The 43,710-nt window shown below is 63.5% G+C and carries 37 protein-coding genes; 18 read left to right on the top strand and 19 right to left on the bottom strand.

Features of this window, described 5'->3' with window-relative positions; genetic code table 11:
- Positions 1–123: 123 nt before the first annotated feature.
- Positions 124–1,491, bottom strand: a complete 1,368-nt coding sequence (locus tag EN824_RS31930) for a cytochrome P450 (protein ID WP_127872945.1) — start codon at positions 1,489–1,491, stop codon at positions 124–126.
- A gap of 210 nt (positions 1,492–1,701) precedes the next feature.
- Here EN824_RS31930 and EN824_RS31935 point away from each other — a divergent pair, with 210 nt between their 5' ends.
- From EN824_RS31935 to EN824_RS31950, 4 genes are all read left to right on the top strand, one after another.
- A complete protein-coding gene (locus EN824_RS31935) occupies positions 1,702–2,271 on the top strand; it encodes an NADPH-dependent FMN reductase (RefSeq protein ID WP_135883727.1) in 570 nt (189 codons plus the stop codon).
- Positions 2,272–2,353: 82 nt separating this feature from the next.
- On the top strand, positions 2,354–4,984 hold the full coding sequence (locus EN824_RS31940) for a caspase family protein (RefSeq protein ID WP_189522258.1): 2,631 nt from the start codon (positions 2,354–2,356) through the stop codon (positions 4,982–4,984).
- Between the two features lie 145 nt (positions 4,985–5,129).
- Positions 5,130–7,601: a DNA topoisomerase (ATP-hydrolyzing) subunit B gene (gyrB, locus tag EN824_RS31945; RefSeq protein WP_127872943.1), complete on the top strand. Its 2,472-nt coding sequence runs from the start codon at positions 5,130–5,132 to the stop codon at positions 7,599–7,601.
- Between the two features lie 349 nt (positions 7,602–7,950).
- Entirely contained in the window at positions 7,951–8,868 is a 918-nt protein-coding gene (locus EN824_RS31950) for a hypothetical protein (RefSeq protein WP_135862419.1), read from the top strand.
- A 79-nt stretch (positions 8,869–8,947) separates the two neighbouring features.
- Here the strand turns inward: EN824_RS31950 and EN824_RS31955 are convergent, their stop codons facing one another.
- From EN824_RS31955 to EN824_RS32000, 10 genes are all read right to left on the bottom strand, one after another.
- Positions 8,948–10,345, bottom strand: coding sequence for an NAD(P)(+) transhydrogenase (Re/Si-specific) subunit beta (locus tag EN824_RS31955; RefSeq protein ID WP_135862421.1), 1,398 nt, complete (start codon positions 10,343–10,345; stop codon positions 8,948–8,950).
- A 6-nt stretch (positions 10,346–10,351) separates the two neighbouring features.
- A complete protein-coding gene (locus EN824_RS31960) occupies positions 10,352–10,780 on the bottom strand; it encodes an NAD(P) transhydrogenase subunit alpha (protein WP_189343545.1) in 429 nt (142 codons plus the stop codon).
- Positions 10,777–12,054, bottom strand: a complete 1,278-nt coding sequence (locus EN824_RS31965; protein WP_127872940.1) for a Re/Si-specific NAD(P)(+) transhydrogenase subunit alpha — start codon at positions 12,052–12,054, stop codon at positions 10,777–10,779. Before EN824_RS31965 ends, EN824_RS31960 begins: the two co-directional genes overlap by 4 nt.
- 87 nt (positions 12,055–12,141) lie before the next feature.
- Positions 12,142–12,366: an aa3-type cytochrome c oxidase subunit IV gene (locus tag EN824_RS31970; RefSeq protein ID WP_127277793.1), complete on the bottom strand. Its 225-nt coding sequence runs from the start codon at positions 12,364–12,366 to the stop codon at positions 12,142–12,144.
- Positions 12,367–12,530: 164 nt separating this feature from the next.
- On the bottom strand, positions 12,531–12,680 hold the full coding sequence (locus tag EN824_RS31975) for a DUF3096 domain-containing protein (protein WP_015314280.1): 150 nt from the start codon (positions 12,678–12,680) through the stop codon (positions 12,531–12,533).
- 142 nt (positions 12,681–12,822) lie between these two features.
- Positions 12,823–13,584 (bottom strand): acyl-homoserine-lactone synthase, encoded by a 762-nt coding sequence (locus EN824_RS31980; RefSeq protein WP_127277800.1) that lies wholly within the window; start codon positions 13,582–13,584, stop codon positions 12,823–12,825.
- Between the two features lie 300 nt (positions 13,585–13,884).
- The gene (locus EN824_RS31985) at positions 13,885–16,200 is read right to left on the bottom strand and encodes an EAL domain-containing protein (RefSeq protein WP_135933080.1); all 2,316 of its coding nucleotides are present in this window, start codon (positions 16,198–16,200) and stop codon (positions 13,885–13,887) included.
- A 144-nt stretch (positions 16,201–16,344) separates the two neighbouring features.
- Positions 16,345–19,833 carry an indolepyruvate ferredoxin oxidoreductase family protein gene (locus EN824_RS31990; protein ID WP_135933081.1) on the bottom strand — a complete coding sequence of 1,163 codons (3,489 nt, stop codon included), beginning with the start codon at positions 19,831–19,833 and terminating at the stop codon, positions 16,345–16,347.
- Positions 19,834–20,050: 217 nt separating this feature from the next.
- On the bottom strand, positions 20,051–20,584 hold the full coding sequence (locus EN824_RS31995) for a hypothetical protein (RefSeq protein WP_127278188.1): 534 nt from the start codon (positions 20,582–20,584) through the stop codon (positions 20,051–20,053).
- Positions 20,577–21,185, bottom strand: coding sequence for a CGNR zinc finger domain-containing protein (locus EN824_RS32000; RefSeq protein ID WP_135933082.1), 609 nt, complete (start codon positions 21,183–21,185; stop codon positions 20,577–20,579). Before EN824_RS32000 ends, EN824_RS31995 begins: the two co-directional genes overlap by 8 nt.
- A 139-nt stretch (positions 21,186–21,324) precedes the next feature.
- Between EN824_RS32000 and EN824_RS32005 the strand changes: the two genes are divergently transcribed.
- The 4 genes from EN824_RS32005 (at position 21,325) to EN824_RS32020 (ending at position 25,894) form a co-directional block, all read left to right on the top strand.
- Entirely contained in the window at positions 21,325–22,230 is a 906-nt protein-coding gene (locus tag EN824_RS32005; protein WP_135933092.1) for a branched-chain amino acid ABC transporter permease, read from the top strand.
- A 181-nt stretch (positions 22,231–22,411) separates the two neighbouring features.
- Positions 22,412–22,996, top strand: coding sequence for a TRAP transporter small permease subunit (locus tag EN824_RS32010; RefSeq protein ID WP_135883735.1), 585 nt, complete (start codon positions 22,412–22,414; stop codon positions 22,994–22,996).
- Positions 22,993–24,846, top strand: a complete 1,854-nt coding sequence (locus tag EN824_RS32015; protein WP_135933083.1) for a TRAP transporter large permease subunit — start codon at positions 22,993–22,995, stop codon at positions 24,844–24,846. The genes EN824_RS32010 and EN824_RS32015 overlap by 4 nt, the downstream gene beginning before the upstream one ends.
- Positions 24,847–24,865: 19 nt before the next feature.
- Positions 24,866–25,894 (top strand): zinc-dependent alcohol dehydrogenase family protein, encoded by a 1,029-nt coding sequence (locus tag EN824_RS32020; RefSeq protein ID WP_127278184.1) that lies wholly within the window; start codon positions 24,866–24,868, stop codon positions 25,892–25,894.
- A gap of 246 nt (positions 25,895–26,140) precedes the next feature.
- On the opposite strand, the gene EN824_RS32025 is transcribed toward EN824_RS32020, so the two are convergent.
- On the bottom strand, positions 26,141–27,250 hold the full coding sequence (locus EN824_RS32025; RefSeq protein WP_127278183.1) for a TRAP transporter substrate-binding protein: 1,110 nt from the start codon (positions 27,248–27,250) through the stop codon (positions 26,141–26,143).
- Between the two features lie 262 nt (positions 27,251–27,512).
- Here EN824_RS32025 and EN824_RS32030 point away from each other — a divergent pair, with 262 nt between their 5' ends.
- Entirely contained in the window at positions 27,513–28,286 is a 774-nt protein-coding gene (locus EN824_RS32030) for a gamma-glutamyl-gamma-aminobutyrate hydrolase family protein (protein ID WP_135933084.1), read from the top strand.
- Here the strand turns inward: EN824_RS32030 and EN824_RS32035 are convergent, their stop codons facing one another.
- The 5 genes from EN824_RS32035 to EN824_RS32055 form a co-directional block, all read right to left on the bottom strand.
- Positions 28,287–28,691 (bottom strand): hypothetical protein, encoded by a 405-nt coding sequence (locus EN824_RS32035; protein WP_135933085.1) that lies wholly within the window; start codon positions 28,689–28,691, stop codon positions 28,287–28,289. It abuts the gene before it with no gap.
- 86 nt (positions 28,692–28,777) lie between these two features.
- Entirely contained in the window at positions 28,778–29,761 is a 984-nt protein-coding gene (locus EN824_RS32040; RefSeq protein WP_135933086.1) for a 2-hydroxyacid dehydrogenase, read from the bottom strand.
- Positions 29,758–30,780: a LacI family DNA-binding transcriptional regulator gene (locus EN824_RS32045; protein ID WP_127278020.1), complete on the bottom strand. Its 1,023-nt coding sequence runs from the start codon at positions 30,778–30,780 to the stop codon at positions 29,758–29,760. The genes EN824_RS32040 and EN824_RS32045 overlap by 4 nt, the downstream gene beginning before the upstream one ends.
- 65 nt (positions 30,781–30,845) lie before the next feature.
- On the bottom strand, positions 30,846–31,730 hold the full coding sequence (locus EN824_RS32050; RefSeq protein WP_189343547.1) for a DMT family transporter: 885 nt from the start codon (positions 31,728–31,730) through the stop codon (positions 30,846–30,848).
- 193 nt (positions 31,731–31,923) lie between these two features.
- On the bottom strand, positions 31,924–32,331 hold the full coding sequence (locus EN824_RS32055) for a DUF2000 family protein (RefSeq protein ID WP_127278018.1): 408 nt from the start codon (positions 32,329–32,331) through the stop codon (positions 31,924–31,926).
- Between the two features lie 53 nt (positions 32,332–32,384).
- On the opposite strand from EN824_RS32055, the gene EN824_RS32060 reads away from it, so the two are divergent.
- A complete protein-coding gene (locus EN824_RS32060) occupies positions 32,385–33,254 on the top strand; it encodes an AraC family transcriptional regulator (protein WP_127278017.1) in 870 nt (289 codons plus the stop codon).
- Positions 33,255–33,266: 12 nt separating this feature from the next.
- On the opposite strand, the gene EN824_RS32065 is transcribed toward EN824_RS32060, so the two are convergent.
- Positions 33,267–33,737 carry a MarR family winged helix-turn-helix transcriptional regulator gene (locus tag EN824_RS32065; protein ID WP_127278016.1) on the bottom strand — a complete coding sequence of 157 codons (471 nt, stop codon included), beginning with the start codon at positions 33,735–33,737 and terminating at the stop codon, positions 33,267–33,269.
- A gap of 409 nt (positions 33,738–34,146) precedes the next feature.
- Between EN824_RS32065 and EN824_RS32070 the strand changes: the two genes are divergently transcribed.
- The 4 genes from EN824_RS32070 (at position 34,147) to EN824_RS32085 (ending at position 37,172) form a co-directional block, all read left to right on the top strand.
- Positions 34,147–35,217 (top strand): GTP-binding protein, encoded by a 1,071-nt coding sequence (locus tag EN824_RS32070; RefSeq protein ID WP_127278015.1) that lies wholly within the window; start codon positions 34,147–34,149, stop codon positions 35,215–35,217.
- Between the two features lie 80 nt (positions 35,218–35,297).
- Positions 35,298–35,576 (top strand): DUF1778 domain-containing protein, encoded by a 279-nt coding sequence (locus EN824_RS32075; protein WP_027142795.1) that lies wholly within the window; start codon positions 35,298–35,300, stop codon positions 35,574–35,576.
- Positions 35,573–36,100: a GNAT family N-acetyltransferase gene (locus EN824_RS32080; RefSeq protein ID WP_127278014.1), complete on the top strand. Its 528-nt coding sequence runs from the start codon at positions 35,573–35,575 to the stop codon at positions 36,098–36,100. The genes EN824_RS32075 and EN824_RS32080 overlap by 4 nt, the downstream gene beginning before the upstream one ends.
- A gap of 97 nt (positions 36,101–36,197) precedes the next feature.
- Complete coding sequence (locus tag EN824_RS32085) at positions 36,198–37,172, top strand: WD40 repeat domain-containing protein (RefSeq protein WP_127278013.1); 975 nt, start codon at positions 36,198–36,200, stop codon at positions 37,170–37,172.
- A gap of 15 nt (positions 37,173–37,187) precedes the next feature.
- Here EN824_RS32085 and EN824_RS32090 read toward each other — a convergent pair whose 3' ends face one another.
- Positions 37,188–37,640 (bottom strand): hypothetical protein, encoded by a 453-nt coding sequence (locus tag EN824_RS32090; protein WP_127278012.1) that lies wholly within the window; start codon positions 37,638–37,640, stop codon positions 37,188–37,190.
- A 151-nt stretch (positions 37,641–37,791) separates the two neighbouring features.
- Here EN824_RS32090 and EN824_RS32095 point away from each other — a divergent pair, with 151 nt between their 5' ends.
- The 4 genes from EN824_RS32095 to EN824_RS32110 all read left to right on the top strand — a co-directional run bounded on the left by EN824_RS32095 (position 37,792) and on the right by EN824_RS32110 (position 43,384).
- On the top strand, positions 37,792–39,171 hold the full coding sequence (locus EN824_RS32095; protein ID WP_135933087.1) for an aspartate aminotransferase family protein: 1,380 nt from the start codon (positions 37,792–37,794) through the stop codon (positions 39,169–39,171).
- A 32-nt stretch (positions 39,172–39,203) separates the two neighbouring features.
- Complete coding sequence (locus EN824_RS32100) at positions 39,204–40,589, top strand: glutamine synthetase family protein (protein ID WP_135933088.1); 1,386 nt, start codon at positions 39,204–39,206, stop codon at positions 40,587–40,589.
- Between the two features lie 87 nt (positions 40,590–40,676).
- Complete coding sequence (locus tag EN824_RS32105; RefSeq protein ID WP_135933089.1) at positions 40,677–41,912, top strand: putative DNA modification/repair radical SAM protein; 1,236 nt, start codon at positions 40,677–40,679, stop codon at positions 41,910–41,912.
- A gap of 2 nt (positions 41,913–41,914) precedes the next feature.
- Positions 41,915–43,384, top strand: a complete 1,470-nt coding sequence (locus EN824_RS32110; RefSeq protein ID WP_135933090.1) for a UdgX family uracil-DNA binding protein — start codon at positions 41,915–41,917, stop codon at positions 43,382–43,384.
- Positions 43,385–43,710: the final 326 nt, after the last annotated feature.

Raw genomic sequence — 43,710 nt, forward strand, 5'->3', positions numbered from 1 at the left:
CGCTCACGAAGATCGTTTGAAAGCGCTCGCGTCATCAGATGCTGGCCTCCAATCCAGCCAGCATCTTGAATCACAAACCAGCTGCTTTGGGAATCCTACGATTCTCTCAAAACAGGAACCGCTCTAGCGAGGCGTGACCTGCATCGGCAGACCGCCTTGCGGCTGCGTGGTCAATTTCTGCACCGGCCAGGGTTTTGTGTCGGCCGTCGTGTCGAAGCGGAACCGGGACAAAAGTACGGCGAGCGCGATGATCGCCTCCTGCATGGCGAAGCTGGCGCCGATGCAGACGCGCGGACCCGCGCCGAAGGGCAGATACTGGAAACGGTCGATCTTTTCACGGTTCCCCGGGTGGAAGCGTTCGGGCAGGAAGGCGTCAGGCCTGTCCCACAGCTTCCTGTGGCGGTGGACGACCCACGGCATCACCAGCACGGCGGCGTACTTGGGGATGTAGAGATCCTTCCACATTTCGGGCTCGATTGGCTCGCGATTGATCGACGGCGCCGGCGGATAGAGCCGCAGCGCCTCGTCGAAGGCGGCGCGGGTCAGCGGCATGGCGTCGAGCCACTTCGTCGGATCGGGCTCGCGCGCCAGCACCTGGTCGATCTCCCGTTCGATCCGGTCACGCTCCCAGGGCGATTCGGCCAGGCAATACAGCGTCCAGCCGAGCGCGCGCGCCGTCGTCTCGTGGCCGGCGCCGATGAAGGTGATGATGTTGTCCTCGACTTCCGAGCGCGTCAGTCCGTCGGGGCCTTCGGCCTTGAGCAGCAGCGTCAGGAAATCCTGGGGCACGGCATCGGGATCGCGCCTGAACTTTTCTTCGCGCATCCTGACCGTGTCGGTCACGATCTTGCGGAAATAGGCCATCGTCTTGCGGCCGCGGATGCGGGTCAGCCGCGGCAGCCAGTCGGGGGCGCGCAACAGGTCGAGCGGATCGACGCGGCCCATGGTTTCGAACAGGCGATCGATCTCGTTTTCGAAACTGCCCGGCTCGCCCGCGATCTCACCGGAAAACAGCGTCTCGGCCAGGATGTCGTAGGTGAGCAGCGTCATGTCTTGGGCGATATCGGACGTGCCGCCCGCCTCGTAACGGGTGACAAACTCCAGCGTGCGTTTCAGCATCGGCTGTGCGAAGCCGAAAATGTGGCGCGGCGTGAACACCGGCGCCATTGCCTTGCGCGACCGCTTCCACACCTCGCCCTCGGCGGTCAGCAAGCCGTCGCGCAGGATTGGCCTCAGGATCTTCTGGCGCACCGTCGCCATCTTGTAGTTCTTGGCGTTGTCCACCAGCACATGGCGGATCAGTCCGGGATCATTGGCGATGACCAGCGGCCCACCGGCGCCCTTGGCCGAAATCCAGGGTTCGTTGTAGGTCGGCTCGCCCCAGAGTTCGAGCGGATTGCGATAGACGATGCGGATCATCTCCAGCGTCGAAGGCGGCGATGTGCGCGGCTTCGGGGCGGGAGGAACGAAGGGGGCGGGCTGAGTATCCATGAAGTGCTCCGCTGCTCCCATTAATGTAGTGGCTGGCACACCAGGCGTCCATGTGACCGAACGGCAGACCGGACCGTGGCAGAAGGAACACCAGGGCGGACGGTCTGTTCATCCGATCGTGACCGTTCCGCCAGGGTTCCATCTTGTCCGCTGGAACGCTCTGCCGTAGTGACGGTCACCAACGGATACCGCCCGACAAAGGAGCCTGCCTTGAAGCACCAGTTGAACATCATCATCGGCAGCACGCGGCCCGGCCGCGCCGGTCCGGTTTTTGCCGAGTGGCTGGAGACGTTCGCGCGCGAGCACGGAAAATTCGAGCCAGTGCTGACCGACATCGCCGCCTTCAACCTGCCGGTGCTGGACGAACCGCATCATCCAAGGCTCGGCAACTATCAGAACGACCACACCAAGGCCTGGTCGAAGGCGATCGACGCCGCCGACGCCTTTGTCTTCGTGGCGCCGGAATACAACTATTTCGCGGCACCCGCGATCGTCAACGCGATCGACTATCTCGCCCGCGAATGGAAATACAAGCCCGCCGCCATCTTCAGCTATGGCGGTGTCTCCGGCGGCCTGCGCGCGGCGCAGGCGCTGAAGCCGCTGCTGACCGCTGTCGGGATCATGCCGATCCCGGAAGGCGTCGCGCTGCCGCTGTACCAGAAACTGCTCGACGAGAACGGCGCCTTCGATGCCAGCGAGCAGGTGCGGGGCGGGAGCAAGACCATGCTGGACGAACTGTCGCGCTGGAGCGAGGCGTTGAAACCAATGCGCGCAGCCTGAAAGAGCCGCTCTCAACCCGGCTTGCTCGTGCCATAAAGAGATGGAATGGTCGCCAAATGACTGAGCCGGGGGGCGGTTCGACTTGCGGTTGCTGTTTGCCTTGCTGCTGGTGCTTGCGACCACCGCTATCGCGGTGGCGGAGCGGCGCGTGGCATTGGTCATGGCCGATGACGACTACCGGCTGGTCCGGCCGCTGGCCAACCCCATCCATGACGGCGAAGCGATGGAAGCGGCGCTGAAGAAACTTGGTTTCGACGTGGTGCTCAAAACCAACCGCGATCTCAGGCGCATGCGCCGCGCGCTCGACGATTTCCGCCAAGACGCCAAGGGCGCAGACGTTGCGCTGGTGTATTTCTCAGGCCATGGCGTCGAAATATCGGGCGACAACCGGCTGCTGCCGGTCGATGCCGATCCGTCCTCGCTCGATGCGCTGGACAAGACCAGCCTGCCGCTGGAAGAGGTGCGCGACGCGGTCGCGGCCACCGCGAAAGTCGGGCTGATCGTGCTCGACGCCTGCCGCAGCGATCCGTTCTCGGGGAGCGGCGGCGACGGGCGCGGCGCGACCTCGCTGGCCAAGGATGTCGCCGACAAGGTCACGCCGGGTCTTGGCCGCGTCGGGCGGGCGGAAAACATCCTGTTCGCTTTTTCGGCCGCACCCGGCGAGACGGCCGCCGATGGCACCGGCCAGAACTCACCCTTCACCACGGCGCTGGCCAAATATCTCGGCACGGACGGGCTCGAAATCCGATCGGTGCTGACGCTGGTGCAACAGGAGGTCTACGACCTGTCGCGCGGCAGGCAACTGCCCTATGTCGAGAGCGGCCTGCCGAAACTGTTCTTCGCCGCCGCGGCCAAGGAGCAGTTGCCGGAGCGCGAACGGCTGCTGCTGGCCATGGCCGACGTGACGCCGGACATGCGCGGCGAGGTCGAGCGGATCGCCAGCGACGCCGACATACCGCTGGCGCCGCTCTATGGGGCGTTGATCAGCGCCGACACCAGCCATTTGTCGGCCGAGAGCCTGAATGCAAGGCTGCGCGAGGCGGCCGACGCCTTCGTCAAGGTACGCGCCGAGATGAAGACGCTGGCCGCCGACGATCCGCGTGTGACGGAACTGCGCCGCCAGGCCGAGGAGCAGTTGGCCCTGGGCGCCTTCGGCGCGGCACAGGCGAAGCTGGCCGAGGCGGTCGATATCGACGAGGTGTCGCGCAAGGCGCTGAAGGCGAATTTCGCCGACCGGACGCTGTCGCAGGCGGCGACGCTGTTCCTGTCGGCGGGCGCGGCGCGCGCCGACCTCAACTATGCGGCGGCCATCAAGGGCTATGAAACCGTGCTGTCGCTGTATGGCGAGGCCGGGCAGACCTCGCTCAGCCTGGAACAGGCCGACCGTCAGAGCCGCACGCTGGAGGAACTCGGTATTCTTTACACGACGGTGGGCAATGTCGACGCGGCCGGCCGGGCCTTCGCCGCGCTGTTGGCCAATCTCGAGCAGCGGTCGCGTCAGGAAACCGATCCCAGCGTCAAGCGCGATCTCGCCATCAGCCATATCAAGCTCGCCAACACTGAGGTGGCGCAAGGCAACCTGCCGAGCTCGCTCGAAAACTATGAGGCGGCCAGGGGCATGCTGCAGGAGTTGACCGCAAGCGTGCCGGACAAGAAAGACTGGCTCGGTGATCTTGCCATGGCCAATGACAAGATCGGCAACGTCCTGGCGACACAAGGCGATGTGGCCGCGGCCGCCCAGGCCTATCAACAAAGCCTGTCGATCAAGCAGAAATTGGCCGACGCCGAGCCGAACAGCGCCTATCTGCTGCGCGACCTGACCATAACCTATGACGAAATCGGCGATCTTGCCCGTACCGCCGGCCAGTTGGGCGGCGCCCAGACGGCCTTCGAGGAGAGCCTGAGAATCCGGCTGGCGCTGGCCGAGAACAAACCCGACGACCTTGAGCGCCAGCGCGCGGTCTCCGTAAGCCACGAGAGGATCGGTGACGTGCTGCGCGAGCGTGGCGCCGCCGCCGATGCGCTCGTGGCCTACAACAAGAGCCAGGCGATCGCCGAAGACCTGGTGCGCCGCGACCCTAACGATACCGACTTGAAGCGCGACCTGTCGATCAGCTACGCCAAGATCGGCAACGCGCTCAACGACCAGGAGAGCTGGCCGGCAGCGCTGGCTTCCTATCAACAAGCGCTGGCCGTAGCGCGTGAACTTGCCGCGAGCGACCCTGGCAATACCGACTGGCAGCGCGACCTTTCGGTCTGTCTGGAAAAGGTTGCCGGTGTGCTTGATGCCCAGGGCAATGTCAGCGACGCACTGCGAAACTACCAGGACAGTCTTGCCATTGCCGACCGGCTGGCCAAGCTCGACCCGGGCAATTCCGACTGGCAACGCGACCTGTCGATCACATTCTCGGAAATCGGCATGCTGGAGACCAAGCAGCGGCATTTCGAGGGTTCCAGGAAGGCCTTCGAAGCCAGCCTCGGCATCCGCCAGAAACTGGCTCAATCCGATCCGACCAATGCGCTTTGGCAATTTGATCTGGTTCAGGCCTACATCAACTATGCGTATGTGGCCAAGGATCCGAAGGCGGTGCTGACCAAGGCGCTGAACCTGACGCTGGAGCTAGACCGCACGGGCCGGCTGGCGCCAAGGGACAAATCCACGATCAAATATTTGCACGGCCTTCTCGCTAAATTCAACGCTCGAAAAAAATAGCCGGCTGGCGGCTCGGCATTTGAGCCGGAAATGCCTGCAAACCTTGGAAAAACCGCCTTTAGCGCCTATATCTAGTCGATATCAGAAGCGCGATTCGGGGCCGATTTTTCGCGCTGTACAAGCGGCATCTAGACAACAGGTTTTCATGAGCGACCAGACCGAGAACACCAACGGCGCTGAAGCCGAATACGGCGCCGATTCCATCAAGGTTTTGAAGGGGTTGGATGCTGTCCGCAAGCGGCCGGGCATGTATATCGGCGACACCGATGACGGCTCGGGCCTGCATCACATGGTCTACGAGGTGGTCGACAACGCCATCGACGAGGCGCTGGCCGGCCATGCCGACCTGGTTTCGGTGACGCTTAATCCCGATGGCTCGGTGACGGTTATCGACAATGGCCGTGGCATTCCGACCGACATTCACCCCAGCGAGGGCATTTCGGCGGCCGAAGTGATCATGACGCAGCTGCATGCCGGCGGAAAGTTCGACCAGAACTCCTACAAGGTTTCTGGCGGCCTGCATGGCGTCGGCGTCTCGGTCGTCAACGCGCTGTCGGCCTGGCTGAAGCTCAAGATCCGCCGCAACGGCCAGATCTTCGAAATGAGTTTCACCCATGGCGATGCCGACGCGCCGCTGAAGGCGACCGGCAGCTACGAGCAGGACAAGCGCCCGGGCACCAATGAGGGCCGCAGCGGCAGCGAGATCACCTTCTTTCCGTCCGCCGAGACCTTCACCATGGTCGAGTTCGACTTCGGCACGCTGGAGCACCGGCTGCGCGAACTCGCCTTCCTGAACTCCGGTGTGCGCATCGTGCTGACAGACGCCCGTCATGCGGACGTCGTGAAGCATGAACTGCACTATGACGGGGGCCTCGAAGAGTTCGTCAAATATCTCGACCGCGTCAAGAAACCGCTGATCGAGAAGCCGATCGCCATCAGGGCCGAGCGCGACGGCATCACCGTCGAAGTGGCGATGTGGTGGAACGACAGCTACCACGAGAATGTGCTGGCCTTCACCAACAACATTCCGCAGCGCGACGGCGGCACGCATCTGGCCGGTTTTCGCGGTGCGCTGACCCGCCAGATCACCGGCTATGGCGAATCCTCGGGCCTGACCAAGAAGGAAAAGGTGTCGCTGATCGGCGACGATTGCCGCGAAGGCCTGACGGCGGTGCTGTCGGTCAAGGTTCCCGATCCGAAATTCTCGTCGCAGACCAAGGACAAGCTGGTCTCGTCGGAAGTCCGTCCCGTGGTCGAAGGGCTGGTCAACGAAGCACTCGGCACGTGGCTCGAAGAGCATCCGACCGAGGGCAAGGTGGTCGTCGACAAGGTGATCCAGGCCGCGGCGGCGCGCGAAGCCGCGCGCAAGGCGCGCGACATCACCCGCAAGACCTCGCTTGGGGTCACCTCGCTGCCCGGCAAGCTGGCCGATTGCCAGGAACGCGACCCGGCGAAGTCCGAAATCTTCATCGTCGAGGGTGACTCGGCAGGCGGCTCCGCCAAGGGCGGCCGTTCGCGGCAGAACCAGGCGATCCTTCCCTTGCGCGGCAAGATCCTCAATGTCGAGCGGGCCCGCTTCGACCGCATGCTCTCGTCCGACATGATCGGCACACTGATCACCGCGCTCGGCACCTCGATCGGCAAGGACGAATTCAACGCCGACAAGCTGCGTTACCACAAGATCATCCTGATGACCGACGCCGACGTCGACGGCGCCCATATCAGGACCCTGCTGCTCACCTTCTTCTTCCGGCAGATGCCGGAGCTGATCGAGCGCGGCCATCTCTACATCGCCCAGCCGCCGCTCTACAAAGTGACGCGCGGCAAGAGCTCGCAATACATCAAGAATGAGAGCGCCTTCGAGGAATTCCTGATCGATTCAGGGTTGGAGGAGGCTTCGCTTACACTTGGCTCGGGGGAAGTGCGGACCGGACAGGATCTGCACGGCGCCGTTGCCGACGCGCTGGCCGTGCGCCAGCTCATCAACGGCTTGCACACGCGCTACAACCGCAACGTCGTCGAGCAGGCGGCGATCGCCGGCGGGCTCAATCCCGATGTCTTCGCCGATCTTGGCCGTGCCAACGCGATGGCGGAGCGGATCGCGCAACGCCTCGACATCATTGCCGAGGACACCGAGCGCGGCTGGACCGGCCGCATGTCGACGTCGAACGAGGGTATCGGCGGCTATGTCTTCGAACGCACCGTGCGCAGCGTGAAGGAATACGCCCATCTCGACATGGCGCTGATCAATTCCGCCGATGCACGCCAGCTCGACCGCTACGCGCAGCGCCTCAGCGAGATCTACGAGATGCCGCCGGTGCTGCGCCGCAAGGATGTGTCCGAAACTGTCTCGGGGCCGCTGGCGCTGCTCAACGCGGTCTTCGCGACCGGCCGCAAAGGACTGACCATGCAACGCTACAAGGGGCTCGGCGAGATGAATGCCGAGCAGTTGTGGGAGACCACGCTCGACCCGAATGTGCGCTCGCTGCTGCAGGTCAAGGTCAACGACGCGACCGACGCCGACAGCCTGTTCTCGCGGCTGATGGGCGACGAGGTGGAACCACGGCGCGAATTCATCCAGGACAACGCCCTGTCGGTCGCCAACCTGGATATTTGACCGACCGCCCATCGGCGCGCCAGGCAATTCCAGAAAGTGCGGAACGGTTTTCCGGGGAAAAGCGATAGCGCTTTCCCCTGGGGGACTTCGTCAAGACAACGAATAGAGCGGTTCCGCGTTTTCGTGAGACAATGAACCGTTCTACGCCGCGCCAGTTTGTTCCATCGCCGGCAAACAAAATCATTTCATAGCCCATCGGAACGGAAGCTCCCGAGAGACATTGTGACAGTATCGATCACAATTTCTCACAAGGAGACATCCATGGGACGCGGCATCTTGCTCTGGTTGCTCGGCATTCCGATTCCGATCATCATCCTCATCATGCTGTTCGTACGGTAGGGGGCCTGAAATGCAGTCCGCCCTATCGGCTGTCAACGTATCCGCTTCGACGGAATCGTCCTCCACCGCGGTCAGCTGGGGACCGATCATTGCCGGCGCCTTCGCGGCCTCGACGCTGACATTCATCCTCATGCTGCTCGGCTCGGGCCTCGGGCTCACTATGGTTTCGCCATGGTCGGGCTCCAGCGCATCGATCACCACCTTCGCGGTGTCCACCGCCGTCTGGCTGGTCATCGTGCAATGGCTTTCCTCCGCTGTCGGGGGCTATTTGGCAGGACGGTTGCGTACCAAATGGGTCGGCATCCACACCGACGAGGTCTATTTCCGGGACACCGCCCACGGCTTTCTCGCCTGGGCGTTGGCCACGCTTCTCGTTGTAGGCGTACTTGGCTCGGCGCTTTCCGCCGCGATTGGATCAGGTGTACAGGCCGCGTCCACCGTGGCCTCGGGAGCCGCCATGGGTGCGTCGGCCGGCGCCTCGGCCAATGCCAGCGGCGCATCGGCCGACAATGCGACCTCCTATCTGGTGGATTCGCTGTTCCGGCCGGCCGATCCGGCCAAGCTCGCGGCCGCCAATCCAGGCGATGAAGCCGCGGCAGCCGGGCAGGCCTCACGTATCCTGATCGCCGGCGCCGTCGCGGGCGAGGTCTCCGCGGAAGACAAGACCTATCTTGCGCAATTGGTCGCCGCGCGCACCGGCCTTTCCGAGGCTGACGCCAAGACACGTGTCGACGCGGTGCTGGCGAAGGCGCAGGACGCGAAGGTCAAGGCGAAGCAGGCGGCCGACACGGCAAGAAAGGCAAGCGCCACCTTTGCGCTTCTCGGTGCCCTGTCGCTGGTCATCGGCGCCTTCATCGCCAGTGCGGCCGCGGCTCTCGGCGGCAGGCAGCGCGACGAAGAGGAAGCCGTTTTCCTGACCAACGGATGAAGGCAAAGCATCAGGACAGCACCAAAGAGCCCGGCATCGACCGGGCTCTTTCTTTATTCGACAGTCAAGATCGGCCGGATCAGTGATCCATCGCCTTGACGATCTCTTCGGTCATCTTCTTGGCGTCGCCGAGCAGCATCATGGTGCCGTCCTTGTAGAACAGCGTGTTGTCGATGCCGGCATAGCCAGAACCGAGCGAGCGCTTGACGAACAGGCAGGTGCGGGCCTTGTCGACGTCGAGGATCGGCATGCCGTAGATCGGGCTGCTCTTGTCATCACGCGCGGACGGGTTGGTGACGTCGTTGGCGCCGATGACATAGGCGACGTCGGCCTGCGCGAATTCGGAGTTGATGTCCTCGAGCTCGAACACTTCGTCGTAAGGCACGTTGGCCTCCGCCAGCAGCACGTTCATGTGGCCAGGCATGCGGCCTGCGACCGGGTGAATGGCGTATTTGACATCGACGCCGTTGGCCTTGAGCTTGTCGGCCATTTCGCGCAGCGCGTGCTGCGCCTGCGCAACCGCCATGCCGTAACCCGGCACGATGATGACCTTCTGCGCGTTCATCATCAGGTAGGCGGCGTCGTCGGCCGAACCCTGCTTGACGGTGCGCTCGATGCCGTCGTCAGCCGCGGCGGCCGCCTCGCCGCCGAAGCCGCCGAGAATGACCGAGATGAAGCTTCGGTTCATGCCCTTGCACATGATGTAGGACAGGATCGCGCCCGATGAGCCGACCAGCGCACCGGTGATGATCAGCGCCAGATTGCCGAGCGTAAAGCCGAGAGCCGCCGCTGCCCAGCCCGAATACGAATTCAGCATCGAGACAACGACCGGCATGTCGGCGCCGCCGATCGGGATGATCAGGAGGATGCCGAGCACCAGCGAGGCGGCGACGATCAGCCAGAACACCAGCTTCGATTCCGTACCGACCAGGAGCACGATCAGGACGACCAGGGCGATGGCAAGTGCGGCGTTGATCAAGTGACGGCCGCCGATCATAATCGGCTTGCCGGACATGCGGCCATCGAGCTTGAGGAAGGCAATGACCGAGCCGGTGAAGGTGATGGCGCCGATGGCGACGCCGAGGCTCATCTCGATCAGGGCCTGGGCATGGATGTCGCCAGCGGTGCCGATGCCGAAGCTCTCCGGTGCGTAGATGGCTGCTGCCGCCACCATGACGGCGGCAAGGCCGACCAGCGAGTGAAAGGCTGCGACCAGCTGCGGCATCGAGGTCATGGCGATGCGGCGCGCGGTGACGGCGCCCACGCCGCCGCCAATGGCGAGGCCAAGCACGATCAGGCCGAAGCGGCCAGCGGACGGGGTTGCCAGCGCCAGCGTGGTGGCAATGGCGATGCCCATGCCGATCATGCCGTAGAGATTGCCCTGGCGGCTGGTTGTCGGATGCGACAGGCCGCGCAGCGCCATGATGAACAGGACGCCGGAAACCAGGTAGAGGAAGGACGCGAAGTTGGCGTTCATGGCGCTCTACTTGTCCTTCTTCTTGTACATGGCCAGCATGCGCTGGGTGACGAGGAAGCCGCCGAAGATGTTGACCGAGACCAGCATCAGCGCGACGAAGCCGAAGCCTGCGGCAACGCCCGAAGCCGCGATACCGACGGCGAGCAACGCACCGACGACGATGACGGACGAGATGGCGTTGGTGACGGCCATCAGCGGCGTGTGCAAGGCGGGCGTCACCGACCAAACGACATAGTAGCCGACGAAGATCGCCAGCACGAAAATGGCGAAGCGGAAGACGAAGGGATCGATGGCGCCGCCCGACAGCGCGTGCGCGGCATTACCGGCGGCCTCGGTGCCGCCCGGGGCATTGGCCAGGTTCTGCACCGCGAGCCTGACGGCAGCACTTGCCTGGTCGAGTTGATCCAGGGCTTTCTGCAAGGTCTGATCCATCACGCGGTCCCTTTCGGCTTAGACGCGGGCGATTTGGGTGCGGCAGGTTTCTTCGCTGCCGCCTTTTTCGGCGCAGGCGTGGACGCATCGGCGACCAAGGTCGTGGCCGGGATCACCGCCGGCTCGACATAGGGCTGCTGGTCCGCCTTGGCGAAGGCCGGGTGAACGACCTTGCCGCCATCGGTCAGCATCGTCGCCTTGACCAGGTCGTCGTCGCGGTTGATGGCAAGCGTCTTGGTCGTCTTGTCGACCAGCGTCTCGAGGAAGGCGAACAGGTTCTTCGCGTAGAGCAGCGAGGCGGATGCGGCGACACGGCCGGGCACATTGAGGTGGCCGACGATCTTCACATTGTTGGCGGTGGTGACGATCTTGCCTGGCTCGGCACCCTCGACATTGCCGCCGCGCTCGACAGCGAGATCGACGAGCACCGAGCCCGGCTTCATCGAGGCGACCATGGCGGCGGAGACGAGCTTCGGCGCCGGCCGTCCCGGGATCAGCGCCGTGGTGATGACGATGTCCTGCTTGGCGATGTGCTCGGCGGTGAGTGCCGCCTGCTTGGCCTGGTATTCCCTGGACATTTCCTTGGCGTAGCCGCCGGCGGTCTCGGCGGCCTTGAACTCCTCGTCCTCGACCGCCAGGAATTTTGCGCCGAGCGAGGCGACCTGTTCCTTGGCGGCGGGGCGCACATCGGTGGCGGTGACGACGGCACCGAGACGGCGCGCGGTGGCGATCGCCTGCAGCCCGGCGACGCCGACGCCCATGATGAACACTTTCGCTGCAGGCACGGTGCCCGCCGCCGTCATCATCATCGGCAGCGCCCGGTCATATTCCGACGCACCGTCGATCACCGCCTGGTAGCCGGCAAGATTGGCCTGGCTGGACAGGACGTCCATCGATTGGGCGCGGGTGATGCGTGGCATGAATTCCATCGAGAAGGCGGTGACGCCGGCCCTGGCCAAGGCCGCGACGGCCGCATCGTTGCCGTAGGGATCCATGATGGCGATCACCGCGGCGCCAGCTTTGTAACTCTTCAGCTCGGCATCCGTTGGCCGGCGAACCTTCAGCACGACATCGGCCTTGGCGACATCCGAGGCCTTGCCTATGACGGCACCTGTCTTGGCGAATTCTTCGTCGGGGATACGCGATCTCGTGCCGGCGCCGGCTTCGACGATGACGTCGAAACCCAGGCCCGCCAGCCGCTTCACCGTATCGGGCGATGCCGCGACGCGCGGCTCGTTCGCATCGAGCTCACGAGGGATGAAAACCGTCTGTCCCACCGCATGATCCTTTCGGCTGGAACCTGTCTGCGCGACGTGTCGACCGGGATATCCGGCTACGTCAACCGCAAGAGGGTTTTGGAAGGTCTATCGCAGAATGAAGGCGCCGACGGCCATGATCAGCACGAACAGGATGGTCGCCGAAAAAAAGCCGCCCGCAAAGAAGCCGAAAGCCATCGCCAGAAGCAGAGCGCCGCAGAAGAGCGAGCCATATTTGGCCAGCGCCAGAAAGCCCGCATAGGTACGGTCATGCTCGGCATAGTCCATCTTCGCGCCCAGTTCTACAGGACCGGTCGGCGTGTGCTCAGCCATAGGAATACCCCTTCGAAGACATCTTTCAGGCACATACCGAAAAGCTGGGCGCAGAGCAATGGCGCTATTGCCGCATCGCAGCCGACAACTGCCTCAAGGGAAAATTGAAACTGGCCGCCGATGCCGGGCAATCGGCGGCTTTGCGGCACGCTTGACCCGCTGTCTCAGCCGGCCAGATGCGGAAACAGGCCCAGCAGTCCAACGACAATCAGATAGAGCGCGACGATGTAGTTCAGCAGCCGTGGCATGATGAGGATCAGCACGCCGGCAATCAGCGAGATGAGCGGCGTGAGGGCCAGCGAGTGGATGGTCATGACCGTATTCCTTCCCACGAACAATGCGACACGCCCGGGGCGAACGCCCGTTGGGCAGAATTGCGGCGATACTCGATGGCGATGCCGCTACTCATAACGGCAGATCCGCGGGAAAGGTTCATGATGCCAGGAAGGCGCCCGTTCAGGCAGCGTCGCGATAGTATTTCGCCGTCGGTACGATGGACAGCGGCGTCAGCCGGTTGATGGCCGGATTAGCGAACATCATCCGCTGCTCCACCGCCGTCGACTTAAAGAACGGGAACCGTTCGAGTGTCTGGCGCAAGTTTTCGCCGCAGGGGATTTCGAACAGAGCGATCGGCGCAAGAACACCCGGGAACACCTTGCCCTCTGTCCTCTGAATGGCATGGAAGATGCGAGCATAGTAAGCGGAATGCTCGATCTTGATCGGCGTAAGCACTGCCGTAAGGTTGAAGTAACTGGCGGCCACCATGCCAAGCCTGAGCGTCAGAAAAGGCAGGACTCCGGGCGCGGGCGCACTGTCGGCATCGGTTGCGAAGCGAGTCCCGTCGATGAATGTCTCTCCGCGGGCAAGCCGCTCGGTTAATATTTCCGGATAGGCGTCGACGGACGGCGAATGAGGGTGCTCTCGGGAAATGTAGTGGAGCCGTAATGTGCTGACCAGGTGTCCATCGAAGTAGACGCCGAACCGATAGGAATTCGGCAGATTGTCCCAGCGATCCTCGAACATCCCGCTGGCGATCGGGCCGCACATGCCCGATTGCAGGTAGGAATGATAGCGAAGGCGGTAGATCGCCTCCAGATCCTCGCCTCCAGTGATGAGACGATAGTCGACATGCTCCAGCAATTGCATGATCGAATGGTTCAGCGCCGACCCAGCATTTGCGCCGGCGCCAGCCCGCGCATCGTTTCTTGCAGCATCCATTCTCAAGTCCTCGTATCCGCCTCTGAACAGGCTATTCGAGTTGAAATGAGACACAAGCCGAAAATTCGACCCTACCAATTTACCACTTGTTAACCTTAACGACCGGAGATTCTGGCGGCAGAGTGGTGTTGGCTAAAGGAGCAGTTTTGGCGTCCAGATCCAAGTTCGCGTGAAAACTACTGAGCGCTTTGCTTGGAATTGTTCCAAGTCACTGCCAAATATGCTGGTTCGTACGAGCCCGCCACACGATCCAAGCAACGCACATTATTGACTTCGATGGGCGGGAATTTGCGGCGAAAGCTAGCCGGCTGTGCGCTTGGCGGCGAGACGCAGATCCGCGGCAAATGGCCAGGTGACGTTCGACATCGTCTCGATACCCGACGCGCTGAGCGCTGCGCCGAACAGGAAGCCCTGGACAAGATCCGGCTTCACCGAATGCAACAAGACCTTAAGCTGCTCGAATGTCTCCACGCCTTCGATGGTGACGGTAAGCCCCAGGATACGGGTCAGATCGACGACGCCCTTCAACAGCTCGAGTGAGCGCGGATTGTGGGTGATGTCCATCACGAACGACCGGTCGATCTTGATCTTGTCGAGTGGAAGCTTATGGAGATAGCTCAGGCTTGAATAGCCGGTGCCGAAATCGTCGAGGGCGATGCGGACGCCGAGCTGCTTCAGTTCCTCGATATATTGGCGGGTCAAGGACTTGTCGTCGAGCAGCGCGGTTTCCGTGACTTCGATTTCTAGGCGGCCGGCGGCGAGGCCGGAGTTCGCCAACGCATCGCGCACCTTCTGGATGACGTCGCGGCTGCGGAAATCCCTGGCCGAGAGATTGACCGAGACGCTGGTCTGGTCAGGCCATTTGGCGCATTCGGTGCAAGCCGCATGCAGCACGAAGGTGCTGATTTCGGAAATGATGCCCATCTCCTCGGCCAGCGGAATGAAGATGCCGGGCGAAATCGGTCCGAGATCGGGATGGTCCCAGCGGCAGAGCGCCTCGCAACTGGCGATGCGCATGGTGTTCATCGCCACGATCGGCTGGTAGACGACCCGCAGGTCCGTGCTTTCCACGGCACTGCGCAGATCCGCCTTCATCAGCTGGCGGTTGCGGAACGCGGCGTCCATCGCCGCCTCGAACAGCCGCCAACCGTTCTTGCCGAGCTCCTTGGCCTTGTAGAGCGCCAGGTCCGCCTTGACGATCATGGCGTCGACATCGGTCCCGCCGACCTTGGACAGCACCGCGCCGGCGCTGGCCTGGATCCGCAACCCGTGGCCCGCGACGTCGACCTCTCCCTGCAGCTCGGCGAAAATCCGGTCGAGCAGGCTCTCCAGGTGGCTCTCATCATCGATGCGGTCGAAGAACAGCATGAACTCATCGCCACCGAAGCGGCTGACGGTAAGGCCTTGCCCGGCGATGGCCGCCAGGCGATCGGCGACGGCGTAAATCAGCCCGTCGCCGACAGGATGTCCGAGCGTGTCGTTGACGCTCTTGAAATCGTCGAGGTCGATCACGGCGAGGCCGCACAGGCGGTCGCGGTCGCCGGAGGCCATCAGTTCGCCGACCAGTTCGTGGAAATAGGCACGGTTGGGAAGGCCGGTGAGATTGTCGTAGCGCGCCATGAACCGGATCTTTTCCTCCGCTTCGACGCGCGCCGTAACATCCTCGAAGGTGATCACGCCGAGTTCCTGGCTGCCTTCGCGCGCGGAGAATTCGTAATGCTGGCCGTTGGCGAGCGAAACAAGCACCTTGCGGTCCCTGCCCTCGCGCAAGGCGCGAGTCAGCTGCGCCTCGACGTAGCGGCAGTCCTTCGGCGCCAGCATACCGCCGGCGACGCCGCGCATCAGAAGGCCGTGGATGGAGCGCCCGAGCAGCGCGTCGGCCGATTTCAGCGACATCAGATGAGCGGCCTCGGCATTGGCGACCGCGACACGCCCGTCAGGGCCGAGCATGACTAGGCCGTGCGACATGGTGTTGAGCGCGCGGTCGAACCTGCGCGTTATGCTTTTCGCCTGCTGGTGGCCGATGACCGCGGAAAAAAGCACATTGCGAACATGGTCGGCGCTGTTGATGGTAATGAACGTCATCGGGAAGATCATCAGACCGAGGACGACAGACGGGGCATCCTGACGCAGCAGGAGCGCAACTGCCATCGGACCGATGAAGGTTACGGAAAAAATCCGCACCATGCGCGGAGAACCGTAGTTGCGGGCGACAACCGTGACCAGGGTTGCCAACGTCAGCGACATCGCCGCCAGTTCGGCGAATGGGTCGGGATACACATAGATCGACACGAAGCACAGCGCACCCAAACCGAGGCCCTGCAAGCAGCCTTTGAAGATGTAGCTGCGCTCCAATCGGTGTGCGTGTTCGACATCGGCAATCATGCCGCCGGTCTTCAGGAAGCTGCGAATACCGAAATAACGGAGAAGGCTGATCGGCAGTAGAATAAAAGAAAAGGCCAGAAACAACAGATTTTGCGTGCGCTGATAAATCATGAATCCGAGGATCCAGTAGCACGCGCCACCGATCACCAACATGTGCGCGTTGTCGAACAACGACCGCACAAATTGGATATAAACATCCGCGGGGATGCTTTCGGTCTTTGTTTTGCCCATATGGTCGGCCCAACGCTAGGCCTTGTCATGCCACAACCGCCTTAAGAAAGGCTTAGAACAGGGGGTTAAGCAACGGCTTCGGTCCGCCTGCCAAGGCGAGAGGGGCTTACAGCCCGAAAAAGGCTTTGAACATTGGTGGAGGAATCACTCAGCGGCACTGAGAACCGGTATCGGCATCGTTTGGGTCAGCCGCTGGAGCAACCTGCGGCGCTCGCCCGCCGCCTTTTCGGCGCTTGCCCGCCGGACATGGCCGTAGCCGCGGATCAGCGCCGGGACCGAGACCAGGGCTGTCGCGGCCTCGATCTTGCCCGGCGCCAGCGAGTTGGCCACGAGCTGCAGATCGGCTTCGTACTGTGCCAGCAACTGCCGCTCCATGCGCCGTTCGGCGGTGTAGCCGAACAGATCGAAAGCAGTGCCGCGCAGACCCTTCATCGCCGCGAGCACGCGTAAACCCTTCATCATCCAGGGGCCGAAGCTCGATTTCCTCGGTTTGCCGTCATTGCCGCGACGCCCCATGATCGGCGGCGCGAGATGAAATTCGAGCTTCTCGTAGCTCTGGAACTGCTTGCCAAGCTCGGCGGCGAAGGAGCCGTCGGTGTAAAGCCGCGCCACCTCGTATTCGTCCTTGATCGCCATCAGCTTGAACAGGCTTTTGGCCGCGGCCTCGGTCACATCGGTCGAACCCGGCATGGCCTTCGTTTCCGCCGCTCGCAGCGTCGAAATCCTGTCGGCGTAGCGCTTGCCGTAAGCAGCATTCTGATAGGCGGCGAGGAAGGCGACACGGCGGGCGATGATCTCGTCGAGCGTCTCAGCGACCGAAGCGGCCTGTCCGGCCTTGTCGGCGAAGCCCGGCTGGGCGACGAGGCCGCGCACGAAATCCGGCTGATGCGCCGCGCGGCGACCCCAGCGGAAGGCGGCGATATTCATCGCCACCGCTTCGCCGTTCAATTCGATAGCCTTTTCAACAGCTTCGGCCGAGAGGGGCAGACCGCCGTGCTGGAAGGCAAAGCCGAGCATGAACATATTGGCGCCGAGCGAATTGCCGAACAGTGCGGTGGCGGTGCGGGTGGCGTCGAAGAAATGCGCCTTGTCGTCACCGGCGGCGGACCGGATCGCCTTCTTCAGGCGCTCGACCGGCAGCGAGAAATCGGCCGATCGGGCAAATTCGCCCGGCATGATCTCGGCGGTGTTGGCCAGGAAGATCGTATGCCCCTCGCGCACCGCGGTCAGCACCTTCTTGGCGCCCGACACGACGAGATCGCAGCCAAGTACGAGGTCGGCCTTCCCAGCCGAAACGCGGATGGCATTGATGTCTTCCGGCGTGCGGGCGATGCGGACATGAGTGAACACCGAACCGCCCTTCTGGGCGAGGCCGGCCATGTCGATCATGCCGCAGCCCTTGTCCTCCAGATGCGCCGCCATGCCAAGCACGGCGCCGATGGTGACGACGCCGGTGCCGCCGACGCCATCGATGATCGCCGCCCAGCCCTCGACGCCGAGCGGGAATTCGGCTGGTGTCGGCACGCCTTCAAGCGGGTCGGTCCCGCCGGCCAGGCCTTCGGCCTTGCGGATCTTGGCACCGTGCACGGTGACGAAGGACGGGCAGAAGCCGTTGACGCAGGAGAAGTCCTTGTTGCAGCTCGACTGGTCGATCTTGCGCTTGCGGCCGAATTCGGTCTCCACCGGCTGGATCGAGACGCAGTTCGACTGCACGCCGCAATCGCCGCAGCCTTCGCAGACCAGTTCGTTGATGAAAACGCGCTTGTCGGGGTCGGGAAAGGTGCCGCGCTTGCGGCGGCGGCGCTTTTCGGCGGCGCAGGTCTGGTCGTAGAGCAGGATCGACACACCCTTGACGTCGCGCAACTCGCGCTGGACGAGGTCGAGGTCGTCGCGATTATGAATGGTGGCGCCGGCCGGAAACTCGGCCTTGCCCGCATATTTGTCGGGTTCGTCGGTGACGACAGCGATGCGGTCGACGCCCTCTGCCCGCACCTGCCTGGCGATCATGTCCACGGTCAGCCCGCCCTCATGCGGCTGGCCGCCGGTCATGGCGACGGCGTCGTTGTAGAGAATCTTGTAGGTGATGTTGGCTTCGCTCGACAGGGCGAAGCGGATCGCCAGCGTGCCGGAATGGTTGTAGGTGCCGTCGCCGAGATTCTGGAAGATGTGGTCGCGCCTGGAGAACGGCGCCTGGCCGACCCATTGCGCGCCCTCGCCGCCCATGGCGGTGAAGCCGAGCGTGTTGCGGTCCATCCACAGCGCCATGAAGTGGCAGCCGATACCGGCGGCGGCGATCGAGCCATCAGGTACCTTGGTCGAGGAATTGTGCGGACAACCCGAACAGAAGAAGGGCGTGCGCGAGCCGATGTCGGTGGCGTCCGCCAGCATCGCCTGGAACTGGCGCAGCTTGGCGACCCTTGCCGAAATCTCCTCGGACGGGCCGATGGTCTTCACGATCCTCTCGCCGAGCGCAATGGCGATCTCGTTGGGGTCCAGCGCGCCCTTGGCCGGGAACAGCCAGTCGCCGCGCTCGTCCTTCTTGCCGACAATGACCGGCCGCGAGGCCGTGTCATAAAGGCTCTCGCGCAGCTGCACCTCGATCAGCGAGCGCTTCTCCTCGACGACGACGATGGTGTCGAGACCGCGGGCGAACTCGGCAATGTGCTGCAGGTCGAGCGGCCAGGGGCAGCCGACCTTGAACAGCCGCACGCCGATGCGGTTGGCTCCCGCCTCGTCGATGCCGATATCCTCCAGCGCCTGGCGGACGTCGAGATAGCTCTTGCCCAGCGTGATGATGCCGAGCTTCGGGTTGCGGCCGCCCGAATAGACGATCCTGTTCAGCCCATTGGCATGGATGAAGGCGGAAGCCGCGGCACGCTTGTGCTCATGCAGCCGCTCCTCCTGGCCGAGCATGTCGATCTCGTGGCGGATGTTGAGGCCGCCCGGCGGCATGTCGAAATCCGGGACGACGATCTTCAACCGTTCGAGCGAGGCATCGACCGAAGCCGTCGATTCGATGTTGTCCTTGACGCATTTTATCGCCGCCCAGGTGCCGGCAAAGCGCGACATGGCAAAGCCATAGAGGCCGTAGTCGATGATCTCCTGGACACCGGCCGGGTTGAGGATCGGCACCATGGTATCGACGAAGAGGAATTCGGTGGCGTGCGCATTGGTCGAGGATTCGGCCATGTGGTCATCGCCCATGAGGGCAAGGACGCCGCCATGTTTCGACGAGCCGGCGAGATTGGCGTGGCGGAACACGTCGCCCGAACGGTCGACGCCCGGCCCCTTGCCGTACCAGACCGAAAAGACCCCATCATGGGTGCCCTCGCCCAGCAGCTCCGTCTGCTGCGAGCCCCAGCAGGCGGTGGCGGCCAGCTCTTCGTTGAGGCCGGGCTGGAAGACGATGTCGGCCCCGGCGAGCTGCTTTTTCGCCTTCCACAGCTGCATGTCGAGACCGCCGAGCGGCGAGCCGCGATAGCCGGAGACGAAACCTGCCGTGTTCAAGCCAGCGCGGCGGTCGCGCTCGCGCTGCATCAGGAGCATACGAATGACTGCCTGCGCGCCGGACAGGAAGATACGCTCCTTCCCGAGATCGAACTTGTCGTCGAGCGCGACATCATGCAGCGTCATCAGGCATTTCCTCTGCGAAGGCCGCGCGGGGCAGCGGCCAACGTCGGGATCGGATGACGCATCCTTTCTTCCCTTGCAAGGCAGGTCAAACAAAATCGAAAGGACCAGCCAACGCGCAACAAACAGTCCGGCGGATGCTGGACCGCGCATGAAAGCGTGCGCCGACAGCGCGACGGCGCACGAAAATTCCAGACGAAATCGATGCCGTCGGAAGGTGTCAGCCGGCTTTCGAGCAGTCCGGCTTCGGCTCGCCGGGCAGCTTGCCGTCGGGATGGCCGACGAGATCGGGATTGGCCGTATAGAGCTGGTCGATGACCAGCGGCCGGTCGGGCAGGATCGACTGATCTTCCGTCGACATCAGCGTGGTGTCGATGGTCTGCAGGACCGCACCATCGGCGCCCTTGATGCTGATGGCGATGGCATAGGGTTTGTTCTTGACGACGCAGGTCAGCGCCGGGCTCTCCAGGCTCACCTTGTCGAGCTTCGGCCAGACCTTCTGCTCGACCACGAATGGATCACCTCCGGCGGGGTTCTGGAAGCTGGCAACCGCCACCTGGCCCTCGCCCATCGGCTGCAGGGGCCGCAGCGTCACGACATAGGTCGCCCGGGCGAGGCGGTAGTTGAAGACGAATATCTTGCCGGAAACCTCGAACAGCTTGCCTTCGCCGCCGGTATCGCGACAGGCGCCGAGGGCCGCGGCGGCAATCAGCATGGCGCCGGCAGCGAGCGAACGTGAAAATCCTCTAGGCATCCCTGACCTCATTGGCCGCCATGCGGCGGCGATAGTGACGGCTCGCCTTCTGCCTGTTGCCGCACACCGCCATGTCGCACCAAAGGCGGCTGGAATTGCGGCTTCTGTCGACAAACAGCCAGGTGCAGTTGGGGCAGATCCTGAGCCTTGCGACCGTGTCATCGCGCAACAGAGAAAGGGCTGAAACCGCCAGCGCCGCCTCGAAGGCGATCGGCGTCGCCGGATCGCCGAACGGCCGTCCCGGCGCCCCGATCTCGGTCCGGCCGGCAGCCAGGCCGTCTGCACAGGCCCGCAGGAACTCGGGCAGGTCGGCGGTGGAAACCGCGCCCTTCGACACCGCGCCTCGAAACAGCCGGTCGGTCGTCTCGCGGATCGACAGCACGATGGGCGCGATTGCCACCGGCGAGGACACCGCCAACCGCCTGTCGCCAAGCTCGGCGGCGCGAAAGCCGCTGGCCGCGTCGGCGAAGCGGGCGATTTCCCCCGGATCGTCGAAACGGTCGAACGTGCGCTCCGGATCGCCGCGCAGCACGACGGTATTCGCGGTGTCGAGCGCGAGCAGGCCGCCGGTAAACCGGTGTGGGGTCCAGGCAACTGTCATTCCTGGAATCTAACCGATAAATCGCGTTTGACAAGTTAGATTCGCCGATGCAAACCTCACATGCGCACGGTATCGTCGCCTTTGCCCGATCCGCTCTTGGCGAGATGCTCCGGGCGAGATGCTTCTGGTGTTGTCGAGCATGCTCTATTTCTTCCAGCAGGTGCTGAACGGGCTGCATTCGGGCGCGCTCTATGCCCTGCTCGCCTTCGGCTATGTGCTGACCAACGGCATCCTGCACCGCACCAACCTTGCCTATGGCGCGCTGTTTGCCTTCTGCGGCCAGGCAATGATCCTGAGCGTCGCCTTCGCCTACCAGGTGCTGTGGCTGACGCTGTTGGCCTCGGTGCTGTTCGGCGTCGTCGCGGCGTTCCTCTATGCCGCGCTCATCAGCCATGTCCTGTCGCGCAGCGTCTTTGAACCGTTGGCCGACCGCTCGCCCAACGCCATCGTGGTGACGACGCTCGGCATCCTGCTCGTGCTTTCGGAAGCGAGCCGCATCGCCGCCGACACGCACGATCTGTGGCTGCCGCCAATGTTGGCCGAGCCCATCGTTTTCGCCGAAAGCTCCGGCTTCATGGCGACGCTGACGCTGATCCAGGTGCTCGACTGCGCCGTGGTCCTGGCGGCGGTCGCACTCGCTACATGGGCGTTTGCCCGCTCAAACTTCGGCCGGTGCTGGCGTGCCGTCTCCGACGACCCCGGGGCCGCCGCCCTGTGCGGCGTCGACGTGCGCGGTGTGTTCCGGCGTGCCGTGCTGTTCGGCGGCTTCTGCGCCGCGCTGGCCGGGGTCATGGCCAGCCTCTATTACGGCAATGTCAGCTTCGGTTCCGGCCTTGTCTATGGCCTGAAGATCCTGTTCGTGACCGCTGTCGGCGGCTATCTCTCGCCGCCACGGGCCGCGCTGGGCGCGGCCGCTTTCGGCATGGCCGAATCACTGTGGGCCGGCTATTTCCCGGTCGAATGGCGCGATGCGTGGATGTATCTGTTCCTGGTGGCCATGCTGATCCTGATCGGCGCCGGCCGCGACACCGGCAAGGTCGTCTGAGCCCATCAGACTTTGGTTGCATGACGTTTCGTCAGGCTGCGGTTTTCCACCGTGCCGCAAGGGCTGATTGCCTGCATCCGTCCTCCTCGTGTTGACCAACCGGACCACGCACTGCATACCGTTGGGCCACGCGACGCGACGAAAAAGGGGGATCGCGCGTCACCGCATCAGGGAGGAATGCATGGCAGGGCTGCTCGCTCTATCCAGGGTCATTGACCGCGCCAACGAATTCATCGGCAAATCGGTATCCTGGCTGATCCTGCTGGCGATCCTGGTGAGCGCGGCCAACGCCGTCATCCGCAAGGTCTTCGACATTTCGTCGAATGCATGGCTGGAGCTGCAATGGTACCTGTTCGGCGCGGCGTTCATGCTGGCTGCCGCCTATACGCTGAAGCAGAACGAGCATATCCGCATCGACATCGTCTACGGCCTGTTTTCGCGCCGCGTGCAGCACTGGATCGACCTTCTCGGCCACATCCTGTTCCTGATGCCGTTCGTGACGCTGATGGTGTTCTATTTCGTGCCCTACGTGCGGCTGTCGTTTCATAGCGGCGAGATGTCGACCAACGCCGGCGGCCTGATCGTGTGGCCGGCCAAGGCCATCCTGCTGGTCGGCTTTTTCCTGCTCGCGCTGCAGGGCATTTCCGAGATCATCAAGAAGATCGCCATCATGCGCGGCGTCATGGATGATCCCAACCCGTTCATTTCCGTGCACGAACAGGCCGAACTCGAAGCCAAGGCGCTCGCCGAAGAGGTGCGCTCGTGATGGAGTTCATCGCCCAGAACATGGCGCCGATCATGTTCGCCTCGCTGATCCTGTTCATGCTGATCGGCTATCCCGTCGCCTTTTCGCTTGCCGCCAACGGCCTGATGTTCTTCTTCATCGGCGTGCTTTTGACGCCCTATTCGGGCGGCGCGATCAATCTCGCATGGCCGCTGCTCTATGCGCTGCCGGACAATTTCTACGGCAGCCGGGTAATGTCGAACGACACGCTGCTGGCCATTCCGTTCTTCACCTTCATGGGCATCGTGCTCGAGCGATCCGGCATGGCCGAGGACCTGCTCGACACTATCGGCCAGCTGTTCGGACCGATCCGCGGCGGCCTTGCCTACGCGGTGATCTTCGTCGGCGCGCTGTTGGCGGCGACAACCGGCGTGGTGGCGGCCTCGGTCATCGCCATGGGGCTGATCTCGCTGCCGATCATGCTGCGCTATGGTTATGACCGCCGGGTGGCGTCCGGCGTCATCGCGGCGTCGGGCACGCTTGCGCAGATCATTCCGCCGTCGCTGGTGCTGATCGTTCTCGCCGACCAGCTCGGCCGCTCGGTGGGCGACATGTATGCCGGCGCCCTGATCCCCGGCCTGGTGCTGACGGGCCTATACACGCTCTACATCGTGATCATGTCGATCGTCCGGCCAAAGTCGATGCCGGCCCTGCCGCTCGAGGCCCGCACACTCGGCCATGGCGTGGTGTCCCTGCTGATCGCGTTGGTGGTGGCCGTGGCGATCGCCTATGCCGCCTACCGTTACCTGGTGCCCGCTCATGGCGACAATGCCGACATTCTCGGCGCGGCCGTCGGCGTCATCTTCATCTACGTCGTCGCGATTCTCGACCGCAGCCTGAACATCAACATGATGTCGCGGCTGGCGCAGCAGGTCGTGATCGTGCTGATCCCGCCGCTGGCGCTGATCTTCCTGGTGCTCGGCACCATCTTCCTCGGCATCGCCACCCCAACCGAGGGCGGTGCCATGGGCGCGGTCGGCGCGCTGGCGATGGCGGCGATGAAGGGCCGGCTGTCGATGGACGTGATCAAGCAGGCGCTGGCCTCGACGACGCGGCTGTCGTCCTTCGTGCTGTTCATCCTGATCGGCGCGCGGGTGTTCTCGCTGACCTTCTATGGGGTCAACGGCCAGATCTGGGTCGAGCATCTCTTGACCTCACTGCCGGGCGGCGAAGTCGGCTTCCTGATCGGCGTCAACATCCTCGTCTTCTTCCTCGCCTTCTTCCTCGATTTCTTCGAACTGGCCTTCATCATCGTGCCGCTGCTGGCGCCGGCCGCCGACAAGCTCGGCATCGACCTGATCTGGTTCGGCGTGCTCCTGGGCGTCAACATGCAGACCAGTTTCATGCACCCGCCCTTCGGCTTCGCGCTGTTCTACCTGCGCTCGGTCGCCGCCCGCGTGCCTTATCTCGACCGCCTGACCGGTAAGCAGATCGCGCCGGTAACGACGGGGCAGATCTATTGGGGCGCGGTGCCGTTCGTCTGCATCCAGGTCATCATGATCGGCCTGACCATCGCCTTCCCGCAAATGGTGATGCGCTACAAGGGCACGGCCGTCGATTCCGGCACGATCGACTACCAGGTGCCAGCAGCGCCCGGCCTGTCGCCGCTCGGCGCGCCGGAAGGTGGCGGCGCTCCTGCCAATGGCGGCGGCGCACCGGCCGCGCCCGGCACGCCCGACCTGTCGCAGCCGCCGAGCTTTGGCGATGCACCGCCGGCCAAGCCGACGACACCGACGCCGGGCCTGTCGCAGCCGCCGAATTTCGGCGATGCGCCGCCGGCCAAGCCGGCGACACCGACGCCGGACCTGTCGCAGCCGCCGAATTTCAACTGAGCTCGGAGGGGAAGACGCCATGAAAGCCGTGCGGTTGGAGAGAGTGGGCGGCATCGCGCTGCGCGAGGTCGCCAAGCCGGTTCCCGGTCCGGACGAGCTTCTGGTGCGGATCGAGGCCTGCGGTGTCTGCGGCACCGACCGGCATCTTTTCCACGGCGAATTCCCTTGCAGGCCGCCTGTGACGCCCGGGCACGAGTTCGCCGGCATCATCGAGGCCGTCGGTAATGCGGTCTCCGGCTTTGCCGTCGGCGACCGGGTCACTGGCGATCCCAACATCGCCTGCGGACGGTGCCCGCATTGCCATGCCGGCCGGGTCAATCTGTGCCGCAATCTCAACGCCATCGGCATCCATCGCGACGGCGGCTTTGCCGACTATGTGGTGATGCCGCAAAAACAGGCTTTCATCCTGCCCGCCGATCTGCCGCCGACACATGGCGCGTTCTGCGAGCCGCTTGGCTGCTGCCTGCACGGTGCCGACCTTGCCGAGATCAAGCCTGGCAGTTCGGTTGTCGTGCTCGGCGGCGGCGTGATCGGCCTGCTAACGGTGCAGCTGGCTCGGCTCGCCGGGGCCACCACCATCATCCTGTCGACAAGGCAAGCCTCGCGCCGCGCGCTTGCGAGGGAACTCGGCGCGACGGCGACGGTCGATCCCACAGCCGCCGATGTGATCGATGCCATCGCCGGACGGGCGGGACTGATGCCCGGCGGCGCCGACGTGGTGTTCGAATGCGCCGGCGTGCGCGACACCGTCGAGCAGTCGATGCGGCTGGCAAGGGCCGGCGGCACCGTCGTCATCGTCGGCGTGACGCCGCAAGGCATGAAGGCGGAATTCGAGCCCTTCGACCTCCTGTTCCGGGAACTGAAGGTACTGGGCTCGTTCCTCAATCCCTATACGCATCGCCGCGCCGCCGAGCTCATCGCGTCGGGCGCGATCGAGATCGACCGGCTGATCTCCAGGCAGGTGTCGCTGGAAGAGGCGCCTGGTGTGATCGCCAATCCGCCCGCGCCGGGCGAGGTCAAGGTGCTGGTGGTGCCAGGCCTGGGCTGAAGTGCGGTCCTTCATCTTGCAACGTTGGCGATTGGCGAAACCGTCGATGACAGCTTCCCTCTCCCCGTCCCTATACGGGAGAGGATGCCGGCAGGCAGGTGAGGGGCGGCGCCAATGCTGAATTGATAAGATGCGCGGTTGGGCTTGCGCCGAGGGCGTTCAATCGCCGAAGCCGGCGCTGCCCCTCATCCCCCTGCCGGGACCTTCTCCCCGTATAGTGACGGGGAGAAGGGACAAGGCTCAACCCTACAGCTTGCCGTTGCGCTGCTGGACCATCATGAACGTATCGTAATTGTATTCGGCAACCTGCGCCCAGAGATAGTGCTCCTTGCGGAAGCCCTTGATCGATTCCCAGATCTTCTTGAAGGGCGCGTTCGAGGCTTCCATTTCGGCATAGACCTCGTTTGCCTTCTCGAAGCACGCGGTCATGATCTCCTGGCTGAACGGGCGCAGTTTGGCGCCGCCGGCCACCAGCCGCTTCACCGCCGGAGGGTTCACGTAGTCGTATTTCTGCAGCATGTTGGCATCGGCGGCCTGGGCGCATGTACGCAGCAGCGACTTGTAGGTCGGCGAAAGCTCTTCGTATTTCGCCTTGTTGAACATCAGGTGGACGGTCGGGCCGCCTTCCCACCAGCCGGGATAGTAGTAATAGGGCGCGACCTTGTAGAAGCCGAGCTTCTCGTCGTCATAGGGGCCGACCCACTCAGCGGCGTCGATGGTGCCCTTTTCCAGCGCCGGATAGATGTCGCCGCCGGCGATCTGCTGCGGCACGACGCCGAGCTTCTGCACCACTTTGCCGGCAAAGCCGCCGATACGCATCTTGAGGCCGGAGAGGTCGGCGACGGTTTTGATCTCCTTGCGGAACCAGCCACCCATCTGCACGCCGGTGTTGCCGCCCGGTAGGCCGAACAGACCTTGCGTGGCGAGGAACTCGTTGAACAGGTCTATGCCGCCGCCATGATAATGCCAGGCATTCATGCCGCGCGCATTGAGCGAAAAGGGCACGGCGGCACCCAGCGCCCATGTCGGATCCTTGCCCCAGTAATAATATGCCACCGTGTGGCAGGCCTCGACCGTGCCGGCCGTGGTGGCGTCGGCGGCCTGCAGGCCAGGGACGAGCTCGCCGGCGGCAAAGACCTGGATCTGGAAATTGCCGTCAGTGGCTTCAGACAGCATCTTGGAGAACACTTCGGCGCCGCCATAGATGGTGTCGAGCGACTTCGGGAAGGACGACGCCAGCCGCCATGTCACCTTGGGGTTGGACTGGGCTATGGCCGGTGCGGCGAGCGTGGCCGCCGCTGCGGCTGCACCGACGCCGGTCACGCCGGCCTTGCGGATGAATGAACGACGATCCATGCAGTTCCTCCCTTTTGGATCAACAGACCGACGCCAGAGACATCCTCCGTACCCGCATCGGCTGGCGAAACAATACACAGGCACGGGGTCGAGTCCAGCACGGCCGCCGGATTTGGCGACCGGGCCATGGGGACCTGCAACTATAGTCTAACAGGGGATTTCGTGGCCTATGCGACCCGCTGAAACTTGGCATGGAAAAATGCCCTGACATCGCCTATTTTGGGGGCAGGACATTCCTTGCCAGATGGAAAACAGACCCAAAATGCAGCAGCCGCTCGTCGCCATATCGACCGACGTCCGTCAATTCGACAACTACACCTGGCATGCCGCGCCGCAACAATATCTGGAAGCGGCGATCGCGGGTGCCGGCGTTTTCCCCCTGCTCGTGCCCTCGTTCGGCGACCGGCTGGACTTCGACGAACTCCTGTCGTCGGTCGACGGTGTCATGCTCACCGGTTCGAAATCCAACGTCGACCCTTCGCTCTATGGCGGCGATGCCAGCGAAGCCAACGGCCCCTATGACACCGCGCGCGACGCCACCACGCTGCCGCTGATCCGCAAGGCGATCGAGCGCGGCGTACCGCTGCTTGCCATCTGCCGCGGCATTCAGGAGCTGAACGTGGCACTTGGCGGTACGCTGGGCACCGAGATCCAGGAGCGCGAGGGATCGCTGGACCACCGTGCGGCAGTGAGCGACAAACAGGACGAGCGCTTCGCCATTCACCAGACCATTTCGATCAAGCCGGGCAGTTGCCTGGCCGGCGTGTTCGGTGCCGGCGACATCAAGGTCAATTCCTTGCATCGCCAGGCGATCGAGCGGCTGGGGTCGAAGCTCGAGATCGAGGCGGTCGCCACCGACGGCACGGTCGAGGCGGTTTCGGTCAAGGGCGCGCGCGCCTTCGCAGTCGGCGTCCAGTGGCATCCCGAATACTGGGTCAAGTCGGACAGCAATTCCGCCAAGATTTTTCGCGCCTTCGGCGATGCGGTGCGCCTGCATGCGGCCGCGAAAGCCGGCGCACGGGCCGCGGCGGAGTAGTCAGTCTCGCGGCTTCAAGTCACCATCCGCCGCGAGCGACAACAACGGTAGCGCCGGGGCATAGGATTCGTAGCCATCGCCGTCAGCCACGGCAAAGGTGACGATCGGATCGACGCCGTCGGCACTGAAGGCGACCGTTCCGTCGTTTTGCTGGCGCCAGAATTTCACCTGCTCGATGCCTGGCAGGAGCCGTCGGCAATTCGGCGCCACGGTCAACAGCGACAGACCATCCGAGACCGAGGCGCCGCGCGTGACCGCGCAGGCCCCCTCGTCACCGTTGGCGACCAGCCTGTAGATGTTTGACGGCGTAGCCTCCTCGGTGACGCTTTCACCGCTGCCGCCATGAAACAGCTGAATGCCGCCAAACAAGGCGGCGGCGGCGATCAATGCGGAAAGCGCCTTCATACTGATCTTCACCCATACATACAGACAGGATGAAGAATGATTTCAAAGGGTTAAGCAGACGTTAATAAATATGGCAGCCCGACCGCTCAAGGGCGAGCCTTCACATTGACCGTCTCCGGCACCGGCGTCAGCGGGCGGCGCTCGGTGAACCAGGACACCAGATTGTCGACGCAGAGATCCGCCATGGCGCGGCGTGTGTGCTCCGAAGCAGAGCCGACATGCGGCAGCAGAGAGGTGTTTGGCAAGTCGAGCAACGCCTTGGGAACATTCGGCTCGTCGGCGAAGACATCGAGCCCGGCGGCGGCAATGGTGCCGTCGGCAAGGGCGGCCGCGAGGGCCGTTTCGTCGACCGTGCTGCCGCGGCCGATGTTGACGAAGACGCCATTCGCGCCGAGTGCCGACAGGATCTCGGCATTGACCGCTTTCTGCGTCGAAGCTCCGCCGGGCGCCACCGAAATCAGCGTATCGACCGCCTCGGCCAAGCCCTTCAACGTCGGATGATACTGGTAGGCAAGGCCTTCGACACGACGCCGGTTGTGGTAAGCGACCGGCAGGCCGAAGGCCTCCAGCCGCCGGGCAATGGCCTGCCCGATGCGGCCCATGCCGAAAATGCCGACGCGGCGCGCGCGCAAGGTGAGCCGGCTCAGGGGATAGTTGCCCTTGCGCATCCAACTGCCGTCACGCAGCCAGGTCTCGGCGCGCGGCAGGTCGCGCACCGTGTTGATCAGCAGCCCGATCGCGGTGTCGGCGACCTCCTCGGTCAGCACGTCGGGCGTGTTGGTGACCATGATGTTCTTCGCCGCCGCATGGCCGACATCGACGGAATCGTAGCCGACGCCGAAAGAAGCGATGAGTTCGAGATTTGGCAACGCATCCATCATCGCCGCGCTGATGCCGGCAAAGGAAGCGATGCCACGTACGGTGCGGCGCATCTCCTCGGTGACCAGCGCCGGATCGGTACGCTCGATCCCGACGCGCCTGAATGTCCGGTCGATGCGATCGGCGGCATGGCCGCTGAAATCCGCCGGCACCAGAATGGCAACGGCTTCCAGATCTTCGGCCCTGGTCATGCACGCTCCACCGGCTTGCCGGTCGACTGGCGCACATGCAGTTCCGGCTTGATCAATTCCTGCGAGGGCCGCACCGTCTGACCGTTGAGCTTGTCGAGCAGCGCGCTGGCGGCGCGGCGGCCAACCTCGCGCTGGCCGTTCCAGACGGTGGTCAGCGCCGGCGTGGCGATCGCCGCCTCCTCGAGATCGTCATAGCCGGTGACGGAGATGTCGATGCCCGGCACCAGGCCGGCGCGCGCAATGCCGTTCATCAGGCCGATGGCGACGAGGTCGTTCCAGCAGCAGGCGGCGGTCGGCCTGTCCTTCAGCGCCAGGAATTGCCCCGCGGCTTCGAAACCCGCCTGCTTGGTGCGCGGACCGGCGATGCGCCAGGACGATCTGACTTCGAGCCCCGCCGCCTCCATGGCGTTGACATAGCCCTGGTAGCGATCGCGGCCGGTCGAGGTCTGGTCGGTGCCGCCGATCATGGCGATGCGCTTGTGGCCGAGCGAGATCAGATGGTTGGTGGCGAGGCCTGTTCCATAAGAGTCGTCGCCGCGAAACACCGGCACGTCGGCGCCCTCGACGGTGCGTGCGATCAGCACCGCCGGCAGGCCGTTCTCCTCGGCCATGACGATGTCGGACGCGGGCGTGCCGATGGCCGGTGACATGATGACGCCGTCGGCGCCGAGCTGCAGCAGCGTATCGATGAAGGTGCGCTGCTTTTCGAGCTGATCATAGTGATTGGACAGGATGAAGGTCTGCCGGCTGCGGTCGAGCTCGCTCTCGATCGAGCGCAGGATCTCGGCGAAGAACGGGTTCATGATGTCGTGCACGACGACACCGACAATGCCCGAGCGCGAGGTGCGCAGGCTGGCGGCGCGGCGGTTGTAGATATAGCCGATGGCGCGCGCATGTTCCTTGATGCGGTCGCGCGTCGAGCCGGCAACCAGCGGGCTGTCGCGCAGTGCCAGCGACACGGTGGCCGTGGACACGCCAAGCGCATCCGCGATCGTCGACAGCTTGATCTTCTGTGCCAGGCTTTCGCTCCCCGTCGTTTTTTAAACTGTTTAAGGGCGGCCTTATGCCATCGATCGGGGCCAAATCAAAGTTTTTTTGCCAGCGCCTCGGCCTCGACATCCGAGGCCGCGCGGCTGCGCAGCCGAAGCCGGTGTTCGCGATGGACGATGTAGAGGCCGCTGGCGACGATGATGGCGGCGCCGACCAGCGTCCAGCGGTCGGGGAACTGCTTGAAGACAAGCCAGCCGGAAAGGATCATCCACACCATCTGCGAATAGGGATAGGGGGCGAGCGCCGTGGTCGTTGCCCGCCGATAGGCCTGGACCAGCAGCCAGTGGCCGACGCCGCCGAACACGCCGAGCATGAGCAAGACGAACCAGTGCCAGCCATCGTGCGGCAGAGAGAAGGAAAACGGCAGCATGGGCAACAGCAGCACCGCCGGCGCCAGCGCCGAGAACAGGATCAGGCTTTCCGAGGTCTCGGTGGCCGACATGCGTCGCGTCATGATGACATAGAAGCAGTTCGACAGCATCGAGCCGAGCGCGAAGAGATGTCCGATGCCGAAAACACCGACACCCGGCCTCGTGATGATCAGGACCCCGGCGAAAGCAGCCAGGATCGCCAGCCAGCGCCGCCAGCCGGCCCATTCGCCGAGCAGCGGGCCGGCAAGAGCGGTGATCACCATCGGCCCGAAGAAATAGATCGACGTCGTCTCGGCCAGTTGCAGGGACCGCAGCGCCAGGACGTTGAACATGGTCGAGCCGAACAGGAAGGCGCCGCGCATCACATGCGCCGGCAGGTTGACCGGGCGAAACCGCGCCGGCTCGCGCCAGCCCCGCAGCAGCGCCCCAACCAGCACGACATGCACGGCAAAGCGCACCCAGGCGACGATCAGGACGGAGACGCCGGCCAGGACGAGATATTTGCTTGAGGTGTCGAGGAAGGTGAAGAAGACATAGGTGGTCAGCATGCACAGGATCGCCACCGGCGGCGTCGCGCTTTCTGACTGTCTTTGGGAAGGATTCACGTGCAGGCCGGGGAAAAGCTGGGCTGGAGCCCACCTTTGCGGGAATTGTCGCTTGCCGGCAAGCCAATTGTCGCCCGCTGCCGCGCCTGGGGTCGCTGGTACAACAACAGCCGCCGTCAGGCTTAGTCCGCGGGCGCTATGTGTGCATTCGGGCGCCCTTGGTGATCTTGTCGACAACCTTCTTCTCGGCGCGCAGCGCGATGCCGACCACCTTGGCGTCTTCGGGCGCGAATTCGGCAAACACGGCGCGGTTGGCGGCGTCGAAGCCGGTGGAAAACATCTCCTCGACATAGAGCGAAGTCGTCACGCCGCGTTCCAGCACACGCCGGTGGATCGCACCGAGCGTCGCCTGGTCGGCCGAGAGCACGATAACCGGCTGGATCGACAGCGGATTGTAGAGATTGCCGGCGCGGTCGCGATAGGGCTCGCCGATGATGTCGGGGAATTGCGCGACGATGCCGCTGGTCAGGAAGGCGGTGACGTTGAGTTTCTGCCAGACGGGCAAGTCTTCTCGCAGTACGATTGCAAATTTCGTATCGAACATGACAAAATGGCCATTCGAGGTTAGGCCCCGATAGCGAGGCTGTGAAGGAGACGATGTTGCACGATCTAGGCAGCCAGGCCTTCGAGGGTCTTGGACGTTTGTGCGCAGATGCCGCTGAAAACTGCATCATCTCGGCTCCCGATCCCGCCGGGATGGAGCGCATCGAGGCCCGGTTTCACGGCAGCGCCTTCGATCCGCATCGCCACGACACCTATGCGATCGGGGTGACGCTGCGCGGCGTGCAGACCTTCCGCTATCGTGGCGCGGCACGGCTGAGCCTGCCTGGCCAGGTCATCGTGCTGCATCCCGACGAATTGCACGATGGCGGCGCGGGCACCGAGGAAGGCCTGCGCTACAGAATGCTCTATCTCGAGCCGTCACTGATGCTCGACTGTCTCGGCGGCGCGGCGCTGCCGTTCGTCAGGGACGGGGTGGTGACGGACGATGCCTTCTGCGCGACGCTGTTTTCGGCGCTCGGGCCGTTGGAGCAGGAACTCGACGAGCTGTTCGTCGACGACTTTCTGGCGCAGCTGATGCAAAGCCTGGCCCGGCATGGCGGCCAGCCGGCAAAGCCGATAGCCGGGACGGCGCGGCGGGCCGCGACGCTGGCGCGCGAGTATCTGACGGAAAACCTCGACCGGCCCGTGCGCTCTGGCGAGTTGGAAGCCGTCACGGGTCTCGACCGCTATGCCCTGTCGAGACATTTCCGCACGGCCTTCTCGACCAGTCCGCATCGTTTCCTGGTGATGCGCCGGCTTCAGCGCGCGCGCAGGATGATCGCCGCCGGCGAGCCCTTGGCGCAGATCGCGATCGAAGCCGGCTTCAGCGACCAGAGCCACTTCAACAGGCAATTCAAGAAAGCGTTCGGCATGACACCGGGACGCTGGTCGTCCTTGATCCATGGAGCTGCCGCGGCAGCCTGATTGCCGAAGAGATCAGTCGTCCGACTCGGCGTCGTCGTCGATCAGCACCAGTTCCTCATTGGAGAGGTTGGCCTCGATGCGGGCGAGCAGCTTGAACAGCGCCTTCTGGTCCTTCTTGTCGAGGCCTTTCAACGCTTGCTTTTCGGTCTTCTTCACCGACTTCTCGATGGCGCGGATGGTTTCACGGCCGGTATCGGTGAGGAAGATATGCGCCTGGCGGGCATCGGATTCCGACGCGCGTTTTTCCAGAAAACCCTGCGCCTGCAGCCGGTTGATGGTCTTGGTGATGGTCGGCGGGCGCACGCCGAGACGCCCGGCGAGATTGCCCGGTGTCTGGCCGTCCTCACGGTCCAGCGCCAGCATGATCTGGTCCTGGCCGGCGTAGAAGCCATGCGCCAGGAGCCGTGCCGCCAGCGCGGTCCTTGCCAGCCTTGCCGCTGAATGCAGCCGGCTCATCGTTGCAGTCTTGTCCGCCTTGGCCATGGTCATCCCTCTTCGGCCGTACCGGTGCGCACAGCATAGACGCAGCCGGCCGGTTGGCAATCGACGATCGAAAGATTCCGGCATTCGAAACAGCTTTGCCGGCAAGCATTGCGGTGTCCGCCGTGGTGATGCCAGATGTTTATTTCAGTTAGATGACAAACGAGTTTGGCGGGGAACGGATTCGCTGCGGCTGCGATCCCACGACCGGCGGCCCCCGGACAGGACGTCGTCTTGATCTTCCATCGCCGGGGCGGCGATGGCTTTTCGCGGCCACGATGTCAGGACGAATCCCAGCCGGCAACTTTGGCCCATGGTTTGCCCGTGCAAAAACCCGGCGCACATCCTATATGGAACCGACAATCCCTTTTCGCGGCCTGGATTTCAGGGCCCAGTCATTTCGAGGCAAGCCATGAGCGACGCACAGACGCAGATTCCCGTAACCGTTCTCACCGGCTATCTCGGCGCCGGCAAGACTACGCTGCTCAACCGCATCCTGTCGGAGAACCACGGCAAACGCTACGCCGTCATCGTCAACGAATTCGGCGAGATCGGCATCGATAACGAGCTGATCGTGGAATCCGATGAGGAAATCTACGAGATGAACAATGGCTGCGTCTGCTGCACGGTGCGCGGCGACCTGATCCGCGTCGTCGAAGGCCTGATGCGGCGACCCGGCCGCTTCGACGCCATCGTCGTCGAAACCACCGGGCTCGCCGATCCGGTGCCGGTGGCGCAGACCTTCTTCATGGACGACGACGTGCGCTCCAAGACCAAGCTCGATGCCGTGGTGGCGCTGGTCGACGCCAAGCACCTGCCGCTGCGGCTCAAGGATTCCAAGGAGGCCGAGGACCAGATCGCCTTCGCCGACGTCGTCGTGCTCAACAAGACCGACCTCGTCACCCCCGAAGAACTCGCCAAGGTCGAGGCAACGATCCGCGCCATCAATCCGGCAGCCAGGATCCACCGCACGACACGCGCCGGCGTGGCGCTGTCGGAAGTGCTCGACCGCGGTGCCTTCGACCTGTCCAGGGCGCTGGAAAACGACCCGCATTTTCTCGAGGCGCATGACGACCATGATCACCATGACCATGACCATGATCATGATCATGATCACGACCATCATCATCACGACCACGATGGGCACGACCACCACCATCACGCGCATCCGTCCGATATCCATGACGTGACGGTGCAGTCGGTGTCGCTGCGCGGCGGCGAAATGGACCCGAAGAAATTCTTCCCGTGGATCGAGAAGATCACTCAGATGGAAGGCCCCAACATCCTGCGGCTGAAAGGCATCATCGCGCTCAAGGGCGATGACGAGCGCTATGTCATCCAGGGCGTGCACATGATCATCGAGGGCGACCACCAGCGGGCCTGGAAAGACGGCGAAAAGCATGAGAGCCGGCTGGTGTTCATCGGCCGCGAACTCGACGCCGAACGGCTGAAGAAGAGCTTTGACGCCTGCCAGGCATCGTAAAGTCGTATTGATGATCTTGAAGGGTTGATGTCGACTTCATGTACACATAGGATGTGTACATGAGTTTGAGGAGATTTCCGATGCCCAGGTCGGCAGACAATAAAACTGAGCGCTATCAAATCCGCATCGCGCCTGCGCAGAAGGCGATGATCGCGCGCGCTGCCGCACTGTCTCATCAGGACGTTACCGACTTCATTCTCAACAAGGTGGTTCCCGAAGCACAGGCGGTAATCGAAGCAGCCGAGGTTGCGAAAGTATCCGACCGCGATTTCACACGTATACTCGACCTGTTGGAGAACCCGCCGAAACCAAATGCCAAGCTCCGAGCGGCGATCGCGGCCTTGCCGGATACTCTGTGACACTTCCGTCCTGGCACGAGGAGCCGATCGCGAAACGCCATGATCGGGCCTCGTTCGATTGCGGCGATGCGCAGATGAACGATTTTCTGCGGCGGTACGCGCGGCAAAGCCACGAACAAAATGCCGCCAAGACCTTCTGTGCGATCGACGATGCGGCTTTGGAGCAGATCCTCGGCTTCTATACGATCGCACCTTCAGCCGTTGCTCATGAAGCCGTGCCCGAGGCGATGACGAGAGGTTTGGCGCGGCACGAGGTTTCCGGCTTCAAACTTGCCCGGCTGGCGACCGACCGCAGAGTCGCCGGACAGGGGCTCGGAAGTCAGCTGCTTGCCGCCGCGGCATTGCGCTGCTTGCGACTGGCCGGCGAAGGTGGCGGAATCCTGCTCATGATCGATGCCAAGAGCGAGCGGGCCGCAAGATGGTATGCCAGCTACGGAGCCGAGCGCCTCCAAGGATCGAATCTGACCCTGGTGATGCCATTGGCGACGTTCGCAACCGATCTGCGGGCGAAGGGGCTGCTTTGATGACAGCCTCTCGCACTTCGCTGATCCTCCGGTTGCCGGAACCGCAAACGTCGAGTAAGCCGCCTCTGTACTGTCATCTAGCTGAACAAAGATAATCATGCCCACAGTCGCCCCGCTCGATCTCGAAGGCCATTGCGTCGCCGCCGTCTTCCTTGGCGATGTGCCGCATTTCGCGCTGGCCGATGGCGCTATCCACCGGCTCGACAATGGCCACAAGACTGTACAGGCCAATGACGGGCTGCTCGCGGCCTTCCATGACGCGGCAAACGACCGGCTGATCACCGGCGGCGAGGACGGCAAGGTGTTTGCCGTGAAAGCCGGAGGTGAGACCCGGGAGGTGGCGAGCGCCGGCAAGAAATGGATCACCAGCGTTGCCGCCGGGCCGCAAGGCGCCATCGCCTATGCCACGGGAAAGACGGCCTTCGTGCGCTTCGCCGATGGCAAGATCCGGGAATTTGCCCATCCGCGCTCGGTCGAGGGGCTGGCCTTCTCGCCCAAGGGGATGCGCTTCGGCGTCGCCCGCTACAATGGCGCGACGCTGCATTTCCCGGCCGCCGAAGGCAAGCCGGTGGAGCTCGAATGGGCCGGCGCCCACACCGGCATCACCTTCTCGCCGGACGGCACCTTTCTGGTCACCACCATGCAGGAAAACGCCCTGCATGGCTGGAAGCTCGCCGACGGCAAGCACATGCGCATGAGCGGCTATCCCGGCAAGGTCAAAAGCCTGTCGTGGAGCGTCAAAGGCAAGTGGCTGGCCAGTTCCGGCGCGCCGGCGGCGATCGTCTGGCCGTTTTCGGCCAAGGACGGGCCGATGGGCAAGGCGCCGCTGGAACTCGGCACGCGCGGCAACGCCATGGTGACGGCGGTTGCTTGCCACCCGAGCCAGGATGTCGTCGCCGTCGGCTATGATGACGGCATGGTTATGGCCGTGCGCTTTTCCGACGCCAAGGAAGTGCTTTTGCGGCGCCCGGGCAAGGGCGCCATCACCGCGATGATGTGGGACAAGGAAGAACGCCGCGTCGCCTTCGGCAGTGCCGCCGGCGACTGCGGCGTCATCGACATCACTGCCTAGTTTCGAACCAGCGGATTACTCGGCGCCGCAGGAAACCTTGCCGGTCAGATCGACCGGCTTGCCATCGCTGTCCTTGTCGGCCGTGCTGTCATAGACGGCGAGCTTGTAGTTTCCATCATAGACGCCTTCGTCGCTGGCCTTGGTCAGGATCGTCAGTTCGACCGAACTGTAGGTCTTGGCCACCTCCTGCTCGCGGTAGATGTTCAGCCGCAGTTCCTTGTTGTCCAGCCAGTACTGGGTGAGGTTGGAGTTCTCAAAAATGGTCTTTCGCAGCTGATCGCCGGCGGGCCTTGCCTTGATTTCGAGATCACCGCGAAAATTGAAGGTCGGGCCGCCCATCCCGGTGGTGACGCCGGCATCGACCTGGAATTTGACCAGTGGATCATCGACGGAGCACCAGATGCCGCCGGTGGCGAACGCCGTACCGGTCGACAGGAACAGTATCGTCACGCAGATGATCGTCCGCATTTCCCTTGCCCAATTACCGTCCACATTGGCGCCGACTTCGCACGGAGCGTCAAGCGCCGCCGGCCAAGGCTGAGCCAATGCAGAACAGACGCACGGCCAATTGCCGTTGCGGAGGTGGATTGGCTAAGAGGAATGAGCCAGAGGGGTTTTCATGCACAGCAGCGATAGTTCAAAGACCATCGGCGGCATCAGCCGCGACCGCATCGCGCACTTGCGTGAGACGGAAGGGGCTGCCTTCCGCAAGGCGCGGCCGAAATCGCAGGCCAAGGTCGGCAACGGCCTGCCCGGCTTCTTCGGCGGCGTGCCAATGCACTGGATGAATGACTGGCCGACGCCGTTTCCGATCCTGGTGGACAGCGCCAGGGGCGCCACGATCACCGACGTGGACGGCAACAGGCTCGACGATTTCTGCCTCGGCGACACCGGCTCGATGTTCGGCCACTCGCCGCTGGCAGTGGCACGCGCCATTCGCCGCCAGGCCGGGCGCGGCCTGACCTATATGCTGCCATCCGAAGATGCGCTGGCCATCGGACCGCTGCTGCAGCAGCGCTTCGGCCTGCCGTTCTGGCAGATCGCGACGACGGCGACCGACGCCAACCGCTTCGCGCTGCGCGTCGCCCGCGCCATCACTGGACGAGAGAAAATCCTGGTCTTCAATGGCTGCTATCACGGCTCGGTGGACGAGACGATGGTGCGGCTGATCGACGGTATCCAGGTCAACCGGCCAGGACTGGCGGGCGAATTCCGCGACCTGACCCGCACGGCCAAGGTCATCGAGTTCAACGATGTCGCCGCACTGGAAGCCGCGCTCAACGACAGGGATGTCGCTTGCGTCATCGCCGAACCGGTGCTGACCAATTCCTGCATGGTGCTTGCCGATCCCGGCTACCACGAGGCGCTGCGACAGTTGACCCGTGCTGCCGGCACGCTGCTTTTGATCGACGAGACGCATACGATCTCGACCGGCCCGGGCGGTTACACCAGGAAATATGGGCTGGAGCCGGACTTGTTCGTTCTGGGCAAGCCGATTGCCGGCGGCGTGCCGGCGAGCGTCTGGGGCATGAGCGATGAAGTCGCTTCGCGCTATGCCGACTACAACAGGACGAAAGAGCCTGGCTATTCCGGCATGGGCACGACGCTGTCGGCCAACCCGCTGCAGTTCGCCGCCATGCGCGCCACGCTCGAGGAGGTGATGACGCAGGAGAATTACGACCGCATGGATCATCTGGCGCGCCGGCTCGATGCCGGGCTGACCGGCGTGATCGACCGTTACCGCCTGCCCTGGCATGTCGCCCGTGTCGGGGCCCGTGTCGAGTTCATCTGCGCGCCCGGTCCGCTGCGCAATGGCGCCGAGGCGGAGGGTGCGCATGCGCCGGAACTCGAAGCCGCCATCCATGTCGCGCTGGTCAATCGCGGCGTGCTGATCGCACCCTTCCACAACATGATGCTGATCTCGCCGGCGACGTCAGGTGCCCAGGTCAACCGGCTGATCAGCGCCTTTGGCGCGGTTGCGGCAAAGCTTGCGGCATGAGACAAGCCCCTCAAGCCAACCCGAGTTCCATCATGACTTCACCTTCGGGCTCGACGCCCACCGAGGCGCAAGCCTTCCTCGACGCCCATCCCGAGATCGAGGCCTTCGATATCGTGCTGACCGACGCCAATGGCGTCGGGCGCGGCAAGATCGTGCGCCGGCATGAGCTGAAAAGCATTTTCGAAGGCGGCCGGCATATGCCGATCTCCATCCTCGGCCTCGACATCACCGGCGAGGATGTGCACGAAACCGGGCTGATCTGGGACAGCGGCGACGGCGATCTCCGGGCCTGGCCGATTCCCGGCACGCTGGTGCCGCTTTACGGTACGAACCCGCCGCGCGGCCAGGTGCTGATGGCGATGTATCATCTCGACGGCCAGCCAATGTCGTCGGACCCGCGGCTGGCGCTCGCCCGGCAGGTCGACATACTGGCTGCCAAGGGCCTCCATCCGGCCGGCGCCTTCGAACTCGAGTTTTTTCTGCTGGCCAATGAGCGTGATGCCGATGGCAAGGTGCAGCCGGCGCGCGCGGTGCTCGATGGCCGCGTCTCGGGCAAGACCGAGGTCTATTCCGTCGACCATCTGCACGGCATGGAGCCACTGTTCTCCGACATCTACGCCGCCGCCAAGGCGCAAGGCATTCCGGCCGAGACGGTGATTTCCGAATATGCGCCTGGTCAATACGAATTGACGCTGAACTACCGCAAGGATGTGATGCGGGCGGCCGACGATCTGGTCATGCTGAAGCGGCTGGTGCGGGCGCAGGCGCGCCGCCACGGCGTCACCGCCTGCTTCATGGCCAAGCCGATCGAGAAATATGCCGGCTCCGGCATGCATTTCCACGTGTCGCTGCAGGACAAGGATGGCCGAAACGTCTTTTCGGAAGCGGCCGGCGAGAACTGGTCGCTGCCGCTGCTGCGTGGCCTCGGCGGGCTGATCCAGACCATGGCCGAATCGATGCTCGTGTTTGCGCCGCACGCCAATTCCTGGCGCCGTTTCGTCTCGCAATCCTACGCACCGGTCGCGCCGACCTGGGGCGTCAACAACCGCTCGGTGGCGCTGCGCGTGCCGGCGGGCGATGCGAAAAACCGGCGCATCGAGCACCGGCCGTCCGGCGTCGACGCCAATCCCTATCTGATCGCCGCGACGGTGCTCGCCGGCATCGTCAAAGGCCTCGACGAAGGGCTCGATCCGGGCCCCGAAACGACCGGCAATGGCTATGAGGCTGCCGTCACCCGTACGACGATGCCAGCCGATTGGCGCGCGGCAATCGAAGCGGCCAGGGCGTCCAGTTTCCTGAAGGGCGCGCTCGGCGAGGACCTGCACCGCACCTTCGTTGCGATCAAGCAGTCCGAATACCTGCGCGTGGCCCGCACGGTCAGTGAACTGGACTATCACCTCTACCTGCACGAAGTCTGACGGCTGGGCGACCCGGCGGCGATCACTTTTTCGCCGTCACCATCAAATGAGATGGCGTGATGATTGATCAGAACATATCATGAACAAATGAGTGTTCTCACCATCCGTGAAAAACTGGCAATCCTGTCCGACGCCGCCAAGTACGATGCCTCCTGCGCCTCATCGGGCTCCGCAAAAAAGGATTCGCTGAAGTCCGGCGGCGTCGGCTCCACCGAAGGCATGGGCATCTGCCATTCCTACGCGCCGGACGGCCGCTGCATTTCGCTGCTGAAAATCCTGCTGACCAATTTCTGCATCTACGACTGCAGCTATTGCATCAACCGCTCGTCGTCGAATGTCCGGCGCGCCCGCTTCGGCATCGACGAGGTGGTGAAGCTGACCATGGATTTCTACCGGCGCAATTATATCGAAGGCCTTTTCCTGTCCTCGGGCGTCATCCGCTCGCCTGATGAAACCATGGGGGAAATGGTCGAGGTGGCGCGGAGGCTGCGGCTGGAGGAAAAATTCTCCGGTTATATTCATCTCAAAACCATCCCCGAGAGTTCGGCGGACCTGGTGGAGAAGGCCGGGCTTTATGCCGACCGCTTGTCGATCAATATCGAATTGCCCACTGACGAGGGTGTGAAGAAGCTGGCGCCGGAAAAGAGGCCGGAGACAATCCGGCTCTCGATGGCCAACCTGCGCCGGAAGATGGAGGAGAAGGCCGAGCCGACGCTGCGGACCAAAAAGCGCGAACGCTTCGCGCCGGGCGGCCAGTCGACGCAGATGATCATCGGCGCGGACAAGACCTCCGACGACGGCATCCTGCACACCAGCGCCCGGCTTTATGGCAGTTACCACCTGCGGCGCGTCTATTATTCGGCCTTCAGTCCGATCCCCGATGCCTCGTCTTCGCTGCCGTTGCAGAAGCCGCCGCTGATGCGTGAACACCGGCTCTACCAGGCCGACTGGCTGATGCGCTTCTACGGATTTTCTCAACCGGAAATCCTGGCCGGCAGCAGCGACGGCATGCTCGATCTCGCCATCGACCCGAAGCTTGCCTGGGCGCTGCGCAACCGGGGACGCTTCCCCGTCGACGTCAACCGCGCCGACCGCGAAGCGTTGCTGCGCGTGCCCGGCCTGGGAACCAAGGTGGTGGCGAAGATTCTGGAAACCCGCCGCCACCGGCGGCTGCGGCTCGAGGATGTCGGCAGGCTCTGCCATTCGATCGCCAAGCTACGGCCCTTCATCATCGCCGAAGGCTGGTCGCCAGGTGCGCTGACCGACAAGGCCGGCCTGCGCGGCAAGATCGAGCAATCCTGCGAACAACTGGCGCTGTTTTGACCATGCTGCCAGCGGAGCTCGACCTCGCCCGCTACACAGTTTGGCTTGAAAGCCAGACCGATTTCGCCGGCTGGCGCGACGCGGCTCGACGGCTGGCGCTGAATGAGGTCAGACCCGAGGATATCGGCTGGCGTGTCGCAGCCGGTTCAGACCGGCCGCAAAGCGATTTGCCTGACGTGCCCCAGGGCGCGCAGCTCGCTGTGCCGCGCGACTTTGTCGAGCACGCTGAAACCGCCTTCTGCCATTGCGACCCCGGCCGTTTCGGTTTTCTCTACCGGCTGTTGTGGCGGCTGCGCACGGAACCCAAGTTGCTGGCGATCGCATCGGATCCCGATACCAGGCGGCTTGAGGCGATGGAAAAGGCCGTGCGGCGCGACAGCCACAAGATGCATGCCTTCGTGCGCTTCCGGAAGATCGGCGATGGCGAGGATGAACGCTATGTCGCCTGGTTCGAGCCCGAACATTTCATCGTCGAGCGCAATGCGGATTTCTTCGTCCGGCGTTTTACCGGCATGCGCTGGACGATCCTGACGCCTTGCGCCTCCGCCGACTGGAATGGTGAAAGACTGGCGATCGGACCGGGCGCGGCCAAGACCGATGCCCCTGACCAGGACGACACCGAAGCGCTGTGGCGGACCTATTTCGCGAACATCTTCAATCCGGCGCGGCTGAAGGTGAAGGCCATGCAGAAGGAGATGCCGAAGAAATATTGGCGGAACCTTCCCGAGGCCCCGCTCATTCCTGACTTGATCGCGGGAGCGGACAAGGCCGCCAAGGATATGATTGCCAGAATGCCGACAACGCCCGCGCCGCACCACGCCAAGGTGCAGGCGAGGCACTGGCCGAAGCATCAGCCAGCCGAAACGCCTGACGGCGATGCCGCGCACACGATTTCCGAGTTGCGCGAAGCCGCGAAGGGCTGCCGCCGCTGTCCGCTTTGGCGCGATGCGACGCAGACCGTATTCGGCGAAGGACCTGACAATGCCAAGGTGATCTTCGTCGGCGAACAGCCTGGCGACCAGGAGGATCTCGCCGGCAAACCTTTTGTCGGCCCCGCGGGCAAGGTGTTCGATGCGATCTTGGACGATGCCGGTGTCGACCGCCTGGAGGTCTATGTCACCAACGCGGTCAAGCACTTCAAATTCGAGCCACGGGGCAAACGCCGCATCCATTCCAAGCCGAATGCCGGCGAGGTTCAGGCCTGCCGCTGGTGGATCGACAGGGAATTCGAGCTGGTCAAGCCGGAGCTTGCGGTGGCGCTCGGCGCGACGGCGGCGCTGTCCCTGCTTGGCAAGGCGATCCCGGTGACCAAGATGCGCGGCCAGGTGGTCGAACGCGAGGACGGGTTGCGCGTCTTCATCACCATCCACCCCTCCTTCATCCTGCGCATCCGGGATCACGCGGATAAAGAAGCCGAACGCGAGCGGTTTTTGCAGGATATGAAGCAGGTGAGGAAGCTTATGTCGACTTGATCCATCAGGTCCGAGCGCTGGATAAGGATCGAGCGGTTGGCGCCGCCCCTCATTGTCCTGCCGGACATTTCTCCCCGTGTAGTGACGGGGAGAAAGGGGCTGTGCCCTGCGCTTTCGTCAATCACCATCGTTGCAAGAAAAAGCTCCAAGACGCAGTTAGCTTCCTTCTCCCCGTCACTATACGGGGAGAAGGTGCCGGTGTCCGAACCGGATAGATAGGTAACAGAATGGACCGATAGCATGGGTGACAGTTTTCTTGTCCGCCGGGAGGACCGGCGATGGTTTGGCGAGAAACTGGGATCATGGACGAGCGGCTACGGTTTGTT

The organism is Mesorhizobium sp. M8A.F.Ca.ET.181.01.1.1 (assembly GCF_004792025.1).
Classification (GTDB): domain Bacteria; phylum Pseudomonadota; class Alphaproteobacteria; order Rhizobiales; family Rhizobiaceae; genus Mesorhizobium.

Bases quoted from the DNA above. Each gene is read 5' to 3' on its own strand.
- EN824_RS32100 (WP_135933088.1), top strand. From the start codon at position 39,204: ATGACTTCACCTTCGGGCTCGACGCCCACCGAGGCGCAAGCCTTCCTC.
- EN824_RS32105 (WP_135933089.1), top strand. From the start codon at position 40,677: ATGAGTGTTCTCACCATCCGTGAAAAACTGGCAATCCTGTCCGACGCC.
- EN824_RS31990 (WP_135933081.1), bottom strand. From the start codon at position 19,833: ATGACGCTGCATGATGTCGCGCTCGACGACAAGTTCGATCTCGGGAAG.
- gyrB (WP_127872943.1), top strand. From the start codon at position 5,130: ATGAGCGACCAGACCGAGAACACCAACGGCGCTGAAGCCGAATACGGC.
- EN824_RS32090 (WP_127278012.1), bottom strand. From the start codon at position 37,640: ATGCGGACGATCATCTGCGTGACGATACTGTTCCTGTCGACCGGTACG.
- EN824_RS31950 (WP_135862419.1), top strand. From the start codon at position 7,951: ATGCAGTCCGCCCTATCGGCTGTCAACGTATCCGCTTCGACGGAATCG.
- EN824_RS32085 (WP_127278013.1), top strand. From the start codon at position 36,198: ATGCCCACAGTCGCCCCGCTCGATCTCGAAGGCCATTGCGTCGCCGCC.
- EN824_RS32030 (WP_135933084.1), top strand. From the start codon at position 27,513: ATGCAGCAGCCGCTCGTCGCCATATCGACCGACGTCCGTCAATTCGAC.
- EN824_RS31955 (WP_135862421.1), bottom strand. From the start codon at position 10,345: ATGAACGCCAACTTCGCGTCCTTCCTCTACCTGGTTTCCGGCGTCCTG.
- EN824_RS32010 (WP_135883735.1), top strand. From the start codon at position 22,412: ATGGCAGGGCTGCTCGCTCTATCCAGGGTCATTGACCGCGCCAACGAA.
- EN824_RS31980 (WP_127277800.1), bottom strand. From the start codon at position 13,584: ATGGATGCTGCAAGAAACGATGCGCGGGCTGGCGCCGGCGCAAATGCT.
- EN824_RS32020 (WP_127278184.1), top strand. From the start codon at position 24,866: ATGAAAGCCGTGCGGTTGGAGAGAGTGGGCGGCATCGCGCTGCGCGAG.
- EN824_RS31930 (WP_127872945.1), bottom strand. From the start codon at position 1,491: ATGGATACTCAGCCCGCCCCCTTCGTTCCTCCCGCCCCGAAGCCGCGC.
- EN824_RS32050 (WP_189343547.1), bottom strand. From the start codon at position 31,730: ATGCTGACCACCTATGTCTTCTTCACCTTCCTCGACACCTCAAGCAAA.
- EN824_RS31985 (WP_135933080.1), bottom strand. From the start codon at position 16,200: ATGGGCAAAACAAAGACCGAAAGCATCCCCGCGGATGTTTATATCCAA.
- EN824_RS31975 (WP_015314280.1), bottom strand. From the start codon at position 12,680: ATGACCATCCACTCGCTGGCCCTCACGCCGCTCATCTCGCTGATTGCC.
- EN824_RS32040 (WP_135933086.1), bottom strand. From the start codon at position 29,761: ATGACCAGGGCCGAAGATCTGGAAGCCGTTGCCATTCTGGTGCCGGCG.
- EN824_RS32000 (WP_135933082.1), bottom strand. From the start codon at position 21,185: ATGACAGTTGCCTGGACCCCACACCGGTTTACCGGCGGCCTGCTCGCG.
- EN824_RS32065 (WP_127278016.1), bottom strand. From the start codon at position 33,737: ATGGCCAAGGCGGACAAGACTGCAACGATGAGCCGGCTGCATTCAGCG.
- EN824_RS32035 (WP_135933085.1), bottom strand. From the start codon at position 28,691: ATGAAGGCGCTTTCCGCATTGATCGCCGCCGCCGCCTTGTTTGGCGGC.
- EN824_RS32075 (WP_027142795.1), top strand. From the start codon at position 35,298: ATGCCCAGGTCGGCAGACAATAAAACTGAGCGCTATCAAATCCGCATC.
- EN824_RS32060 (WP_127278017.1), top strand. From the start codon at position 32,385: ATGTTGCACGATCTAGGCAGCCAGGCCTTCGAGGGTCTTGGACGTTTG.
- EN824_RS32055 (WP_127278018.1), bottom strand. From the start codon at position 32,331: ATGTTCGATACGAAATTTGCAATCGTACTGCGAGAAGACTTGCCCGTC.
- EN824_RS32095 (WP_135933087.1), top strand. From the start codon at position 37,792: ATGCACAGCAGCGATAGTTCAAAGACCATCGGCGGCATCAGCCGCGAC.
- EN824_RS31995 (WP_127278188.1), bottom strand. From the start codon at position 20,584: ATGCCTAGAGGATTTTCACGTTCGCTCGCTGCCGGCGCCATGCTGATT.
- EN824_RS32005 (WP_135933092.1), top strand. From the start codon at position 21,325: ATGCTCTATTTCTTCCAGCAGGTGCTGAACGGGCTGCATTCGGGCGCG.
- EN824_RS31970 (WP_127277793.1), bottom strand. From the start codon at position 12,366: ATGGCTGAGCACACGCCGACCGGTCCTGTAGAACTGGGCGCGAAGATG.
- EN824_RS32025 (WP_127278183.1), bottom strand. From the start codon at position 27,250: ATGGATCGTCGTTCATTCATCCGCAAGGCCGGCGTGACCGGCGTCGGT.
- EN824_RS32110 (WP_135933090.1), top strand. From the start codon at position 41,915: ATGCTGCCAGCGGAGCTCGACCTCGCCCGCTACACAGTTTGGCTTGAA.
- EN824_RS32070 (WP_127278015.1), top strand. From the start codon at position 34,147: ATGAGCGACGCACAGACGCAGATTCCCGTAACCGTTCTCACCGGCTAT.